Raw genomic sequence first — 53449 nt, 5'->3', positions numbered from 1 at the left:
TTAAAAACCATCTAAACGCTACATCCGTTTCGACACGTTTAATGGTTTCTCGCATGGATTTAATGCCATAAATATCTTTTAAAAAGACCAATTTAAATAAAACAACAGGGTCTAAACTATTGCGACCGTTGGTATGACTATAATAGGGAGAAGTAATATCATAAATAAAGTTGAAATCAATTGATTTATCAATTTTACGTAGTAAATGGTCTTTTGGTACTAATTCGGACAACGTGTTTAATATGATTTCATCATTTGGGTGAGTTTCTTTATAAAACATAGATTTTTCCCTCCTTTTTCTTATCTCTATTATACCACTTTTAAGTATCATTATCGTATCAGACGTTGTGGTACGAATGGCTTCGTTCTCGCACGTAGTAGAGAACGAGAGATGTATCGTGTACATCGTGGTAAGCCGTACAACTTAACGTCTGATACGAAAAAAGACTGTTGACGCTCTTAATTTGTCAACAGTCTGAATCGGGTTTATCCCCGATTTTTTGTTATAATCAATACGGTAAGGAGGTATACGGCAAGTGGACGTGAAAAAGATTAGTGACATCGGTTATTCCGGTAGAAAACTTATCATTGAAGGGATATTAGAAATCCTCGTAGGGATACTACTAACTGTTTTTCAAGAAGTAGTTGCTGTTTATGCGGTCGAATTGATATTGTTTTTACTATTATTGGTTACGAGTTTTGACTTGATTATGTGGCCGTTTCGTGCAAAAGATAAAAGACAGTTCTTTTGGATAACACTCATAAAGCCATTATGTATTTTTGTTTTTGGTGATTTAGCAATTATTGTACGTATGCCTTTATATTTATTGACGATTTTTGTTGGTATCTACCAATTATTACAAGCGTTTATCAATGTTGTGACGTATTACATCTATCGTCAAAACGATATTAAACCAAGATTTAAGTTTTTATTTGATGCATGTTGGTTATTTATTTTGGGTGTATCGGCTTTAACGCCGAAAGACAGTGTTGGTGTTCAATTGTTTATTCTGGGTATTTATTTAATTGTACTTGGTTTAACCAATTTAAGAGATGGTGTGACATTCGATAAAGAAATGCATAAAGGTGAATTAACAAGACGTGTCAGAGTATCGCTACCTATTGTTTTTGCAGCACTTATTCCAAGACGAACGCTTCAAAAATTAAATGACTATATGGCATCAGATGAATATATTTCTCTTGAGTTAGCTTATGATGTGAAAAAAGAAGAGGCTACTGTTGATTTGGAATTATTCGTACACGTAACCGAATCAGGATTTGGTGCGATTGGGCATGTAGATATTTCTTATCAAAATCAAGTGATTTCGTATGGAAATTATGATACAAATTCAGAACGCTTATTTGGTATGATTGGAGACGGTGTTTTATTTAAAACAGACCGTGAAAAATATATTGCATTTTGTAAAAAAGAAAGTCATAAAACATTATTAGTCTATGGTTTGTCATTAGATGATAAACAAAGACAAGCAGTAGAAGAGCAGCTACATACGATTGATGCTTTAGTCACACCTTGGGAACCAAATCAGTATGTGACAAAACAAGGTGAACAACAAGATGTGATGTATGCGTACAAATTAAAACAAGAAACTGGAGCAAATCTCTTTAAATTTACATCGTCTAAATTTAAAACATATTTTGTTTTAAGCACGAATTGTGTGCTATTGGCAGATAGTATCGTTGGTCGAGCTGGTACAGATATATTAAATGTAAAAGGCTTTATTTCTCCGGGGACGTACCAAACGTACTTAGATAGAGAGTTTGAGAAAAAACATAGTATTGTCGTAGAAAAATCAGTTTATTAACAAGTAAAAAGAAGTGTGTATATTGACCTAAATCGGAATAAATATACACATTTTTTTCGTAAATCGCATTTTTCTTATAAAAAAAGACGTTTACAAAACGTAATAATAACTATATAATAATTTTGTAAATAGGAGGGACTACGAAATGAAAAAAACATTATTAACAGGTGTAGCTTTATGTGTTTTAGCCGGATGTGTTAATCCAACACAAACGCAGACTGCACCAAAAACAGAACAAAAACAGGCAAGTCAAAAAATAACAATCGGATATAATCAGTTACCGGCTAATATAGACCCTGCTGCAGATTATAATGGCTGGTTTACAGTTCGTTATGGTTCAGGGGAAACATTATTTAAATTAAATGATAAATTAGAACCAGAACCATGGTTGGCAAAAAGTATCGAACAAACAAGTCAATTAGAATGGACAGTGACATTAAAAGATAATGTGACATTCCAAAATGGCGAAAAAATGACAGCCGAAAAAGTAAAAGCATCTTTGGAACGTTTACTAGAGAAAAATGAACGTGCTAAAGGCGATTTAACGATTGAAAATATTACAGCCAAAGATAATCAAGTTGTGATTAAAACAACACAAGAAGTGCCGATTATGGCAAATTTATTATCAGAACCATATGCATGTATTGTTGATACAACAGGAAAATTGGACACGGATAAAGCGCTTGTGGGAACGGGGCCTTATATTGTGACAAGTTATATTGCTGAAAGTGGTGTTGAATTAAAAGCGTATGACCAATACTGGAATGGCAAACCAAAAACAAATCAAATTTCTATTAAATACTTTACAGATGCCAATGCATTATCATTAGCATTACAATCAAAAGAAATTGATGCGGCTTTTGGTATTGCTTATGCAAATTTAGGTTCTTATCGTTCAAATGCTGATTATACGATTTCAGAAGTTGGGGGCACTCGTTTTGTAAACTTCATGTATAATTTTGATAAACCATTGATTGCAGATGCAAAATTTAGACAAGCATTAGATACATTAGTTGATAAAGAAACATATACAAAATCTTTATTTGCAGGGTCAGCAGAAGTCGCGAAAAGTGCCTTTACAGAAAATTTAGGATTTGCCATTCATACAAGTGTACATGAATATAATGTTGAAAAAGCAAAAGCATTATTAGATGAAGCGGGTTATAAAGATACGAATAATGATGGTATTCGTGAAAAAGATGGAAAAAATATCAATTTAGAACTATTATCTTATAATCGTTTAGCAGAAATTCCATTGGCAATGCAAGCATTCCAACAACAATTAAAAGAAGTAGGCATTGACTCAACGATTAAAACAGTTGAAAAAATTGGACCTGCTTTAAAAGAAAATACGTATGATGTATCACCATATACAATGGTGGGTGCACCAATAGGAGATGCGTATTCTTATTTCTTAGGGTCTGTTGCTTCTGACGGTGTTGTGAATGTGGGACATTATAAAAATGAACAAGTCGATGCAAAAATCAAAGAATTGGCAACAACTGTTGGTTTAGAAAAACGTAATGCGTTGAGCCAAGAAATTGAAGCATTGATTGATAAAGATTATGCATTTACGTACATCGGGCATTTCAAAGTTGCTTTTGTGATGGGCAAAGATGTAAAAGGTCTTGTATCTCATCCGACAGACTACTACCATGTCACAAATGAATTAGTAAAGGAATAAACTATGTTAAAGGTAGAACAGCTAAGTGTTCAATCCCCTACAAAAACTATTTTGACAAACATGTCTCTTTCTCTGAATGAGAAAGAGGCTGTTTCTATAGTTGGCGAAAGCGGGAGTGGCAAATCGACATTATTAAAAAGTTTACTAGGATTTCCTTTTGGAGAACTTGAAAAAACATCTGGACAAATTATATTTGACGGTATTCAGATTGAACCACAAAAAAGGCGCCAACATCTACATTTTTTAGGAACAGATGTGACGTGGATTAGCCAGCATGCTAGTGTGAGTTTTAATAATAGACGTAAAATAAAGGCACACTATAATGATCTAGTGAAAAGTTATGGTCGAAAATCAAGTAAACTTAGAAGTTTAGAAGAATGTTTGAGATTGGTTGAGTTTAAAAATCCAAAAGATATTATTGATAAATATCCATTTGAATTAAGTGGAGGTATGATGCAACGCGTGAGTATTGCACTAGCACTGGTTGCCAATCCAAAATTACTAATTGCCGATGAACCCATGAGTGCACTAGATGTGGTGAGCAAGCGTGAATTAACAGAATTATTAAAACGTCTACGAAAAACGGAGCATGTGGCGTTACTGTTTTCAACACATGACATCAGTTTGGCGTATGAATTATCTGACAGAATTTATATTATGAAAAAAGGCGAATTTGTTGAGGAGGGACTCACAAAAAATGTTTTAAAAAGTCCTCAACATCCATATACGCAAAAATTATTACAAGCTGTACCAAAATTAAAGCGAGGAGAGACAGAATGAGTGCTTTATTAAAATGTCAGGAGTTAACTCATCAGTACACAAAAAATGTCGGTGTCTTTGATATTTCTTTCGATTTAGAGAAAAAAAGTGTACTAGGTCTAGTTGGTGAAAGTGGAAGTGGAAAAAGTACAATAGCACATATTTTATGTCGTTTTTCACCTGTACAAAAAGGACAAATATTACTTGACGGAAAAGATATTAGTCAGTATTCCTTGAAAGATTACTACAAACGCGTGCAATATATTCCACAACATCCACAATGGTTTTTTCATCCAAAACGAACAGTGTATAAAAGTTTTGAGGAAGTCTTGATAAACTATGAATTAGCCACAAAATCTGAATGTGAAGCTTTGATTATAGAAAGTTTACAATCTGTGGGATTAAATGAGCATCATGCGCATCAGTTACCACTTCAACTAAGTGGAGGCGAATGCCAACGGGCAGGTATTGCTAGAGCATTGCTTGTTAAACCTGACCTTTTAGTATGTGATGAAATTACAAGTGCATTGGATGTAACGATTCAAGCAGATATTATGACACTTTTAAAAAAAATTAAGCAAGAAAGAGAAACAACTTTTTTGTTTATATCACACGATTTGGCATTAGTCAGCGACTTTTGCGATACATCCATTGTCTTAAAAAATGGTTGCATTATGGAGCAAGGACAAATGAAAGATATTGTGACATCGCCAAAATCTGACTATACAAAATTATTGTTAAATCAGTATCAATCGTTTGAATATAATCAATAGGAGAAAGAAGATGACAATTTTAAAAGAAATCATTAAGACATTAGAGCCGGGTTCTATTTATCAATCCGATTTATATGTTCGAGAGGATGTATCTATTCCTTTTACGATTTTAAAAGGAAAGACGGAAGATAAAGTTATTGGTGTTACAGGAGCAGTGCATGGTAGCGAATATGTTGGGTTAAAAGTGATGATAGATCTTATTGAAGAGATTGATGTAACGACTTTAAATGGGACATTGTGCTTCTTTCATGTTGTGAATATGCCAGGATTTTTAGAAATAGATCCATGTTTTGTTCCTGAAGATACAATTAACTTAAATCGTATTTTTCAAGATAAGGAACATAAAGAAACACTAAGTTACCAAATCAAGCAAGTTGTACAAGATGAAGTTTTTTCCGTGTGTCAATTCATTATTGACTTGCATGGAGGGAATCTAACAGAAAGCTTATTGCCACATTGTTATTACTCTGTGCTAGCAAGTGAAGAAGTGATGACAATTTCTAAAAAAATGGCATTAGCTAGCGGGATTCCGGTTGTATATGCTTCTCATGCAACAGGAGGGTTGTATCAATCGGCGTCTATTGATTATGGTATTCCGAGTGTGATTTTAGAACAAGGTGAAAATGGAAAATGTACATGTGAAGATGTTCGATTATTAAAAGAAGCTGTTTGCAATACAATGATGTATCTTTTAGACGGTATTGAAAAAGAGCATACAGCAACTGTATTTGATAAAACGTACGTCTTATCTAGTGAATATCAAGGATGTTGGTTTTCTTATGTTGAAGTGGGGACGTATGTAGAAGAGGGGCAACTTTTAGGAGAAATTCGTTCTGTTCATGGAGCTTTACTTCAATCTGTGATCGCCACTCAAAAAGGATTACTCCTGTATAAAAAAGCAGTTGTAGCAGTCGAAAAAGATGAATCACTTGTCACGATTGTCTACTGATGAAAGGACGTTATTATGTTAAAAATGATACGAAAATCAGTCATTCATTTTGTCGTGATTTTACTTTGTGTAACTTTTTTATCTTTTTTGTTTATTTATTTAGCACCCGGTGATCCAGCAGAAAGTATTTTATCGGCACAAGGTATTCCGTATACACAAGAACTCCTAGCGTTGAAACGACACGAGTTTGGATTTGATAAATCATTTATTGAACAGTATGGAATATGGTTATTCAAAATTTTACAAGGCGATTTTGGGGTGACCTATAATTCAGGAGCATCTGTTTGGGAGCAGTTGATTTTTTATTTCCCGAATACAGTTTATTTAGCACTATATATATTATTGGCAACACTCACAATTTCCATTCCGTTTGCATTGATTAGTGCCTATTATGAACATTCTAAAATGGATAGAGCTATTTTAATGATAACAGGTTTTATCAATGCTATTCCAGGTTTTGTTATTGGTATTTTGCTTATGATTATTTTTTCTGTTCAATTAAAATTATTGCCTATTCAATCTACGGCGAACGAATTGGGGCTTATTCTTCCTGTTTTAACCGTAAGTATTACCATGTCGACACGCTATATTCCACAAATGCGTACGCATTTGATTGATGAATTACATTCTCCAAGCGTAGAGGGTGCAAGAGGAAGAGGCATTCCCGAATGGCGTATTTTGCTGTTTGATGTATTAGGAAATACATTACCATTCCTTTTAACATTAGTAAGTTTGTCTTTAGGTTCTTTATTAGGTGGTGTCGCCATTATTGAAAATCTCTTTTCATGGCCAGGCATCGGGAAACTATTGATTACAGTTGCAGGGAACCGTGACTATCCACTTATTCAAGGTATCGTCTTATTTATTACAGCAGGTGTTTTAGTTGTTAATTTAGTGTTTCAGATTGTCATTGCTTGGTTAAATCCACGAACAAGAAAAGAAGCGTTAAAAGACATGCGCGTGAAAGAGGTGGTGTAGGTAATGAAAAGAAAAATGAATCATCAATTAAAGATATACGGAGCTATCATTCTCTTATTTATCGGTATTTTATGTATCGCTGCATTTGTATTTGGTGAAAGTGTGACGAAAGTGAATTTGGCACAAGCTTTTCATGCACCGAATAGCAAGGAGTGGTTTGGTACCGATGCATTAGGTAGATCTGTCTTTGAGCGGACACTAAGTGGGGGGATTCAAACCGTTATACCGTCCTTATTCATTTTATTTATTGTTGTGACGGTAGGTTCTTTTATTGGTATTAGTAGTGGGTTAATAGGTGGTAAATTTGATAGAACTATTTTTTTGATTATTACAGCCTTTCAAGCCTTTCCAGCTATTATTTTTGTCATTATGCTTGTGGGTATTTTAGGTGTTGGATTACAGCAAACGGTTATTGCGATTTGTATGACAAACTGGGCAAAATATGCTTATTTAACAAGGATATTAACTTTACAATTAAAAGAAGAACCATATATTCAAAGTGCAACAATGTTTGGGAATGAATACTTACAAACTATTCGTAATTATTATTTACCAAGTTTATTTCCGCAAATTTTAACGACAGCTATTTTTGATGTGAGTAATACGATTATGGAAATTGCAGGATTAAGTTTTATTGGATTAGGTGCACAAGTTCCTAGTCCAGAATGGGGGGCGATGATAAATGACGGAAGAGCGTATATTCAAGAAGCACCGTGGATTGTTGTTTTCCCATGTTTGATGATTATTTTAACCGTGTTATTATTCACACGTTTTGGAGAGTTATTAAAACAAAAATTAAACTAATAAAAAGGCTCTTTTCCAACATAAGTTGATGAAGAGCTTTTTTGTTTGTCTACGGTTTAAATAGAACTGACATTTTCTGTAAAAAAGAATGAAAAAACAAAAATATCGTGATATAATCGTTTTAACACGAATGATTTTTTATGAATAAATAATAATGTTAGAGGTTTTAAAATGGATAAATGCTTAGTTATTGGGTCAACAGTGTGTGATATTGTTGTAAATATCGATACATTACCACGTAGACAAGAATCGGGGAATGTGTTACATCAACGAATGGGGTTAGGTGGATGTGCGTATAATGTTGTACATGTTCTGCACCATTTAGATATTCCCTATACATTTATTTCTCCAATAGGAACAGGTATTTTTGGTGAGTTTGTCGAAAAACATATACAGCAAGTAGGTATTCAATCCTTTGTGAAAAGCACACAAGAAAATGGGTGTTGTTATTGCTTTGTTGAAAAAAATGGAGAACGTACATTTTTATCACATCACGGAGCAGAATATACATTTGAACCGACATGGTTGGGAAATTTAAATATGAATGCGTATCGTTATGTGTATGTTTGTGGCTTAGAGGTAGAGGATATTGACGGAGAGCGTTTGGTCGATACATTGGCCACTTTACCTTGTCAAATTATTTTTGCCCCAAGTCCTAGAGGAAAATTTATTCCAAAAGAACGTTTGGAAAAATTATTTGCTTGTCGTCCTATTTTGCATATGAACGATGTCGAAGCAAAAGAATTAGCGTCTTGTGATGATGTAGAAAGTGCCGCAAAAAAATTATTTTCTAAAACGAATCAGCTTGTGATTGTGACATGTGGAGAAAAAGGGGCTCTGTATTATGACGGGAAAATCTGTCATCTTGTTCCAACAGAAAAAGCGACGGTCGTGAATACTATAGGAGCGGGAGATAGCCATGTTGGAGGATTTTTATCGGCAATGTGCCAGGGGTATACAGTAGAAGAAGCTTTATATTTCGCCAATCATCTTGCGACTAAAGTAGTTAGTGTTGCGTCGAGTAATTTACCAAAAAACATGTATAAAGATAGCAAAGCACAATTAGAAAAGAAGCCTATTTAAACAATAGTCAAAAAAGTTCTATAAGGTATCAATCCATTTGATGAAGAATAAAAATAACCCCAACAAGTCATCTTGCTGGGGTTATTTATTAGTGTGTGTCACCGTTAAAAATAGAGTTTTTTACAATCATGTAATCAACGTGACGAATAGCGTCTAAATCTTTTCCACCTGCATAAGAGATAGAAGATTGTAAATCTTGTTGCATTTCAATTAATGTGTCGTGAATGCTTCCTTTATAATCAACAAGCATTTTTTTGCCTTCGACATTTTTTCTTTCACCTTTTTGGAATTCAGAAGCACTGCCGAAATATTCTTTCATTTTCTTACCGTCAATTTCTACTGTTTTTCCAGGAGATTCTTCATGTCCTGCAAAAAGAGAGCCAATCATGACCATTGTTGCTCCAAAACGAATAGATTTTGCAATATCGCCATGTGTACGAATACCACCGTCAGCAATAATTGGTTTTCTAGCAGCTTTTGCACACCAGCGTACAGCGGCTAATTGCCAGCCACCTGTACCAAAACCTGTTTTTATTTTTGTGATACATACTTTACCTGGTCCGATACCCACTTTTGTTGCATCAGCACCAGCATTTTCTAATTCACGCACAGCTTCTGGAGTACCCACATTTCCTGCAATAATAAATGTTTCAGGTAAATGTTCTTTAATATGTTTAATCATGTTAATGACTGCATTAGAATGTCCATGTGCAATATCAATTGTAATATAATCTGGGATTAGTGTTTCTTGTGCTAGTGTTGTAATAAAATCATATTCATGTGGTTTAACACCTACACTAATAGATGCAATTAAACCTTTATCGTGCATATTTTTAATAAAAGTTGAACGTGTGCTTTCATCAAAACGATGCATAATATAAAAGTAGCCGTTTTTTGCTAGTTCTTCTGCTAGTTTTTCATCTATAATTGTTTGCATATTTGCTGGGACAACAGGGATTTTAAATGTATGTTTTCCTAATGTCACCGTTGTATCGCATTCTGAACGACTATTCACGATACATTTATTTGGAATAAGTTGTATATCTTCGTAATCAAAAACAGAGAATTGTTCCATGATAACACTCCTTTATAATTGATTTTATGCATAAAAAAAGACACATTTTATCGCACAAAATCTGTGTAGGGGAAAATGTATCCTCAGTTATCATATCGTATTCATGTCTTGAAGTCAAATAATAAACATATCGGAATAGCGATAATATGTGTTTATCATCAATTATATTTAGTAAAGTTGGGCATAGAAAAAAGAAGAGTATTTTTTACAAGTAGTTTTAATAAGTTTTTTTATTTTTATAGAAGAAGCTTTTTGTGAAATCTTTTTATTAGAAAATTTTTTATGACAGAGAAAACAACTCTTTTCAGACAAATTAATGACTAGTCAAAATTTGGCTATAGATTGTTTTAAAAGGTATAGTATTACTCAAAAAGGCTTAAAATCAATTTGTTCAAAATATTGATTTTAAGCCTTTTTACTATTTAAAAATTTTAGTATTGCTTTATGATAAACAATCAAGTACACTTTGCGCCATTTCTTCAACGGATACTACTTTATGATGGCGAATAGTTGCTTGTTTCACATCTAAAACAGCTTGTGGTTGAGGGATGTTTGATAAGGTTTCTAATGCATCCACTAATGCCATATCATCGTCTAAATTATCGTGTCTAAATGCACTCATGACACTTTTAGGGAATTTATATGGGCTTGCTGTTGAGGCAATAACGACATGTTTGTTATCTCCTGTTTTTTCAGCATACATATCATATACAAAATCAGACACGGCTGTATGTGGGTCAATCAGATATTTATAGTTATCAAATGTACGCTTAATTTGTGCGGTAATATTGTCTTCTGTTGCAAAATCACCATAAAAGGCCGATAAAATATCATTTAAATCAACATGGTACTCACCTTGTTGGCTTAAAGCATGCATTAAATCACGTGTTTTTTGTGTATCTTGTTCTACAGCATGATAAATCAATCGCTCTAAATTACTTGAAATCAAAATATCCATAGACGGAGAATTTGTCACATAGAACGGACGGTTTTTGTTGTATGTGCCTGTTGCAAAAAAGTCGGATAATACATTGTTTTTGTTAGAGGCACAAATAAATGTATCAATCGGTAGACCTATTTGTTTTGCATAGTAGGCAGCTAAAATATTACCAAAATTACCTGTTGGGACAGATACATTGATTGATTCGCCACAACGAATAACTTTGTTTTTCACTAATTGGGCATAAGCATACACATAATAAGCAACTTGAGGCATTAAACGACCAATATTGATTGAATTGGCAGATGAAAATTGATAACCAGCTTGATTTACTTTTTCAATCATATCTGTATCAGTAAACATTGCTTTAACAGCACTTTGTGCATCATCAAAATTACCTGTAATACCAATAACATGAGTGTTATCGCCTTTTTGAGTTAACATTTGTAATTCTTGGATATGGCTCACACCGCCTTTTGGATAGAACACGATAATTTTTGTGTGAGGTACATCGGCAAAACCTGCCATTGCTGCTTTACCCGTATCTCCAGATGTTGCCGTTAAGATAAGAATATCTTTATGGCTGTCATTTTTTTTAGCAGCTGTGGACATTAAATATGGCAAAATGGATAATGCCATATCTTTAAAGGCGATAGTTTCGCCATGAAATAGTTCTAAATAATGTTTGTTGCCAAATGATTGAATAGACACGATGTCGTCAATATCAAATTTTGTTGTTGAGTAAGCACTGTTGACACACGCTCTTAATTCATCATCTGAAAAATCAGATAAAAAAGCACGTAAGACTAAAAATGCAATTTCTTGATAAGACATATCGGCTAGTGCTTCTAAAGAAACAGGTAGTGTTGGAAATGTTTGAGGAACATATAAACCACCGTCTTCAGCAATTCCTTTTAAGATAGCTTGGCTTGCAGATACTTGATTTTTTGCATCTCGTGTACTCTGATAGATGATACTCATAATAAACTCCTTTATATACATTGTCTTTTGCATTATATCAAGTTTTTAATATATTGGCTATCATATATTTTTAATAAACTTTGTGATACAATGTATATATCGTTTACAAGTGGTTTTAAAGAAATTTAAAGGAATTTAAAGAAAGGAGAATAGGACATGGATTTACCAATGATTACACTATTAAAATATGAATACGAAGTATCTCCAGGTGCATTTTTTAATGTTTACACACCATGGATTACAGATCCGACACAAATGAAAACCATCATTATTGATCAAGATCATTATTTCACAAAAATGGTCACCATTTATCCGAGTGAAACACATGATTTCTTTATGTATTTAGAACAAGAACCAACCAGAAGTGTGTATCGTACAAACTATCCATTAAAACGTATGGAAAATAGTGATTCGTATGAAATTATTTTTGAAGGATAATAAAACGGAGGCAATCGGCACTAGAGTTCGATTGTCTCCGTTTTGATTAAATAGGCAAGTCTTCTAAAGTTAGTGCGACAGTTTCCCATTCGTTTAAATAGGTGTCGTATTTCTGACGTTCTTCTTCAAGCTGCGTGTTTAAACGATAAGATTCTTCGTGATTCGTAAACACATCAGGCGAAGCCAATGATTCTTCAATGTTCCCTATGCGTTCTTGGCAGTCATGCATCTGCTGTTCTAAAGTTTCTAGCTGTCTTTCCAGCTGACGCTTTTGCTTTTGTTTTTCTTTGCTAAGGGTGTAATCGGATTGTTGAATAGAAACGTTTTTTTCTTGTTCTATGAGAATCTCTTGTTTTTCTTGAGATTTTTTTTCTATGTAATAATCGTAATCACCTATATATAATGTACTGCCGTTTTTAGACAGTTCTAAAACAGATGTAGCGACACGGTTGATAAAATATCTATCGTGAGAGATAAATAATAACGTTCCGTCAAAATCAATCAATGCATTTTCTAGCACTTCTTTACTATCCAAATCAAGATGATTTGTTGGTTCGTCTAAAATTAAGAAATTATCTTTTTGTAATGCTAATTTTGCTAATAACAAACGTGCCTTTTCGCCACCGCTTAGTGAAGCTACTAGTTTTTTTACATCATCTCCACTAAATAAAAAACTCCCTAAAACACTTCTGACATCTTTTTCATTCATTAAGGGATAGTCGTCCCATAATTCAGATAAAACATCTTTTGTCGGCGTTAGGTGCCGTTGTTCTTGGTCATAGTAGCCGATGCTTACATTTGCACCCACTTTATAATGACCTTTTATTGTTGGTAAAGTACCTAGTAATGTTTTTAATAGCGTTGTTTTTCCAATACCATTTGGCCCCACAACAGCAATGGCTTGTTGTTTGCGAATGTCTAAGTCAATAGGGTATGCCAGCAAGGTATCTTCATATCCAATACCTAATTGTTCTGCTTGTAAGACAGCATTACCACTTTCTTTTTCTGTTACAAATGTCAATCGTGCTGATTTTTCATCTCCCTTTGGTTTTTCCAAACGGACCATTTTTTCCAGTTGTTTTCGTCTACTCTGTGCACGTTTCGTTGTTGAGGCACGTACAATATTCTTCGCAATAAAATCTTCTAATTTTTCGATTTCTTCTTGTTGTTTTTCGTATTGTTTCCATTCTTGTGCTAAACGCTTATCACGTTCCTCTAAATAGTACGAATAATTTCCTTTATAGTGATGTATTTGTTTTTGACTTATTTCATAAATTTCTTTGACGACTTTGTCTAAAAAGTATCTGTCGTGAGATACAATCAATAAGGCACCTTGATAGTTTATAAGATATGTTTCAAGCCACGACAATGTATCAATATCCAAATGGTTCGTAGGTTCATCAAGAATAAGTAAATCGGGTTTTTCCAAAAGTAATTTAGCCAGAGCTAAACGTGTTTTTTGTCCACCTGATAAATTTCCGATAGATTGATGATAGTCTTTTTCATAAAATTTAAATCCATTTAATACAGATTTTATTGTGGCTTCATATTGGTATCCTCCACGATTGTCTAATTCGTGTTGGAGTGTATCGTATTGAGAAAGTGTTTCTTGATACGCTTTTTCATCGTTTAAAATTGCCTCATCACTCAAAGAGAGTGCTATACGATTTAGTCGGTCTTGTAAAGCAATCACATCATCAAAAACGTGTAACATTTCTTCCCAAATCGTGTTCTCTGTATTTACAGCACTATGTTGATCTAAGTAGCCGATTTTTAACTGTTTGACCATGCTAATTTGACCACTATCACTTTGTTCAATGCTTGCCAATATTTTTAAAAGTGTCGATTTCCCTGTTCCATTTCGCCCAACTAATCCAATTCGACTTTGATCTTGAATCGCAATATGAATGTTTTCAAATAAGACATCAGAACCAAAATGGCGGGAGAGTTGCTGCCCTTGTAATATAATCATAATCGTTTCCTTTTCTAAACTAAATGCGTTATTATGATACCATATTTTTCTAAAAAAGTGATATACTGTTATCAGATGTGAAAGGAGATTAGTATGTTAGAAATTATTAAAGTCATTATTTATGGTATTGTTGAAGGTATTACTGAGTGGTTACCGATTAGTAGTACAGGGCATTTGATTTTATTACAACAATTTTTACCATTAGATGTACGACCAGACTTTTTTGAGTTATTTAAAGTTGTTATACAATTAGGCGCTATCTTAGCAGTTATGGTTATTTATTTCCATAAATTAAATCCTATATCCCCCTCAAAAACACAAGAGGAGAAAAAACAGTCTATTGATTTGTGGATAAAAGTTGCTATTGCGACATTACCGGCTGTGTTGGTATTTCCACTTGATAATCTTGTTGAAGCTCATTTTATGAATCATGTGACCGTTGCACTCATGCTTATTTTATATGGTATTTTATTTATATGGATAGAAAAAAATGCGTCACGCAAAGTGAGCATATCTCAATTAGAAACATTAACGTATAAAACAGCTTTATTTATTGGTATTTCTCAAATTTTAGCCTTGATACCAGGGACTTCTCGCTCAGGTGTGACCATTCTAGCAGCTGTTTTATTAGGTACATCACGTTATGTTGCGACAGAATTTTCATTTTTCTTAGGTATTCCTGCCATGTTTGGTTTAAGTGGATTAAAATTGATAAAATTTTTATTAAAGCATAGTATGTCCCTTGAAGAATTTATGATGCTTTTAGTCGCAATGTTAGTAGCGTTTGTCGTATCAATGATTGTTATTCAACGTTTAGTAAAATATGTGAAAAAACACAATTTCACAGCATTTGGTAAATATCGTATTGTTCTTGGTTTTGTTGTGTTATTAGCTAGTTTTTTTGTGAAATAGCAGTTTTATACAAAAAGAGAGGTTGCAATCGCAACCTCTCTTTTTGTATTTAATAGCCGTCTTCAGTTTCACCAAAGTATTTATTGTAACGTTCTTTATATTTTTTAAAGAAAAATCCAAAAATAATACGGATAATCGCATAAAGCGGAATGCCAATAATCATACCTACGATACCCATTAAACTACCTGTCCCAATTAAGACAATGATAATCGTTAGTGGGTGCATTTTAAGTGACTTACCAATGATATGTGGCCCTAAAATATTACCGTCTAAAATTTGAGCAAATCCCCATACAATCAATACTTCAATAAACATTAACCATGAATGGATACAAGCGATAATTATAGCGGGCACTAATGCGATAATAGCACCAAGATAAGGAATTAAACTCATGATACCAGATAGTAATGCTAATACGAAAGCGTAATTTAAACCAATGACAGAATAGCCGATGAAATAGTAAATACCCACTAAAAAGCTCACGAGTAGACGTCCTTTAATATAAGCACCCACTTGTACATTGATGTCATGTGTTAACTGATTGATTTCTTCTCTTTTTTTCTTTGGAAAAATACTTAAAAAATGATTTTTAAAGGTTCTACCATCAATCAATAAGAAAAATAGAAAAATCGGGAAAGTCATGAGTGTGAACATGACACTAGATATTGTTGACAAAATAGATGTAATACCTTGAATGGTTGTGCCTAATGTGCTTACTAACTGTTGTACTAATTCTGTTAAACTATCGTTAAACCAAATCAATGCTTGATTGTAATAAGATTGAAATTCTTTTGATGTACTAAATTGTTGAAGTGTTGCAACAAAGTTTTCAATCAATCCGGGTAACGCTTGGGTAAAAGATACGATTTGCGAAATAATAATTGGGATAGCAAATGCGCAACCAATCACGATGAACGCAAGCATTAAAATAAGAGATATACATGCCCCAATAGCACGAGGTACTTTTATTGTTTCTAACCAATCTACTAATGGAATAAACATATAATAAAAAATAACAGCTAGTAGAAAAGGTGTAATGATAGATGTCATTAAAATATTGATTGGACCAAAAATGAATGAAATTTTAGTTGTAAGATAAATACATAAACATAATAATAAGAGGGATACAAGTGTAAATATTAAGTTTTTCCCCCCTAAAAATCGTATCAAGGGTGTTTCATCTGAACGTTTCATATAAAGCCTCTTTTCTACCTTATTTGACAAGCATTATATCATAATTTCATAAAAAATAATATGGTTATATTTACTCAGATAAATGAATGTTCTGATAATCTTTAGAAACTTTCATCAATGTGCTATACACTTCTTTTAATAAAGGTTTTAATGTATCATTTTCAAGATAAGAGATTACTTTTTCAAAAACCATTTGTTCTCTTTTGGCATCAAATACGGGTAGTTGATGCTCCTTTTTTATTGTTGCTACTTCTAAGGCGACTGCCATTCGTTTTTCAAATAATGCGACTAGCTCTTTATCAATCGCATCAATCTCTTTCCTTTGTTTTTCTAACATATTTAATCTCCTTATGATAATATCCATGCTCCTAGTGGGTAGCCTATTAACACAGCAAGTACAATGCTCCAAAATAATAACCACGTACCAAATAAAAAAGTATCTTTACTTGTTGTCCATCCAGATCCAATGGAAATTGCAACATAGGGCATTGCAGGAGCTGTTGCGAATGCTAGAGAGGACATGAATCCGATGAAACAGGCTAAAACGCCCATATTGATAGGTAATTGTGCAGATTGCCAAATGGTTATAGCTAAAGTGGTGACTACTGATACGGTCACTAAATTAGACGTGAAATTTGTCTGAATACCTGCCCATGCGATAAAGAATAAAATCATGAACATAGGTGATAAACTTAATACAAATGGTGTCATATAGGTGTTCAGTAAGTCAATAACACCAACTTTAGCATCAGATAATACCGAACCCAATACTAATGTGGCACCAACTAAAAACAAACTTTGCCAGTGTACACCTTTAGTTAAAGCATCCGATAAATTTAATAAAGGTTTTCCTTCGATATGTATCATACACATCGCAATCGTTGCAAGCATTGGTGGCAGTACGATACTGATATATTTCGATACCCCAAAAAATTCCGGTAAAATCCATAGGCTAATCATCATGAAGAATAATATGACAATCCATGTTTCACGCTTTGTCTGATTTGGTAAATGCTTTAAAGTATCTAATGTATGAATGGTTTTTGTTGAAAAGGATTGTTTACATAAATGATGTACACTTAATAATAAGATGCCATATAGTAAAAGTCCTGTTGGGATAGCCATGCTCATATATTGACTGTTTGTAATAGAAATATGAGTAGCACTTGTGAATAAACCCATTGCCGTAATGGCAAAAACGTGATTGATAGGTGTCATTGCACATCCAATAGCAATGGTTGAAAATACAGCAATCAATAAATAAGATGCTGCTTTATCTTGTTTTTCTAATCCGAATTGTAAACAAATTTCTTCATAAATCGGAAAGACAAACATGAACATAACCGTTGGTGAAATAATACTACTCAATACTAAAACACTTGTTAAAAAGGCAAATATAAAACGTGTAGGATGACTTCTTGCGAAGCGGCTCATCAATATTTTGGCAATCACGCGTTTTAAAAATACCGTTTGATTGATTGCGTAAGTAGATATAAATGTAAATAGTAAAAAGATAAAGGTACTATTTCCGAATGATTTTTCCAAAATCTGATTTAAGCTAATGGTAGGGACCAAACTTAACGACACAATACAAAGTAAACTAGACCAGTCGATACTGACAAATAACCACAAACATAAACTTGCCACAAAAACAGACAGTGCCATAAAACTCGCAGGTTGAATGCCAAATAATTGCCAGTGATAGTGTGTGTTTATATAACCTAATAAAATAAGGCATAAACTAAAAAAAGTAATGCTTTTTTTTGTGCGTGTCATACGTACCTCCTATTTTTGCTTACGAATCATATCCATAGGTTTGACAGGACGGTTTGTTTTGATTTTGCAAATCATCATAGCGTTTGGTGCAACAGTAATGTCTTCGTCGTATTCATTCCATAATTGTGTTAATTCTTGTTCAAAGTGACGCATGCCTGGGCCGTAGAACTCGATTTTATCGCCTACTTTAAAGTTATTACGTTGTTGAATCGTTGCGATTTGTGTATCCTCGTCATACGCTAATACTTGCCCGATAAAACTATATGCAGGAATTTGACGACGTTCCCCGAATAACTGTTCATTTTCAGTCGGTACATGATAATAAAAGCCTGTTGCCAATTCACGTTGGGCTGTTTTCCATAGTTCATCTACCCATTCTTGTTTCACTTCGTAATGATCAGGGTCTTCACAATAACTATCTACAGCAGCTCTGTAAACATTACATACAGTAGATACATAATGAATAGATTTCATACGTCCTTCAATTTTCAAACTGTCTACGCCTGCATTTACTAAGTCTGGAATATGATAAATCATAGACATATCCACAGCACTCATTGAAAAAGGTTCGTCAACACCGTCATGCCCATTTCCAATATGATGTGTCTGTCCTGTTGTGTCAATGTCGTATAAACCGTATTTCCAACGACATGATTGACAACAACCACCACGGTTAGCGTCACGTTGTGCCATGTGATTAGATAGTACGCAACGACCTGAATAGGAAATACACATTGCGCCGTGGATAAAGGCTTCAATTTCTACATCTACTTTTTCTTGCATTTCAAAAATTTCTTCCATAGACACTTCACGTGCTAAAACGACACGCTCTAAACCTTCGTCTTTCCAAAAATTTAAATTTTCATAATTCGCAGCAGAGGCTTGAGTAGATAAGTGAATAGGTAAACCAGGAGCATTCATCACACAAATATCCATCAATGCTACGTCGGATACAATTACAGCATCAACACCAATATCTCGAATCGTTTTGAAAAATTCTCCTGCACCTTCTTCGTCGCCTTCATGAGTAACCATATTGGCAGCGACATATACTTTTGCACCATGTTCATGTGCAAAAGCAACACCTTCTGCGATTTCATCATAACCAAAGTTTCCTGCACGACTACGTAAACCGTAAGCTTCTCCACCAATGAAGCAAGCATCTGCTCCGTATAAAACAGCTGTTTTTAGTTTTTCCAGTGTACCGGCAGGTGCTAGTACTTCTGGTTTTTTTAATATTTTTGTCATCTATGTCACCTCGTTATTTCACAATGTTTGGATCAAATAAATAAAATCCAGTATCTAAACCACGTGTTTTAGGATGTAATGCTCTTACACTTTCTTCTAAGTGTAATGCTTTTTCATGTGACCAATTTTTAGCCACGATGTCATTTCTGGCTTGAACAAATAGTTTCGCAATGTCTACAAAATTGTCCCCAGGTGAGAAAATCCCCTCTAATTTCCACTGTGTAACGTTCATATCAGCTAGTTCTTGTAAATATTGTGCCAGCAAAATATCGTTATTGGCAAAAATATGTGTACCATTATCATCTTCATAAACAGAGTAGTGTGTATCTGGTTTATCTGGCTCAGATAAAAAGAAACCCCGATTTCGACCGACAGATTCTGTTCGTTTAATAAAATTAAAATAATTTTGTAGAAGTGGACGTTTTGATTGATGAATACAAGTGGCACCATATACCAAATATTCGATGGGAACAATGACGTCACGTGCTAAAATTTCAAGAGATTCTTTAGGTACTTCACGGGCAACGACTGCACCAACAGCTCGTCGGTTTGCCCAAAAGTTAATTTGTTTGCTACTTGTTACAACGACTTGAGCATCATAACGATATGGAATAAATAACTCATCTTGTTTCATAATTTGTACGACACCGGGATCTCCTGATGTGATAGTATCCACACCAATACGTTTTAAAAACGTAAGATATTCAGGTACTTTTGCAATGCCACTATTATGGAAAATAGCGTTTAAGGCAATAGATACTTTTTTACCATATTGGTGTGCTAATTCAGTTAATGTTTTTTGCTCCTCTCTTGAAAAAGAGTGAGGCAAACGTAATCCAAATGTATCCTCACCAAAATATAGGCAGTCTACTCCGACTTCTAATAATTGGCGAGCCTGTTCGATAGATTCAACAGTTGCGATAATTTCAATCATATAGTAACCCTTTCTGTATATAATAAAAAAACTTAAACAGACAAAGTCGTTTAAGCGTGAAATAGCAAAGTAACGATGTCTGTTTGACACGACAACTTACCTTGCACCTAAGTTGTTTATTAAGCAATATTATAAGTAAATTGATGTAAAAAGTCCAGTATAAATGCGACTTTAACCTAAAAACTAAAATGAAAATAACACTTACAAAAAGATTGTTTCAATAGTATAATAGGCTTATAAATGTGTAAGGAGGAAAACTTATGAAAAAATATTTATTTATGGGTGTATACCTTCTGCTAGCTGGGTGTTCTTTAAATGTACAAGTAAAACGAGAAATGGTCGTGACAACGGACTCAAAAATAGTGACTACACAACAGACAACATCTCAGCCGAGTTCACAACAAATGACAACACAACCAAAAAGTCAACAACAAGAAACTAAAAAAGAAACCACACAACAAAGTCTAGGAAATCAAAAAGTAGTGTTAAGTGTTAAACCACAAATTCAACAAGTATGGAATTATTGTGCACCAACAACCGTGAGCATGATGCTGTCTTCTCGAAATGTTGACGTTGACCAATATACGCTCGCAAAAGAAATGGGAACATACGAACCATTCGGCACGCATAACCGTGATGCTATTCGTATTTTAAACAAACATCTTTTTGGATACGAAGTACCTACGGGGAATCAGGCGGGGTATCGTTTAGAAACAGTGACAAATCCTTCCCCGCAATCAGAACAAATGCGACTATTTAAAGAACGAGTGAAGAAAAATATTCAAGACGGTTATCCGATGTACTATACAATGGATGTATCTAAAGTGTATACAGGCTCTAAAGGTGAACACAATGTCATTGGTATCGGGTATAAAACAACACCCGACGGGAAAGACATTGATGTCTTGTATTATTTAGACCCATCTCCAAACCAACAAGACAAAGTTTATGGCGGATTAAAAACGATTACACCAGCCGAATTATTTGAATCTATGATGACATGTGAAGAACCAAATTATGCTTGGTAATAGAGGGGGAATATAAATGAGAAGAAGTAGACATCGCAAAAAAAGTCATGCCGGTATCATGATTGGCTTGTTGAGTATCCTTGTATGCTGTCTTTTAGGATTTGCTTTTTTGTTTAAAGATATTTGGTTAAAAGCACCTGCAACACAAACACAAGAGCAGCCACATATAGAGAGCACAACAATACAAAAAACATCATCCGTGCAAACAGCGCGAATTATGGCAAATGGCGATATTTTGTATCATGATTTATTGTATATGAGTGCTTTGCAAGAGAATGGAACATATGATTTTAAACAAAATTTCAAATATGTCAAAGAATGGCTAGCTAAAGCCGATTTAGCTATTGGAGATTTTGAGGGAACCATTGCTCCGGATAAAGAGTTGGCAGGCTACCCAACATTTAATGCACCTATCGAAACAGCGGATGCGATAAAATGGGCGGGGTATCATGTGATGGACTTAGCGCATAATCATATTTTAGATACGGGTATTGAAGGGATTAAATCAACGGTTAAAGCTTTTGATGAAAGAGGAATAGATACATTTGGTGTTTTTGCCAAGAGAAGTCGAAATGAGATTTTAGTCAAAGAAGTGAACGGTATTAAAATAGCGATACTAGGTTATGCGTATGGATTTAATGGCATTGAACAGACGATTTCTCAAAAAGATTATGACGATTATTTAGCTGATTTAAACGAAGAAAAAATAAAACGTGATCTTGAAAAAGCAGAAAAAATAGCAGATATAACGATTGTGATGCCTCAAATGGGTATCGAGTATGCTCTAGAGCCAACACCAGAACAAGTTGCTTTATACCACAAAATGATTGATTGGGGAGCCGACATTATCTTTGGTGGGCATCCTCATGTGATTGAACCGAGTGAAACGGTTGTGAAAAATGGGGATAAAAAATTTATTATTTATTCAATGGGTAATTTTATTTCCAATCAGCGTATCGAAACACTGGACAATGAATGGACAGAACGAGGATTGTTAATGGATGTGACAATCAAAAAGGAAAATGACAAAACAATTATCGATACCGTACAGGCACATCCAACGTGGGTAAGTCGCACACCAAATGGTAGAAAATCTCCGAATGGATATGATTTGTACGACTACACGACCTATATTTTACAAGATTTTATCCAAGGTGGAAAATATAGAGATATGCTCGATGAAGCAACACAAAAAAGAATTGATAAAGCATACAAAGAAGTCAATGAACATGTCAATTTAAAATGGAGTGAGTAAATTTTCAGATTTACTCACTTTTTCTATGGTTTTTCATGAAAAGTTTTTTACAAATAGAGTGTATAGTGTTAGAATGTATCAGTTGATAATTTGAATTGGAGGAAAATATGACATTAAGAAACGATATTAGAAACGTTGCGATTATCGCACACGTTGACCACGGAAAAACGACACTTGTAAATGAATTATTGAAACAATCTCATACATTAGACGCACGCTTAAACTTAGAAGATCGCGCAATGGACTCAAATGATATTGAAAGAGAACGTGGAATTACGATTTTAGCTAAAAATACAGCTGTACAATATCATGACACACGTATTAACATTATGGATACACCTGGACACGCCGACTTTGGTGGAGAAGTAGAACGTATTATGAAAATGGTTGACGGTGTATTATTAGTAGTGGATGCATACGAAGGAACAATGCCTCAAACACGTTTCGTATTAAAAAAAGCATTAGAACAAAAATTAACACCAATCGTTGTTGTGAACAAAATTGATAGAGATGCTGCCAGACCCGAAGAAGTCGTTGATGAAGTATTAGAATTATTTATCGAATTAGGTGCTGACGATGACCAATTAGAATTTCCAGTCGTGTATGCTTCAGCAATTAACGGGACCTCTAGTTTATCAGATAATCCAGCTGAGCAAGAACAAACAATGGACTATATTTTTGATACGATTATCAATCATATTCCTGCTCCAGTGGATAATAGCGATGAGCCACTACAATTCCAAGTGTCATTATTAGATTACAATGACTATGTTGGACGTATTGGAATTGGACGTGTGTTTAGAGGAACGATTAAAGTGGGAGATGCTGTATCTGTTTTGAAATTAGATGGGTCAGCTAAACAATTTCGTGTCACAAAATTATTTGGTTTCTTTGGACTAAGTCGTGTCGAAATTCAAGAAGCAAAAGCAGGAGATTTAATCGCCGTAAGTGGTATGGAAGATATTTTCGTTGGAGAAACAGTGACGCCGATTGATGCACAAGAAGCATTACCAATTTTACGAATTGACGAACCAACGCTACAAATGACTTTCTTAACGAATAATTCTCCATTTGCAGGACGTGAAGGAAAATTTGTCACTTCTCGTAAAATCGAAGAACGCTTAATGTCAGAATTACATACAGATGTTTCTTTACGTGTCGATCAAACAGATTCCCCAGATGCGTGGGTTGTATCCGGACGTGGAGAACTACATTTATCTATTTTAATTGAAAACATGCGTCGTGAAGGATATGAATTACAAGTATCTCGTCCAGAAGTGATTATTCGTGAAATTGACGGTGTGCGTTGTGAACCGTATGAACGCGTACAAATTGATACGCCCGAAGAATACATGGGTTCTATCATTGAATCATTAAGCTCTCGAAAAGGCGAAATGCAAGAAATGGTACACACAGGAAATGGACAAATTCGCTTAATATTCTTAGTACCTGCTCGTGGGTTGATTGGGTACTCAACAGAATTTTTATCTATGACAAGAGGATATGGTATTATTAACCACACATTTGATCAATACTTACCAGAAATTAAAGCAAAAATCGGTGGACGTCATAATGGAGCGTTAGTATCTACAGAAACGGGTAAAGCAACGACTTATGGTATTATGGGTGTTGAAGATAGAGGAACAATCTTTATTGAACCAGGAACAGAAGTTTATGAAGGTATGATTGTTGGAGAGAATTCTCGTGAAAATGACTTAGCAGTTAATATTACACGTGCAAAACAAATGACGAATATTCGTTCAGCAACGAAAGACCAAACGGCTGTTATTAAACGTCCACGTGTGTTATCTCTGGAAGAATCTATCGAATTTATGAGTGATGATGAATATTGTGAAATTACACCAGAAAATATTCGCTTACGTAAACAAATTTTAGATAAAGGCGAACGTGACCGTGTTGCGAAACGCAAGAAAAAAGCTGAAGAAATGAATTAGTATATGAAGAAAACGGAGAAAATCGACATGCCTGTTCGATTTTCTCCGTTTTGACTTTATAGGTATTGATGTACAATAGGCATGATGAAAGGTTTCTGTTATAATACAGTTATAAAGAGATGTGGACTCATGAAAAAATACTTATCTACAATAACCATTTTAGTTTGTACCTTTTTATTGATGTTATATTGTACACCGGAGTATTACCATGGTTTTCAGAAGGTATCTCTCAGAGAATTTAGCTTAGTTCTATTCTTTTTATACGTTGTGATTGTGATAAAATACATGTATAAAGAAGGAAAAAATGAAAAACAAAATGTTAAAAAAAGAAGAAAAAGAAATATCAGATAAAAATCTTGAAAAAATTTTATTTTATGATACTATAATGTATGTGTTAGCACTCTTGTTCAAAGAGTGCCAAAAAAATCAAGGAGGTTTATCATGTTAAAACCATTATCAAATAGAGTTGTTTTACAATTTGAAAAAGAAGAAGAAAAAAAAGTCGGTAGTTTCTTATTACCAAACAGTGCAAAACCTGCGGAAAATATGGCAAAAGTTGTTGCTGTGGCAAAAGATGTAGAGGATGTTAAAGTCGGTGACATGGTCGTGTTTGAAGCATTCGCAAGTGAAAAAGTAGCACATAATGGAGAGGAATACATTGTTGTTAAGGTAGAAAACTTAGTAGCAATCGTAGACTAATAGGAGGTAGTAACACATGGCAAAAGATATTAAATTTTCAGAAGATGCACGCGCAAGTATGATGCGTGGTGTTGATATTTTAGCGAACACTGTAAAAGTAACCTTAGGACCAAAAGGTAGAAATGTTGTTTTAGAAAAACAATTTGGTTCTCCGCTTATTACAAATGATGGTGTAACCATTGCAAAAGATATTGAATTATCAGACCACTTTGAAAACATGGGTGCAAAATTAGTAGCCGAAGTTGCTTCAAAAACAAATGATATTGCCGGAGATGGTACAACAACAGCAACTGTTTTAACACAAGCGATTGTACGTGAAGGGTTAAAAAATGTGACTGCTGGTGCAAATCCAGTCGGTATTCGTCGTGGTATCGAATTGGCAACGAAAAAAGCCGTGGAAGCATTACATGCTATTTCTGTACCGGTTGAATCTAAAGAGTCTATTGCACAAGTTGCAGCGATTTCTTCAGGTGATTATGAAATTGGTGCTTTATTGGCAGAAGCAATGGAACGTGTTGGAAAAGACGGCGTTATTACAATCGAAGAATCAAAAGGCTTGGATACAGAGTTAGACGTTGTAGAGGGTATGCAATTTGATCGTGGATACTTGTCACAATATATGGTAACAGATACAGATAAAATGGAATCTGTTTTAGAAAATCCTTATGTATTAATCACAGATAAAAAAATCTCAAATATTCAAGAAGTATTACCGGTTTTAGAACAAATCGTGCAACAAGGACGTCCATTATTGATTATTGCTGATGATGTAGACGGTGAAGCATTACCGACATTAGTTTTAAATAAAATTCGTGGGACATTCAATGTTGTTGCTGTAAAGGCACCAGCCTTTGGTGACCGCCGTAAAGCGATGTTAGAAGACATTGCCATTTTAACGGGTGGGACAGTGATTACACAAGAATTAGGTTTAGAATTAAAAGACATGACAATGGCTGAATTGGGATCAGCAGGTAAAATCGTTGTCACAAAAGATTACACAACAATTGTTGAAGGGTCTGGTTCAAAAGAAGCGATTGAACAACGTATTCGTTTAATCCGTGCTCATATTGAAGAATCTACATCAGAGTTTGACCGTGAAAAAATGCAAGAACGTTTAGCAAAATTATCTGGTGGTGTTGCGGTTGTTCGTGTCGGTGCTGCTACAGAAACAGAATTAAAAGAACGTAAATTACGTATCGAAGATGCCTTAAACGCAACACGTGCTGCTGTTGAAGAAGGTATCGTTCCTGGTGGGGGTGCAGCACTTGTGACAGTTCAAAAACAAGTGGCTTCTATTGAAGAAACAGGTGACGTTGCAACAGGTGTGCGTATTGTTGTTCGTGCATTAGAAGAACCATTACGTCAAATCGCTGAAAATGCAGGATTAGAGGGCTCTGTTATTGTTTCTCAATTAAAAGAAAAAGAAGTAGGTATTGGATACAATGCTGCAACAGACGAATGGGTAAACATGATTGAAGAAGGTATCGTTGACCCAACGAAAGTAACTCGTTCAGCATTACAAAATGCCGCAAGTGTTGCTGCATTATTATTGACGACAGAAGCTGTTATCGCTGATAAAGAGGGTGAAGGCGGTATGCCAGCACATCCAATGGGTGGCGCTCCAGGCATGGGTATGATGTAATTTTAGAAAAAATGATAAAACCGGAGTGGCTCGAAGTAGCCACTCCGGTTTTTGATGTTAATGCTCATTTATCGCTCACTTTTTGAGCGATAAATGAGCGATAACACTATTTTTCTATTGATTAGAAAACAAGTTTAGCGTATAGTGATAAAGTCATCATGTGATAAGCATTTTTAATGGACGAGTGTTTTATCCGTCCTTATAATAGAAAGTGACGGATAAAAAAGGAGAGAATGTATTTTGGCAAAAAAATCAGTATATGAATGGGTTCAAAAAGAGCAACCAGAAGAACAAGATATTAAAGCCTTTCAAGAAGAAACAGGCTGTGATAGAAGTTTTGCCATACTATGTTTGCAACGAGGTGTTCACTCAAAAATACAATTAGAACAATTCCAAAATCCTACATTAGACCAGCTACATGATCCATATTTAATGCACGATATGGAAAAAGCGGTTAATCGTATTAAAGAAGCCATTGAAAAAAATGAAAAAATATTGATTTATGGTGATTATGATGCGGATGGGATAACGAGTACGACGATTTTATCTGAAGCGATTGATATGCTAGGTGGTAATGTTCATTTTTACTTGCCAAATCGAGCAACTGACGGATATGGACCAAATGTAGATGTGTATAAATATATGATTGATGTTGACCATGTAGAGCTGATTGTTACATGTGACAATGGTGTTGCTGGGCATGAAGCGATTGATTTAGCGATGAAAAAAGGTGTTGATGTCATTGTGACAGATCATCACGAACTACCCGAAGCGTTACCCAATGCATACGCTATTGTACATCCAAGGCACCCTAAAGGGAGTTATCCATTTGGTGATTTATCCGGAGCAGGCGTTGCCTTCAAAGTGGCATGTGCTCTTTTGGAAGAACTTCCAATGGAATTATTGGACATTGCATCTATTGGTACAGTGGCTGATGTTGTGAGTTTGGTGGACGAGAATCGGGTTATTGTATCGCACGGGTTACGAATGCTTAAACAAACACAGCGTGTCGGTTTATTGAAACTGCTCTCAAAAGCAGGCGTTGATACTGAAAAGGCAACGACTGATACAATAGGCTTTACGATAGGGCCACGCTTAAATGCAATTGGTAGGTTAGATGATGCAACACCGGGTGTTGATTTGCTTATGACTTTTGATGAAGATGAAGCAGATGCGTTGGTTGACTTGATTGAACAAAAAAACAATGAGCGAAAAGCCGTTGTTGATGCCATTTCTAATGAAGTGATGGCGTCTTTACCGAATCCGTTGCCAAACCTTATTTTATTAGCTAATGAACATTGGCAAGCAGGTGTTTTAGGCATTGTTGCCAGTCAAGTTGTTGAAAAAACAGGAAAACCAACCATTTTATTACAAAAAAATATAGAAACGGGATTGGCTAAAGGTTCTGGAAGAAGTGTTTCTTCTGTGAATTTGTACGATGTATTATCGAGTGTGAAAGAAGAATTTGTTGCATTTGGTGGGCATGAAATGGCAGCGGGGATGACTGTTGCTATTGATAAAATTGACATCTTACAACAACGTTTACAAGAATTTGTCCCGAGCGAAACAAAGCGATTTTTAACATACGATACCGTTTTAGATGCAAAAACATGTACTATTGAATTGCTTCATGCGATTGATACACTAGCACCTTTTGGTACTGGAAATGAACGACCAATTATTTGTGTGAAACACACGATGCTCTCTCAAATGAAAGCAATCGGTACAAAAAAACAGCATTTAAAAGGACAAGCAGATCAAATGGATATTGTTCAATTCAATGCGATTCAAGATATTCCTTATTTAAAAGATAATGTCGTAGCCAGTCTTGTTGGACAGTTAAATTTAAATGAATGGAATGGACTCGAGCGAGTGCAATTTCGTGTCATGGATAGTTGTATTAACGGTACACAATTTTTTGACTACCGTGGAACAAAAATGACAGAAAAAGATATGATGATAGACAATGCTGTCTATTTATTCTTTGACAAAAAATATTATGATTACTTTAAAGAAAAACTGATAGATACTAGTACAGCCGTTTATTATGAAGAAGATGTACCCAATACCGTTGAAAACTTAGTTTTATTTGATTGTCCGCCCAATGAAGACATATTCAAAAATGTTTTGCAAAATATAGCAGCGGATAATGTATATGTTATGGCACACACGCGAAAAAGTGCCTATTTAATAGGATTACCAACACGTGAACAATTTGGCGTGCTTTATAAATACATTCATAAAAAACAAGAATTTGTGATTAGAGATATGTTAGATACGCTTGTAAAACAATTAAATATTAAAAAAGATGTATTGATTTTCATGATACAGGTGTTTTCTGAGGTAAAATTTGTTACAATAAAAGACGGTGTTTTAATATTCAATCCACAACATGAGAAATGTGTATTAGAAGAAACCGAAGTATTTAAAGCATATAAAGAAAAAATGTGGATTGAGCAAGCTCTAATTTACACACAATTTTCTCAAGTGATAGATGGTATCAAAGGGTATCTAGGAAAAGGAGAGGCAAGATGAAGTTAGAAAATTATATTGCAACAGTACCAAACTTTCCAAAAGAGGGGATTATTTTCCGTGATATTTCTCCACTAATGGAAAATGGAGAGGCATATCGCTATGTTACAAAAGAAATTGCGGCGTATGCCAAAGAAAAAGAAGTTGATATTATTGTTGGGCCAGAAGCAAGAGGGTTTATTATTGGTTGTCCTGTTGCCAATGAATTAGGCGTTGGTTTTGCACCGGTCCGTAAAAAAGGAAAACTACCTCGTGAAACAGCAGAAGTGACGTACGGTTTAGAATATGGACAAGATACATTACAAATTCACAAAGATGCCATTAAACCGGGGCAACGTGTACTTATCTGTGATGATTTATTAGCTACGGGTGGTACAATCGCAGCTACGATTAAATTAGTTGAATCATTAGGTGGTATAGTTGTCGGTACAGCGTTTATTATCGAGTTATTAGATTTAAATGGACGTGAAAAAATTAAAAACTACGACATTAAAGTGTTTTTAAAATATTAACAAATAGTTGTACACTCACGTTAATCCCGTTAGCGTGAGTGTATTTCATAAAATTATTGACAAATACTCTATTTTCCTATAGAATAGACAAGACGATAAAGCAGAGGCTCCCGCTTCTCGCCTAAGTAGACCAAAGGTCCTTGGGCAAATAGAGATTCGATTTATGAATGTCAGTGGGTGCACACGTGCACCCACTGTTTTTCTGCTAAGTCAAAAAATCTTGGAGGTGATTGAAATAGCAAAGGATATGATGGTAAATGACGGCATTCGTGCTAAAGAATTACGTGTGATTGATGGACAAGGTGAACAACTAGGCGTTATGACACGTACACAAGCGTTGAAGCTGGCAGAGGATGCAAACTTAGATTTAGTGCTAGTTTCTCCAAATGCGGTGCCACCAGTAGCTCGTGTAATGGACTACGGGAAATACCGTTTTGAACAGCAAAAACGTGAGCGTGAAGCACGTAAAAACCAGAAAGTTGTCACAATTAAAGAAGTGCGTTTAAGTCCAACAATTGATGAGAACGACTTCCAAACAAAACTGCGTAGTGGACGTAAGTTCTTAGAAAAAGGAGATAAAGTAAAAGTATCTATCCGATTCAAAGGACGTGCGATTACACACAAAGAAATAGGACAACGTGTATTGGAAAAATATGCTGAAGAAACAGCCGATATTGCAGCGATTGAATCACGTCCGAAAATGGATGGACGCAGCATGTTTTTAATGCTAGCGCCAAAATAAATAGTAGGTTTATAACCTTGACAAGTAGAAATATTGTAGGAGGAAAGCAAAATGCCAAAACAAAAAACACACCGCGGATCAGCAAAACGTTTTAAAAGAACTGGTAACGGAGGTTTGAAACGTTCTCATTCAGAAAGAAGCCACCGCTTCCACGGTAAATCTAAAAAACAAAGACGTCAACACCGCAAAGCAACAATGGTAAGCAACAGCGATATGAGACGTATCAGAAAACAATTAGCACAACTTCGCTAATTGGTATTGCGTAACGATTATTATTGAAAATAAGAGATATAAAACGCAGGAAGTCAAATATGCGTTTATCATAAGGAGGAATTGACTATGCCACGTGTAAAAGGTGGAACAGTGACGCGCAGACGTCGTAAAAGAATTTTAAAATTAGCAAAAGGTTACTATGGAGCAAAACACTTGTTATTCAAAACAGCTAAAGAACAAGTGATGAAATCTTATTCTTATGCTTATAGAGATCGTCGTCAGAAAAAACGTGATTTCCGTAAATTATGGATTACACGTATCAATGCAGCTGCTCGTTTAAATGGATTAAGTTATAGCGTATTTATGAACGGCTTAAAAGTTGCAGGTATCGAAGTGAACCGCAAAATGTTAGCTGACTTAGCTGTAAATGACCCAGCAGGATTTACGGCTTTAGCAGAAGAAGCAAAAAAAGCATTAAATAAATAAGGAAAAAGGCACTTTTGAGTGCCTTTTTTGTGTATTCTGTGTATAATAGAAGTATCAACGTTTGTAAAAAGGAGGGAAAAAGTAATGAATATCGTTATTGTAAACTCAGCAACAGAAGGGGCAAAAAAAGCGTTTACTTTATTTGAGCAATCTTTTCAAGAAAAGGCAATTGTTTTTGGGCTTGCGACAGGGTCAACACCAATCGAATTATATCAGTTATTAAGAGAAAGTGATTTAGATTTTTCTGATAAAATTTCGATTAACCTAGATGAATATATCGGTTTATCCGCAAAAGATGAGCATAGTTATCATTATTTTATGAGAGAGCAATTATTCAATGATAAGCCTTTTAAAGAAAACCATATTCCAAATGGACTAGAACACTGCGAAGAAATTGAAATTTCAAGATACGAAAATATTTTGAAACAATATCCAATCGACTTGCAATTACTTGGTTTAGGTACGAATGCACATATTGGGTTTAATGAACCTGGTACATCATTTGATACTCGCACACATAAAGTAGCATTAACGGAGTCAACGATTCAAGCGAATAAACGTTTTTTTGAAAAAGAAGAGGATGTCCCAACATACGCTTATTCAATGGGGTTACAGTCTATCATGGATGCTAAAAAAATTGTATTGCTTGCCTTTGGTGAAAATAAGGCTCAAGCTGTCAAAGATATGATTGAAGGTCCTGTGACGATAGATGTTCCAGCAAGTATTTTACAAAAGCATGATGATGTCACGATTATTATTGACGAATGTGCAGCAAGTTTATTAAAAAGGTCATAATTGCATGACCTTTTTTTCTGTTCATTTGATGCCAAATAGCTTATAATAAAAGGGATAGTGAAAGGAGGTACTTTATGTATCAAGCTTTGTATCGAGTATGGCGACCACAAACATTTGATGATGTTGTTGGGCAGCAAGCTGTTGTCAAAACATTGAAAAATGCGATTGCAACGAATAAGGTAAGCCATGCTTATTTATTTACAGGCTCAAGAGGGACAGGAAAGACGAGTGCGGCAAAAATTTTTGCAAAAGCTATAAACTGTCCACACCAAGAAAATGGCGAACCGTGCAATAAATGTGCGATTTGTCAATCAATTACGGAAGGCTCTTTGAGTGATGTTATTGAGATTGATGCTGCTAGTAATAATGGTGTTGAGGAAATCCGAGATATTCGAGATAAATCTAGATATGCACCAACAGAAGCTGCTTACAAAGTATATATTATTGACGAAGTGCACATGCTCTCTACAGGGGCGTTCAATGCTCTTTTGAAAACATTAGAAGAACCAACACAAAATGTTATTTTTATTTTAGCAACAACAGAGCCACATAAAATACCTGCTACAATTATATCAAGAGCACAACGTTTTGATTTCAAGCGTATTTCTCAAGAGGATATTGCTAAACGGTTAATGTACATATTAGAGCAAGAGCATATTGACTATGAAGAAGCAGCCATTCAAATTATTGCCAAAACAGCACAAGGTGGTATGAGAGATGCGCTAAGTTTACTTGATCAGGCGATTTCTTATGGAGATAGTGTAACTTATGAAAATGCCTTAGATGTTTCTGGGAGTATTTCTCAAGAGGAAATGGGAGCTTATTTAGTGGCGTTATCTCAACAAGACACAGGTACAGCGCTATCTATTTTACATACAATTCTTTCTCATGGTAAAGAATCAACACGTTTGTTGGAGGAATTGCTATCTTTTTCAAGAGATATTTTAGTGATGCATGCAGTGGGAAAACAGACAACTCTTGTATCTAGTGTTCATTTAGATACATTAACGCAAATTTCGTCTAGTTTTATCTATCGCTTTATTCATGAATTGACATTGACACAACAAGCGATGAGAGTGTCCACACAACGAGATTTATATTTAGAAGTTTTGACGGTTAAAATGGCAACAGAGGAAGAAATACCAGTCTTAGAAACCGCACCGCTTGAGTTAGAAACATTGAAACAAGAAGTATCAAATTTGAAGAATCAGTTAGAAAAGCTAATGGACAGTGGTATAACCTTTGAAAAAACAGTTGAAAAAGTGGTGCCAAAACCAAGTAAACCACAAGAAGTGTTTAAGCCTAATTTAGCACGTATTTTTAATATTTTAGCACGTGCTACAGCGCAAGATAAACAAAAAATTCAAGATGAGTGGCAAGATATTTTGTCGTGTTTAGCAGTTAGTCAACGAGCAAAATTGAACGCTTCTACCGTATTAGCTGCCAGTCCAGAAGGTGTAGTTATTGGTTTTGAATATGATTTATTATGTGGATTAACTGCAGAAGATGCTGAGTTGAGAAACGATATTAGCAAGCATGCCATGCGTTTAATTCAACATCCATGTGTGGTTGAATGCGTGCCACATAATCAATGGAAAGATGTTCGAGATAAATTTATTCAAGCTAAAAAAATGGGGACATTAGAACAATATTTAACACCTGATGTATCAGAAAAAGTATCTATAATGCAAGCAGTTGATTCAAAACAGTTTATCGAAGAAACAATAGAAACAACTTTAGAAGAAATACCAGAAATAATTAGTAAAGCAACAGCGTTATTTGGAGATGCTGTGTATATACAGGAGTGATGAAACAATGATGAAAAATATGGGAAACATGCAAGGTATGATGAAACAAGTACAAAAATTGCAAAAGGAAATGGAACAAGCACAAGAATACTTGAACACACAAGAATTTGTCGGAAGTTCTGTGAATGATTTTGTGAAAGTATCTTTAAATGGCAAACGTGATGTGTTAGATGTGACAATCGCACGAGAAGTTGTAGATCCAGATGATATTGAAATGTTACAAGATTTAATGGTTGCTGCTATAGCAGATGCTTTGAAAAAAGTAGAAGATCGTACGAATGAAGTTATGGGTCGTTATACAAAAGGATTACCTTTCTAAGAGTGTATATCAAAATGAAAAAGAAAACATATAGCTATATCATCTTATCTTTTATTTTTATGTGTGGCATGTTCTTTCTTATTCAATATATGACAGAAAAGCCGCCAGTCAAAACAATTATTCCTCAAGAAAATCAAGAAAATGTAACTGAAATTGAGCCGAAAGCCTTTCAGATTACAACAACTTATCGTATTGATGAAGAGAAAAAAGTACCGGAGAATACATTGTGTCATAGCGTTAGTGAATGCTCGTTGTACGGAGATAGTCAACTTGAAAAAACACATTGGAATGTTCCTATTCCACGTGTTGAGTATGCATTAGACGGTGGTGGAAATGAAGATTTAGAAAATGGAAAATCTGTTGCACGTTATGATGTCGTGAACGATACGCTGTTACCAGTAGTTAAAACAGATTTAACGGCAGAGGAACAAAAACAATCGGAAGAGGTATTTGATATATTTAAATCAATGATTCCAAAAGAATGGCGAAAATATTTAGCATTCTTTTATGTGTATAAAGGGAGCGGTTTTTCAGCAGCTGTCTATAACGATCAAGAGCATCCGCTTGAACAAGAGCTATTTTTTGATATAGATAATTACAATGATTTAAAACAATATGGTGCTTACTATCCTAAAATATCTATTATTGAAACAATGGTTCATGAGTTTGGGCACATGTTTTCTTTGTCGCCTGATCAACGTCATTTGGATTTCCAAGGACATAAACGCACTGATTTTTATTTGAATGGTATTAAAAGTGATGGTTATTTAAGAGCATTTTATCAAGCATTTTGGAAAGATATTGATCCGAACTGGATTGATTTTGCCTCTGTGCGAACCAAAGATGATGAAAGATTCTTTTATGAGAAAAACAAAGATAATTTTGTTGGTACATATGCTACAACAGATCCAGATGAAGACTTTGCAGAAAGTTTTAAATATTTTATTTTTACACAAAGAAATGATTTTAAAGGTCTTCCTTACGAACAAAAAATATTATTTTTCTATCAATACCCTGAGCTAGTATTACTAAGAGCTCAAATGATAAAAGAAATTGTTGCTAGACAACAATAACTATGTATAAAACAGAAAAAGAGGAAAAGTAAGATGCAATATCCAGCACCTATTGAAAAACTTATCGATAGTTATCGAAAATTACCGGGAATTGGTGCAAAAACAGCAGCAAGACTAGCTTTCTTCAGTATGGATTTACCGGAAGAAGAAATTATACAATTTGCGAATGCTTTAATTAGCGTGAAACGCGATTTAACACATTGTCATATTTGTGGCAATATCACGCAGGCTGATCCGTGTTTACTATGTACTGATGAATCACGTGATAAAACGACTTTATTAGTCGTGGAAGATTCTAAAGACGTGATTTCAATGGAACGGATGGGTGAATATCGAGGATTGTACCATGTTTTAGGTGGTGTTTTATCACCTATGGACGGTATTGGTCCTGAAGACTTAACCATTCCTGCACTCATTCAACGTTTACAAGATAATGACATGATAAAAGAAGTAATTGTTGCGACAAACCCAACAGCAGAAGGAGAAGCAACAGCTAAATATATTGCTCGTTTACTAAAACCGGCAGGCATTACCGTCACACGTCTTGCGCATGGTTTAGCCGTGGGTAGTGATATTGAATATGCTGACGAAATGACACTCTTACGTGCCATTGAAGGTAGACGAGTATTGACTTGAAATAGCGTGAAGCTATTTTGAAAGGCTATATAAAAAAGAAGTTAACCAAAAAATGAGAACAGATACTTAAAGTTATATCAGCACAGATAAAGGTACTTAGCGTACTTATCAAATAGTAAAAGGATTGAAAACAACATTTCAACACGTTGCTTTCAATCCTTTTCGACTCTATACCCAATAGTGTTGGTGACTAAATATTTATAGAACATAAAAATATAACAGAACGAGAATAACTTGTTATAGAGTCAAACTTATTAAATAGTAGTTTGAAAAGAAGATTTTAAGGAATTACTTTTAAATTTTTGCAAGAGTCATTAAATCTGTTTTTTGAAACAAATATCGGTTTTTTTTAGATATATTCTTTTCTATTGGAAAAACAATATTGAACAGAACTATCCCACACCAAAATGGTGTGGGGAACTCGGATTTTCTGTTCTTAGAGTCAGCTTTTTTATAAGATAGTTTGTTTGCAATATTTTTAAGAAAATGAGCTATTTTTTAGAATAAATGAGAGTGTATGCTTTATATAACCAGTATGGTATCAAGATAGCTAAACAAACGCCAGTACCTGCCCAAGATCTTGTTAGATAACCTAGTATACCCAATGTTGCAAAGCAGCATAGAAATAATAGTGCTTTTTTCATGATATTTACTCCTAAAAATTGATATGTCCATTGTTTGGATAAGCGTCTTGACTATCCCACCATTGGGCAATGGCATGTCCTGGAGATGCAAGATTTAAAGCAAATTCAATTACACCGGATGAAATAAATTTATTTCCTAGAACTCTGGCAATGGCTTGTTTTAATATGTTTTTTGCTTCATGTTTTCCTAGATGCGCTAAAGCCGAAACAGATCCACCAGTTAATACACCAATAGCTACATCAATTGCAGCTCCAACTGCATCTACTGTAAGTCCTTGTTCGTCCCATATTCCTAAGAAAAATGGTCTACTACCATGACTTATTTTTTCATAGACAGGTCTAAAATCTCCTTTTAATTGACGTCTTAATGTTTCTCTTAAATAATAATCAGAAAGTGTAGGATATTTATTTTTTAATTCTTGGATAAGATTTTCTTGTTGTTCAAGAGTTAATTTTTTAGGGACAAATTTGTTTTCAGTAAGTTCTTCCCCATAAACGATTGTTGTTTCTAAAGAAGGTATTATAGTACCACTGAAACTGAGACTTAATAAACCACATATTAATAATTTTTTACTTGCTTTTTTCATAAATATCTTCTCCTTTGTCTTTGTTTTCTCTTTTTTGATTCGCTATGACTAATTTTTTTTCAGAATTCCTCCAATCCACCAAATAATTTCTAATATATCTATATTCAAAATATTACCTCCTTTACAGTTATATTTTATATTTATATCAAAAAACATAACAGGACGAGAATGTCCGGTTATGTTTTATTATTTTTTTGTTGTTTTTAAATGTTTTTATAGAATTTTTGCATGATTCAGAATAAATATTCAAAAATGGAGATAGATTAAAAGTTGGTTAGTTATTTAAAATTACATGAGTTTTAAATCTTTTTTCATTTCAAGTAAAATTTTTTCTTCAAGAGGTGTATCATTGAGATATTGAGCACCTTTTATGGCAGACGTATAGAAATTTTTTGCAAGTTTAAAATCTTTCTTGTAAATAAAATATTTTGCTTCTAACATATTAATAATTGGCTTTTTCTCTATATCATGTGTATAAGTAAGTATTTCTTTAAGCTTATTCAGACATAGATAAAAGTCTGAAAAGTCATCATACTGCATAATAATACCAAGCAATGCAAAGAAACATTTTTGTATAATGTAATATTCAGAATGATAATAGCACTCATGATTTAAAAGATTCTGTTTAAACTTATTAATATAATATTTATAGATATGAAAATCATTTACTTCAGCTAAGATACTTAAAAAGAAAATATCAATAATCAATAAATCATTGAATGAATATGTTCTTTTTCTTTTGACATGGTCAAAATGTTCTTCTAAAATAGCTTTACCCACCGAAAAATCTTTTGTTGTCACAATTTGCATTTCTTTTTGAAGTATATCAATTGATAATTGTTCTTCTGTGGTTAAGCTATCAAAAAAATGAGTATAGATTTGTTTAAATAAATATTCTTTTTCTTGTGTTTTTTCTTTGTGTTGTAAAGTATGTAGTTGTATAATTCTTTTTTTCAAATCGTAGTATTCTTCTGGAAGAATAGTTGTATGCTCATCAATGAGTATACTTAGAGAGATATTTAATTTTTCTGCAATATAAGAAAGAGTTAATAAAGAGGGTAAAGATTTACCAGTTTCAATACGCGTTAATTGACGTACACTTAAGTTTTTTTCACAATCACACATTTCTTCTCGTGTTAAATTTTTCTGAATACGTAATTTTTTGATTTTTTGCCCTATTTTCTTTATTTTTAACATGATTGCCTCCACTTCAAATTATTTTTAGTAATATCTTTATTATTCACACTCAGCATATATTTTTCGATAGGTCTTTTTTTAAAAAAGAATAAACCCCGTAATAAACGATTGCATAAATCAGATTATTCACTAACCCAATATGAAGTGGTTTAAACACAATAAAATAGATAATACTAAATGAGCCAATACTTATATTTACGAATATTTGTTTTGTTGTTTTACCAAAAATAAAAAATAAACTATGCCCAATAGTTACTAAAATAAGTGAAAAAACAGCAGGTAAATTATCGTACGTCACTAAACAAGTATTGCCAATGAATAGCAAACACAAGATTATAAAAAATAGCTTTTTTGTCATATTTTACCACCCCTCTTTGAAAATATAATATTTTTGCCACTATTATAATACTTAGTATTAGGTTTGTATACTTTTGTGATAATGTGGTATTGGTAAATAAAATCACGTTGATGGCTATTGTGCATCAACGTGATAAATGGTTTGATTATACTTGAACAGGTGTGAACCAATCCACAACACGACCTACGATATTTAAGTACGCATCGTCAGAGTGTCGAGGAATGATAATATTGTCATATTTTTCGTTTAAGGATACTAAAACAAGAGTATCTTTTTCAAAATACACTTTTTTAACGTATGATTTACCGTCATAATCAATGGCATAAATTTCCCCGTTGATAAAATCACTATTTTTCTTAATAAGAACGACATCATGATTATGCAATAAAGGTTCCATACTATCACCAGAAACAGCACTCGCCACATCGTATGGTTTTAAATCATCTCTATCTGTATAAAGAGTGATTGTATCGTTGTTTCCATAGTTGTATCCAACACCTGCGGCAAGAGCTTCAACAACGTTTATTGGATGAAGCGTAATTGTTATTGTTCTTTGTGCGATAAGATTATCAATAAAATCAAGTGTTTTCTTTTGTTCTTTATCAGACAGTTGTTTCACAACTTTAATAAGTTCAGCCGTTGTTTTTGACACGGTAACTGTTTTTTTTCCATATAGTAGAGTATGTATATCTGTCTGGAAAATATCAGCTAGTCGTTCTAAATCTTCTATCATCGGGCTTCTATCACCTTTAATCCATCTTGAAATGGCTGATTTTGATTTATTGATTTTTTTGCCAATATCTTCTAAAGTCATATCTTGTTCTTTTCGAAATGTATCAATCATAATAGGCAGTTTATTTTTTTCAACCATATAGCCCTCTCCTTTTATCATGTATCCACAGTATACATTTTTTTTGACGATTTGTAAACAAGTTGTTGACAATTTGTAAAAATGAGCTATAATACATTTTATAAGTTTTACTTTTTGGCAACAGGAGGAATGTTTATGTTTAATATTTTTGAAATGATGATGATTTTGTTTTTAGTAGCTGGCACAGGTGTTTTTTTCTTGTTAATGAGTACACAGCAAAAAATGTTAGAGGAACAAAGACAAAGAGTGCATAATCGACGTATCAGCATGATGACACGATAGGCTTAGATATAAATACTCGAATGAGTTGTTTCAATTTGGTATAATTGGCATAAGTCATAGTGGTAAGGAGAGTATTTATGTCAAGAATAGAAAAAGTACAACAAAAATTAGTAGAAAGAGGACTAGATGCCTTATTGGTAACAAACCTTTATAATCTACGCTATGTAGCAGGATTTACTGGGACAACAGGATTGGCTGTTATTACAAAAGATAATGCTTTTTTTGTAACAGATGCTCGTTATACAGAGCAAGCAGCGAAACAATGTAAAGGATATACTATTGTACAAAATTTAGGACCTATTTTCTTAGAAGTGAAAAAAATCGTGACAAATGAACATATTAAAACATTGGGCTTTGAAGACGGCAGTATGTCGGTTAAAGAATATGACGGATTGAAAGAGTTATTATCGGCTCAATTAGTATCTGCATCAGGATTAGTAGAAGGTTTAAGAATTTTAAAAGATGCCGAAGAATTTGATATTATTAGACAAGCGTGTCATATTGCAGACCAAGCATTTGATTATATTTTAGGTGAAATTAAACCAGGTGTAACAGAAATTGAAATTGCCAATAAAATGGATTTTTATATGCGTAGTTTAGGTGCATCGGGTGTATCTTTTGAAACGATTATTGCCAGTGGTGAACGTTCTGCAATGCCTCATGGTGTTGCAAGTACTAAAGTGATTGAAAAAGGTGACTTTATCACAATGGATTATGGTTGCTATTACAATGGGTACGTGTCTGATATGACAAGAACAATCTCTTTAGGAGAACCAAGACATGCACAATTAAAAGAAATTCATCAAGTGGTGTTGGGAGCACAAACATTAGTGAATGAATCTGTTAAAGCAGGATTGTCATGTGCTGATATGGATAAAATCGCTAGAGATTATATCACGCAAAATGGATATGGAGAGTATTTTGTACATTCAACTGGGCATGGTATTGGATTGGAAATTCATGAAGCACCGGCTGTATCAAGAATATCTGAATCTGTTTTAGAAGTAGGACATGCAGTCACAAATGAACCGGGTATTTATATCCCAGGCATTGGTGGTGTCCGTATCGAAGATGATATTTTCATCACAGAAAATGGTGCAGAAATTGTGACAAAAGCAAATAGAGAATTGATTATTTTATAAAATAAAGGAATTTTTTGTCAAAAGGTGTCGATTAGTAAAATAATCGACACCTTTTAATGAAACGTTAAATGAAAGCTGATAAATATGGTATATCTACATATTTTATTTAGCTAGTAGAATGATATAGCAATTTATTCTATTGTCAAAAGAGTATACAAAAAAATTATTAACAAACAAGAGTTTTTCATCAGAAGATTATCAATAGAATTCAAAAACTAGAAAAATGATAGAAATCAAGAGGTAAGAGAATATAAGATAATATTTTATATATTGCTAATATTTAAATTTCATGAGATAGATTTCTAAGAACGACAACGCTATTCTTAAAATATTGCATAAAAGTATATCTTATTTCTAAAAAAAATGATATAGTAGAAGTGATGTATCGTTATGATAAATAGAAAGCAAAGGAGAGCGTAAAGTGAACAAGTATGAACATAATGTTTTAGGAAATATTGAGATTGCTCCTGAAGCCATTGAGTTAATTATTGGTATTGCTGTTTCAAAAATGAAAAGAGTACATAGCATACAAGGAAAATTAGTATCAAATATGGTATCCGTTTTTTCAAAACCTCTTGTGAGTAAAGGTGTGTATTTAACAACTAATTCAGAGGGAGAATTTGTTGTTGATATTTATGTAAATACATTCTACGGTGTGTCCATTCCTAAGCTGGCTAGACATATTCAAGAGCGTGTGAAAGAACAAGTTTTATTTATGTGTGATATTGATATTCAAGAAGTGAATGTACATATTGTAAATTTAGTTTTAGAAGACGCAGGTGAGAGCGTTGAGTAAAAAAATGTTGAACAGACGCCAAGTGCGTGAAAAAGCTATTCAAACTCTTTTTCAATTAACGTTGAATAAAGAATTATCTCCAGAAGAAGCTATGGAAAATGCGTTGATGATTGATGCCATTGAAGACATTGCAACAAGCGTTGAAGATGTACCGTATTTATCAGAATTAGTTTTGGGGATTTTGGGAAAAGAAGAGATGATTGATAATCTCATTCAAGAACATTTAAAAAATTGGCAAGTATCAAGACTAACAAAAATAGATTTGGCAATTTTAAGACTTGCTGTTTATGAAATGTTTGATGTCATGGATGAAAATGTGCCAAAAAAAGTGGCAATTAACGAAGCCATTGAATTGGCAAAACTTTATAGTGATGATAAAGCACCTAAATTTATCAATGGTGTCTTATCAAGTATGATTGAAGAATAGAAAGTGCGTATACTATGTGACGCACTTTTTTTGTAAATGAAAATTTAATAAAAAAACAAAAATATCATTGACAATCTACCGCTAAAAATGATATTTTGTTAAGCAAAATATTTCAGATTTTGGAGGGATTGTTTATGTCATTATGGGAATCAAAATTCGTAAAAGAAGGGTATACATTTGATGATGTGTTATTGGTGCCGGCGGAAAGTCATGTGTTACCAAATGATACAGATTTAAGCGTTGAGCTAGCTACAAATTTAAAATTAAATATTCCGTTAATAAGTGCCAGTATGGATACCGTAACTGATTCTAGTATGGCAATTGCAATGGCTCGTCAAGGGGGATTGGGTGTCATTCATAAAAATATGTCCATTGAAGAACAAGCTGAAGAAGTAAGAAAAGTAAAACGTTCAGAAAGTGGCGTGATTTTAGATCCGTTTTTCTTAACGCCTAATCATTTAGTACGTGATGCAGAAAAACTAATGGCAAAATATCGCATTAGTGGTGTGCCTATTGTGGATACACTTGAAAACAGAAAGTTAGTAGGAATTTTAACAAATCGAGATTTACGTTTTGTGTCTGATTATACGGTGAAAATTGATGAAGTCATGACACGCGACAATCTTGTAACAGCACCTATTGGCACATCATTAAAAGATGCAGAAAAAATCTTACAACGTTACAAAATCGAAAAATTACCAATCGTGGATAAAGACGGTAAATTATCTGGTTTAATTACGATTAAAGATATTGAAAAAGTAATCGAGTTTCCAAATGCAGCGAAAGATAAGCATGGACGTTTATTAGTGGCTGCCGCTGTGGGTGTAACAAGTGATACTTTTGAAAGAGCAAAAGCACTATTAGATGCTGAAGCAGATGCAATCATTATTGATACTGCTCATGGGCATAGTGCAGGTGTTATTCGTAAAATTAAAGAAATTAGAGAAACATTCCCAGAAGCGACATTGATTGCAGGAAATGTTGCGACGGCTGAGGGAACACGTGCGTTATTTGACGTCGGTGTTGATGTTGTGAAAGTGGGAATTGGTCCGGGTTCTATTTGTACAACACGTGTTGTTGCCGGTGTGGGTGTTCCACAATTAACAGCAATTTATGACTCAGCAAGTGTGGCACGTGAGTACAATAAAGCTATTATTGCAGATGGCGGTATTAAATATTCAGGAGATATTGTAAAAGCATTGGCAGCTGGTGGACATGCTGTTATGCTAGGAAGTATGCTAGCTGGAACAGATGAAGCACCGGGTGAGTTTGAAATTTATCAAGGACGTCGCTTTAAAACATATCGTGGTATGGGTTCTCTTGCGGCTATGGAAAAAGGATCAAGTGACAGATATTTCCAAGGTTCAGTGAATGAAGCAAATAAACTTGTACCAGAAGGTATTGAGGGACGTGTCGCTTATAAAGGGAGTGCCGCAGATATTATTTTCCAAATGTTAGGTGGCTTACGTTCAGGTATGGGTTATGTTGGAGCACCAAATCTTAAAGCACTACGTGAAAATGCACAATTTATTAGAATGAGTGGAGCAGGATTACGTGAATCTCACCCACATGATGTGCAAATTACAAAAGAAGCACCAAACTATTCTGTTCAGTAGATTGTATGATACTCAAATAGGCTCGAAATCAACATGTTGATTTCGAGCCTATTTTAATTAGTCCTCATCTTTGACATCAATATCTTCTGGGAGGGGTGTGTTTAAATAGTCTTGTAATTCTTTTATATATTTATCACGTTCTTTTAGAAACAGGGTAAATTGATTGGCATTGATGAATATATCGTCATCAACCACAAGATAGCGAATTTGTTTTTCACGAATAAGTCGGGTGATGTCTTGTAGGGAAAGGTCTAAATAATCGGCTGTTTCTTGAGGGGATAAATACATTTTGGCACTCTCCTAACGACTTTTTTCTAGGCTTATGTTATCATAACAGTAATGATAATACAAAGAAAGAGAGTTTTATGAAAAAAGAAAAAGTCTTAGTGATTGTTGGTCCAACGGCAGTGGGGAAAACCGCATTGAGTATTGACATCGCCAAAAGGTATGGTGGGGAGGTCATTAGTGGAGATTCAATGCAAATTTATCGACATTTAAATATTGGCACCGCTAAGGTAACACTAGAAGAAATGGATGGTGTACCACATCATTTGATTGATATTTTAGAACCTGACGAAAGTTATAGCGCAAGTGAATTTCAGGCAATGGCAAAAGAAAAAATCCGTAGTATTTCCCAAAATAATGCATTACCCATTGTCGTTGGGGGGACGGGGTTATATATTGAGGGATTACTATATAATATGCAATTTGGTGGTAATAAAAGCATTGATACGAGTATTGCAGAAAAACTAGAAAAAGAATTGAAGCAAAAAGGTGCTAATGTTTTATATGAGAGATTAGTACGTGTAGACGCTAAGGCGGCCGAAAAAATCCCCATTCAAAATGAAAGACGTTTGTTGAGAGCATTGACAGTCATTGAAAGTACGGGAATGTTATTTTCGCAACAAGAAGATAAGACATTGGTCTATGATAGTTTGGTCATTGGATTGACGACAGAGCGAGATAGACTGTATGAACGTATTGATTTACGTGTGGATAATATGATAAACCAAGGATTACTTGAGGAAGCAAAATGGCTATATGAGCATTACGAGGGAGATTTTCAAAGTAAGAAAGCGATAGGGTATAAAGAATTATTTCCTTATTTATCTGGGGAAGATACTTTGGAGCATGCGGTTGATGTGCTGAAACAGCAATCCAGACGCTATGCAAAACGCCAGTTGACATGGTTTAGAAATAGAATGGACGTTTTATGGTTTGATTTGTGGCAAGTCGATAAAGAAGATATTTATAAGGAGATTGATGAATGGCTGAAAAGGTAATATTAGTGGCGATACAACGTCAAGAAAAAGACGAAGCGTTTATGTATAGTCTACAAGAATTAGAGCGTTTGACAGAAACAGCAGGTGGAGAAGTCGTTGCCACATTGATACAAAAAAGAGAAACTTTTGATAGTAAAACGGCGATTGGAAAAGGAAAAATGGAAGAATTGGTGGCGTTAGTAGAAGAACTAGAACCAGAAACCATTATTTTCCAAAACGAGCTTTCTCCTAGTCATGTAAGAAATATTCAAGCACAAGTGTCGTGTAAAGTGATTGATCGTGTACAACTGATTTTAGATATTTTTGCCATGCGTGCCAAAAGTAAAGAAGGAAAGCTACAAGTTGAGCTAGCACAGTTAAACTACTTATTGCCTAGATTGATTGGACAAGGGACGAATATGTCGCGTCTAGGTGCCGGTATTGGAACAAGAGGGCCTGGGGAAACAAAACTTGAATCAGATCGTCGCCATATTCGAGAGAAAATTCAAGAGTGTAAACGTCAATTAAAAGAAGTGGCAAATCATCGCCAAAGAGCAAGAGAACAACGGAAAAATAGTCATACGTTTCAAATGGGCTTGATTGGGTATACGAATGCGGGAAAATCAACTCTATTAAATCGTTTAACCGATGCGGGAACGTATGAAAAAGACCAACTTTTTGCGACCTTAGACCCCCTTACAAGACAAGTGAAATTATGTGATACATTTAAAATGACATTGACGGATACAGTAGGGTTTATCCAAGATATTCCAACCCAGTTAATTCATGCTTTTGAATCTACCTTAGAAGAAAGTCGAGATGTTGATTTACTCATTCATGTGGTAGATGCTTCTGCTGAAAATTATCAAGGGCATCAAGAAACAGTGTTACAATTATTGAAAGATTTAGACATGGAGCATATCCCATTGGTAACGGTATATAACAAAAAAGATATGGCAACGGATATGTTTACGCCGACATTATTGCCGAGCATTGTTATATCTGCTTTAGATGATTGTGATATTAAGCAATTACACCAGTTTTTATGGGAGCATGTGTCTAAAGAGCTGGTTTTCTATCGCAAACAATTTCAGTTGGGGCAAGAAGCAATCGTTACGAAAATAACGGCTGAAACCTTTGTGACAAAGTCTGAATTTAATGAGGACACATTGCTTTATCAAGTAGAGGGATATGCTAAACCAACGTCGCCATTCGTTGCCCAAAAACAAGATGAGGAGTTTGATTTTTGATGATATATTTTGATAATAGTGCGACAACGCCAATGTTTAAAGAAGTTATTGATACCATGGCAACCGTTCAAGAAAATTTTATTGGCAATCCGTCTAGCTTGCATCATTTAGGTGTGAAATCAGATAGCTTGATTGATAAGGCAAGACAACAAATTGCTGATTTATTATATTGTGATAAGGAGGAAATCTTTTTTACAAGTGGTGGAACGGAAAGCAATAATACGGCGATTATCGGTACAGCATTTGAAAAACAGTCGTTTGGAAAACATATTATTACGACTCAAATTGAACATCCGTCCGTTTTAAAAACGATGCACTTTTTAGAAAAACAAGGGTTTGATGTCACTTATTTAGACGTTGATACAAATGGAAAAATTGATGTAGAAATGTTGGGGAAGGCCATTCGTCATGATACGATTTTAGTGTCTATGATGTGGGTGAATAATGAAGTTGGTATTTTAGAACCTATTCAAGACGTTGCGGTCTTATTGGAAAAGTATCCAACCATTCATTTCCATGTCGATGCTGTCCAAGCGTTACACTATGTTTTAACACAGCGTATACCATCTCGTGTTGATTTATTAAGTTTATCAGCACATAAATTCCACGGGCCTCGTGGTATCGGGATTTTGTATAAACGTGAAGGGAAACGTATTGAATCTTTATTGCATGGTGGTGGGCAAGAAAAAGGTGTGCGTAGTGGGACAGAGAATACCGCAAGTATCGCTGGTATGGCAAAGGCGCTACGATTATACAGTCAAAAACAAATACCAATTCAATCTTATCAGTCTGCCTTGCGAGCGTTTTTATCGTCTTATCATGGTGTTGAAATATTGTCCCCGCTAGAACAAGCACCGCATATTTTAACATTTGCGATAAAAGGTATCCGAGGAGAAGTACTGTTACATGCTCTGGAAGAACAAGGGATTTATCTATCTACGACAAGTGCGTGTTCTTCTAAAACGGCTAAAGAGCATCATACATTGGGAGCGATGAATGTTTCTGGTGATATATCTCGTTGTGCCGTTCGATTAAGTTTATCGGTAGAGAATACGCAAGAAGAAATAGCACAATTTCAACATGTATTTGACAATGTGTATCAAAAATTTAGTAAAATATTGAAATCTTAAAAGGAAGAATAAAAAATGAACGTTAGAATTATGGTTCGTTATGGCGAATTATCAACGAAAGGGAAAAATAAAAAAAGTTTTACACAACGATTGGCACAAAATGTGAGGCATATCTTACAAGACTTTGAGCAAATAAAAGTAAATCCCGACTATGATTTTATGTATATCACATTAAATGGAGCACCAGAAGAGGTCGTATTAGAGCGTTTGAAACATGTTTTTGGGATACAGAGTTATTCGCCAATTTATACGGTTGAAAAATCTCTTGAAGCCATGTTCCAACAAATCTATGCTTTATTATCCAATATGGATTTATCTGATAAAACATTTAAAATTTCCACGAAACGTGCTGACCATGAGTTTGATATGGACACGAATACGTTGAATCGTGAATTAGGGGCAATGGTTTTAGATGCTTTTCCTCAATTAACAGTAAAAGTCAAACAACCCGACATCAATATAAAAGTTGAAGTGAGAAAACATGCTGTTTATATTAGTACCCAAACGTATATAGGTGCAGGGGGATTGCCTGTTGGCACAGGTGGAAGAGGTATGATGATGCTTTCTGGTGGTATTGATTCTCCAGTTGCCAGTTATTTAGCGTTAAAGCGTGGTTTAGAATTGGAAATGGTTCATTTTTACAGTCCGCCTTATACAAGTCCGCAGTCTTTAAGAAAAACACAAGAGTTAACAAAAAAATTAGCATTGTACGGTGGGGCTATTCAATTTATTGAAGTGCCGTTCACAGAAATTCAAGAAACTATTAAAGAAAAATGCCCCGAAGCATATTTGATGACCATCACAAGACGATTTATGTTGCGTGTTGCTGATGCTATTCGTCAAAAACGTGATGGATTAGTCATTTTAAATGGGGAATCTATGGGGCAAGTTGCCTCTCAAACATTGCATAGCATGGTGGTAATTAACGAAGTTACAAATACCCCTATTTTAAGACCTGTTGTGGCAATGGATAAATTGGATATTATTGCACTTGCAGAGAAAATCGACACATTTGAATTATCTATCCAACCTTTTGAAGATTGTTGTACAGTATTTGCACCACCCTCTCCAAAAACAAAACCAAATCTAGAAAAAGTCCGTGTGTATGAAGAAAGATTAGACGTGGATGCCTTAGTAAAACGTGCAGTAGACGGTATTAAAGTCTATCCGATTGATGTACAAACACGCTTTGATGAAGATGTAGAAGATTTATTATAGAACTCGAGGTGTTTATATGCAACTAGCCACATTATGTTATATTGATAATGGTACATCTTATTTGTTATTACACCGACATAAAAAGAAACACGATGTTCATCAAGGAAAGTGGATTGGTGTTGGTGGAAAGGTGGAACGTGGAGAAACACCGGAAGAATGTATTAAACGTGAAGTGTTAGAAGAAACGGGTTTAGTGCTCAATAACCCTAAACTAAATGGAGTAATTACTTTTCCTAATTTTGATGGTGTTAAAGATTGGTATGTTTTTGTCTTTACAGCAACGACTTTTTCAGGAAATCTCATTGAAAGTGATGAAGGAAGTTTAGAGTGGGTGCCTTATGAAAAAGTAAGAGAAAAACCAACATGGGAAGGTGATTTACTTTTTTTAGACTGGTTATTAAACAAGAAACCATTTTTCTCTGCGAAAATGGAGTATAATAATGGACGATTAGCACATCATCATGTGCTGTTTTATGAGTAAATATCAAATATGTCAAGCAATAGCCGTACCGACTATTACTTGGCATATTTTTTATCTATTTATTTCCCAAATACTGCTTATAGATTGCTATAATTTGTTGGATTTATGACGTTTTTATAGGGTAAAGTACCAAAATTCGCCTTAAATCTTTATTTTGTATAAAAATACATTTAATTTTGGGTGTTTTTATTTATAAATTAAGGGGTATACAAATCTTTCTTTTTATAAATATTGATTTTTGTTAAGTTTAATTGACAAAAACACTTTTTATTATTATGATAAAAGTGTAGCTGGTACTCATTTCTGAAAAATATGGAAAAATCAGGTTGGGAGATGAGTTTTATGAAAAGAACAAATAAAAAAACTTTAGGTATTCTAACAGGAGTGGCTTGTTCGTTTGTTTTTGGAACCGCTGTCTATGCGGGTGCTGCAGTGGGTAGTCCTAATGAGTATTGTATCAATCAAATGAAGCGAAATGGTGCAGAATCATTAACAGAATATGATTTTGGCACTCCACTACCGCATGATGATGCATATATGAAAGGATATGCGAGTGGTTCGGGTTCTAATGATGTATATGTCGTTATATATACACCAGATGGAACTAAAAGCGAAAGAAGAGCTTCTGAAGTAAGTAAAGATGTCTATGAAGTAGCCGAAGTGGGAGGACAAGATAAAGCTACTTATGCATATGGTGTAGCAACATCTAAAATTGGTACATCATCAATAACAATTCGCTAGTAATAAAAGAAATGAGTATCAGTATTTTGTAATTTGTAAGGGGTGACATCATGAAATTACTCATATTATATAATCAACTATTAAGTAGATTTATCAAAAATCATAAATTATTAACCTTTATTTATGTGCTTGTCATGTCTATGGGAATAGGTGCATTTTTATTTTTATACCACACACAAATGGAATTTATTGAGAAAGCTAAGGAAGAACCATATAATCACGAACTGACTTTAAACCCAATGGAGATGTCAGATAATCTGTGGGAATTTTTAGAAAAAGATACACGGTTTGAAAAAATTGAGTTCAATACAAAAGTAAAAAGTGAATATGCTCCTGAACAATTTATTTATTCTGTTATCGCTGTACTTCATGTACAAGATGAGGCTTTAAAACAAGAAAATGATATTTTTGTGTCATCTAGGATTTATGATGAGTTAAAACAGACACAAAAATTAACTTTAGATAATCAAGAGTATCATATAATAGGAGAAATAGATGATCCTATTGCAACGGTACAAATGTCTTATCAGCATTATAAAAAACGATACAAACCGAGCAGTATTCACGTTCATGTAAAATCAGAGTTTGTTTTTTCGATAAAAAGTATTCAAGAATATATTGAAAATCATTTTAATGTTTCAGTGAAAAATAAAATGGATCAAGCAGAAAAATCAGAGCTAGAAGTTTTTAAATATTTATTAATGCTGGCTAGTATTATCATTTTATTAAATATTCTTTCACTCTATGTGTTTATGCTTCGCTCTCGAGCAAAAGAGTTTTTAATCTATGACCTTTTAGGAATGAAAAAATTATCTATCTTATTTTATTTACTAATAGAAACAATTATTTTTTATGTTATCAGTTTTCTAATTGCTTTTATTGGGTTTGTGACACTAAATACAATATTAGGAAATACTCTATTACTGAAATATCTATGGATATTATGCATGACTCCGCTTGTTATCAATTTAGTATTGGTTTGTCTTGTTTTTATAGTCTTGTTACGTAAAGGAGGAATAAAATGAAAAAAATCTATTTAGCATTAACTATTTTTAAACAACAAAAATGGTTGAATCTATTGATTTGTCTTGAATTAGCCTTTATGTTTTCTTTATTCAATATTGTTTTAAATCGTACGGATAATATGTTTCAAAATGAAGCAGTATTAACGCAAAGTGGTTTACAAAAAAGTATAAATTTTGCTCCAATATCAAGACATATAGACGATATAGGTTTAAGACAAAGACTAGTACCTCAAGTAGAAAGAATACTTGAAAAATATGATTTTGTAGAGGGGGTTTCTACATTTGAAGAAGTTAGTGTACAGACGTCTAAAGATACACACGGCATGCTTTTATATGATGCTTTAACGGTAGAAAAAGTATATCCTATTTTAAATACGGAACGTGATAAATTACCAGTAATTGCCATTTCAAATGGGAATAAAGTGTATCAAGTAGGGGATACGATTAAAGCAATGATAGACGGTAAAGAGAAAATTCTTACAGTCGTACAATCAGACGATATTGCTAAATTACCTTTATTTTGGTCACAAGGAGGACGAAATTATTTAGGAGATACGACTATGATTTTTCAAAATATTATACAAGGGCGAACGATTCTATTGGGACGAATATCCGATGAATTAAGAGGAAAAGTGAATCCTTATGAAGAAAATATCATGGTTTACATTAAACCAGATACAGAGATGACAAAGGTAAGAGCGTTACAATCAGAGCTATCTCAACTTGGTCAAGCAGATATTGTGTCTGATATGATACAAAAAACGCAAGAGCTTAATGCGGATAAAGTTAAAAAAGATTTAATCAATATGGTCGTTGTCGTATTTGCTTCTGTCATTGGAATGTTTAGTGTATCTGTGTTAAATGTGTATCAACAATTACGTCGTTTTTCTATTTGGCACATGTGTGGGGCAACATTAAAAGAAATTGGCATCATCTATACATTGTATATGTGTTTGATTGGGGTATTGAGTATTTTATGCTTTGCTGGATTGATGATATTAGGATACGTATCAGATGGACGAGGACATTATTACTTCTATTATATAAATCCGTCCCATTTAGTCACAATGATAGGTATTGTTAGTATCATGGTTTTTGTGACTTTAGGATGTTCGTTACTTGCCTTGAAAAAACAAGGTGTTTTCCAATATTATTATGAGTGAGGGGGATAACGATGACAATTCAATTAAATCATATCCATAAAATTTTTCAAGAAAACAAAAAGAATGAATGTGTGGCTTTAGAGGATGTCACATTATCTATCAATAAAGGTGAGCTTGTGGCAATTGTTGGTAAATCTGGCTCTGGAAAATCAACATTATTGCACATTATTGGAGGGTTGGCAGAACAATCATCGGGAACGTATGTGCTGCATAATGAAGTGGTTACGAAAAAGGCACAACAAAATATACGATTGAATACCGTTGGTTTTGTGATGCAAGATTTTGCACTCATCGAGCAGGAAACGGTAAAAAGTAATGTGGCATTACCTCTTTTGTTGGATAAAACAACATCTATTTCAGATATTAAAAAACGTGTTGATGAAACATTGCATTTAGTTGGTATTGCTGATTTAAAACAGAAAAAAGTTAATCAATTATCGGGAGGGCAAAAGCAACGTGTTGCTATTGCGCGTGCCATTGTCAAACAAGCTGAAATCATTTTGGCAGATGAACCTACTGGTTCATTGGATACCAAAACAGGTCAAGAAATTCTTGATATTTTAAAATCGTTACATGAAGAAGGGCGTACTGTCATTATTGTGACGCATGATGAGCATATTGCACAACAGTGTGAACGTATTGTAACCTTGAATGACGGAGAAGTTGTTTCTGATGTTATTCAATCGTTGTCATATTTTGAACAATCAAAATGAGGCTAAACATAAAACCGGCAAAAATGATGTTTTATTGTAAGAGATTAATTTAAAAGTAAAAATAGGGAAGCCTGTCGTTTATATCAACGGATAGTGGTTGATGAAATACTTTCTGAAATAGTAAAAAGGTTTGACATCATTTCATTGAACATATTGATTTCAAGCCTTTTTGAGTAGCGTTACATCTTTGATTTAATAGAGTAATAGGCGTTATCTTTTATGAGTTAATCAGTAACATTAAAAAGGTAGTGTCCTAATAGTTCAAACGGTTAGTCTTGAGTTATGTGGATGTCATTTAATATGTTTAATCAAAGATGTATACGATATTACTATAAACATTATGTAAAGAAGAAAAACAAAACACATCTCTTATGATGAAGGAGATGTGTTTTGTTTTTCTTTTCAGACTGTTGACAAATTAAAATGTCGACAGTCTTTTTTCGTATCAGACGTTAAGTTGTCCGGCTTACCACGATGTACACGATACATCGCTCGCTCTCTACTACGTGCGAGAACGAAGCCATTCG

The 53449-nt window shown here is 34.2% G+C and carries 54 protein-coding genes and 1 other annotated feature; of the genes, 40 read left to right on the top strand and 14 right to left on the bottom strand.

Annotation, left to right across the window (positions count from 1 at the left end):
• A partial coding sequence (locus GMA06_RS04460; protein WP_163561818.1) for a transposase occupies nt 1-280 on the bottom strand: 280 nt, incomplete at its 3' end.
• A gap of 256 nt (nt 281-536) precedes the next feature.
• Here GMA06_RS04460 and GMA06_RS04455 point away from each other — a divergent pair.
• The 8 genes from GMA06_RS04455 (at nt 537) to GMA06_RS04420 (ending at nt 8853) form a co-directional block, all read left to right on the top strand.
• Nucleotides 537-1823, top strand: a complete 1287-nt coding sequence (locus GMA06_RS04455; protein WP_205426221.1) for a hypothetical protein — start codon at nt 537-539, stop codon at nt 1821-1823.
• Nucleotides 1824-1968: 145 nt separating this feature from the next.
• Nucleotides 1969-3507 carry an ABC transporter substrate-binding protein gene (locus GMA06_RS04450; protein ID WP_163561817.1) on the top strand — a complete coding sequence of 513 codons (1539 nt, stop codon included), beginning with the start codon at nt 1969-1971 and terminating at the stop codon, nt 3505-3507.
• A 3-nt stretch (nt 3508-3510) separates the two neighbouring features.
• Nucleotides 3511-4287: an ABC transporter ATP-binding protein gene (locus GMA06_RS04445; RefSeq protein ID WP_163545304.1), complete on the top strand. Its 777-nt coding sequence runs from the start codon at nt 3511-3513 to the stop codon at nt 4285-4287.
• The gene (locus GMA06_RS04440) at nt 4284-5039 is read left to right on the top strand and encodes a dipeptide/oligopeptide/nickel ABC transporter ATP-binding protein (protein ID WP_163561816.1); all 756 of its coding nucleotides are present in this window, start codon (nt 4284-4286) and stop codon (nt 5037-5039) included. Before GMA06_RS04445 ends, GMA06_RS04440 begins: the two co-directional genes overlap by 4 nt.
• 10 nt (nt 5040-5049) lie before the next feature.
• Entirely contained in the window at nt 5050-5988 is a 939-nt protein-coding gene (locus tag GMA06_RS04435) for a succinylglutamate desuccinylase/aspartoacylase family protein (RefSeq protein WP_163561815.1), read from the top strand.
• Nucleotides 5989-6003: 15 nt separating this feature from the next.
• Complete coding sequence (locus GMA06_RS04430; protein WP_163545301.1) at nt 6004-6966, top strand: ABC transporter permease; 963 nt, start codon at nt 6004-6006, stop codon at nt 6964-6966.
• 3 nt (nt 6967-6969) lie between these two features.
• Nucleotides 6970-7770 carry an ABC transporter permease gene (locus GMA06_RS04425; protein ID WP_163545300.1) on the top strand — a complete coding sequence of 267 codons (801 nt, stop codon included), beginning with the start codon at nt 6970-6972 and terminating at the stop codon, nt 7768-7770.
• A gap of 171 nt (nt 7771-7941) precedes the next feature.
• On the top strand, nt 7942-8853 hold the full coding sequence (locus GMA06_RS04420) for a PfkB family carbohydrate kinase (RefSeq protein ID WP_163561814.1): 912 nt from the start codon (nt 7942-7944) through the stop codon (nt 8851-8853).
• A gap of 88 nt (nt 8854-8941) precedes the next feature.
• Here the strand turns inward: GMA06_RS04420 and guaC are convergent, their stop codons facing one another.
• A complete protein-coding gene (gene guaC, locus GMA06_RS04415) occupies nt 8942-9928 on the bottom strand; it encodes a GMP reductase (protein WP_163545298.1) in 987 nt (328 codons plus the stop codon).
• Between the two features lie 442 nt (nt 9929-10370).
• Nucleotides 10371-11849 (bottom strand): threonine synthase, encoded by a 1479-nt coding sequence (gene thrC, locus GMA06_RS04410; RefSeq protein ID WP_163561813.1) that lies wholly within the window; start codon nt 11847-11849, stop codon nt 10371-10373.
• A 156-nt stretch (nt 11850-12005) separates the two neighbouring features.
• Between thrC and GMA06_RS04405 the strand changes: the two genes are divergently transcribed.
• Nucleotides 12006-12287: a hypothetical protein gene (locus tag GMA06_RS04405; RefSeq protein ID WP_163545296.1), complete on the top strand. Its 282-nt coding sequence runs from the start codon at nt 12006-12008 to the stop codon at nt 12285-12287.
• 46 nt (nt 12288-12333) lie between these two features.
• On the opposite strand, the gene GMA06_RS04400 is transcribed toward GMA06_RS04405, so the two are convergent.
• Nucleotides 12334-14259, bottom strand: coding sequence for an ABC-F family ATP-binding cassette domain-containing protein (locus tag GMA06_RS04400; protein WP_163561812.1), 1926 nt, complete (start codon nt 14257-14259; stop codon nt 12334-12336).
• 87 nt (nt 14260-14346) lie between these two features.
• Between GMA06_RS04400 and GMA06_RS04395 the strand changes: the two genes are divergently transcribed.
• Nucleotides 14347-15171 (top strand): undecaprenyl-diphosphate phosphatase, encoded by an 825-nt coding sequence (locus GMA06_RS04395; RefSeq protein ID WP_163545406.1) that lies wholly within the window; start codon nt 14347-14349, stop codon nt 15169-15171.
• A 49-nt stretch (nt 15172-15220) separates the two neighbouring features.
• Here the strand turns inward: GMA06_RS04395 and GMA06_RS04390 are convergent, their stop codons facing one another.
• The 5 genes from GMA06_RS04390 to GMA06_RS04370 all read right to left on the bottom strand — a co-directional run bounded on the left by GMA06_RS04390 (nt 15221) and on the right by GMA06_RS04370 (nt 20324).
• On the bottom strand, nt 15221-16366 hold the full coding sequence (locus GMA06_RS04390) for an AI-2E family transporter (RefSeq protein WP_163545294.1): 1146 nt from the start codon (nt 16364-16366) through the stop codon (nt 15221-15223).
• A gap of 70 nt (nt 16367-16436) precedes the next feature.
• A complete protein-coding gene (locus tag GMA06_RS04385) occupies nt 16437-16703 on the bottom strand; it encodes a chorismate mutase (RefSeq protein WP_163561811.1) in 267 nt (88 codons plus the stop codon).
• 11 nt (nt 16704-16714) lie between these two features.
• Entirely contained in the window at nt 16715-18142 is a 1428-nt protein-coding gene (locus tag GMA06_RS04380) for an SLC13 family permease (RefSeq protein WP_163561810.1), read from the bottom strand.
• A 9-nt stretch (nt 18143-18151) separates the two neighbouring features.
• Nucleotides 18152-19390: a U32 family peptidase gene (locus GMA06_RS04375; protein WP_163545291.1), complete on the bottom strand. Its 1239-nt coding sequence runs from the start codon at nt 19388-19390 to the stop codon at nt 18152-18154.
• A 13-nt stretch (nt 19391-19403) separates the two neighbouring features.
• On the bottom strand, nt 19404-20324 hold the full coding sequence (locus tag GMA06_RS04370; protein WP_163561809.1) for a peptidase U32 family protein: 921 nt from the start codon (nt 20322-20324) through the stop codon (nt 19404-19406).
• Nucleotides 20325-20584: 260 nt separating this feature from the next.
• Between GMA06_RS04370 and GMA06_RS04365 the strand changes: the two genes are divergently transcribed.
• The 16 genes from GMA06_RS04365 to recR all read left to right on the top strand — a co-directional run bounded on the left by GMA06_RS04365 (nt 20585) and on the right by recR (nt 36019).
• Complete coding sequence (locus GMA06_RS04365; RefSeq protein WP_163545289.1) at nt 20585-21352, top strand: C39 family peptidase; 768 nt, start codon at nt 20585-20587, stop codon at nt 21350-21352.
• A 16-nt stretch (nt 21353-21368) separates the two neighbouring features.
• Nucleotides 21369-22607: a CapA family protein gene (locus tag GMA06_RS04360; protein WP_163561808.1), complete on the top strand. Its 1239-nt coding sequence runs from the start codon at nt 21369-21371 to the stop codon at nt 22605-22607.
• 107 nt (nt 22608-22714) lie between these two features.
• Nucleotides 22715-24562: a translational GTPase TypA gene (gene typA / locus GMA06_RS04355; protein ID WP_163546352.1), complete on the top strand. Its 1848-nt coding sequence runs from the start codon at nt 22715-22717 to the stop codon at nt 24560-24562.
• Nucleotides 24563-24866: 304 nt separating this feature from the next.
• Nucleotides 24867-25010 (top strand): hypothetical protein, encoded by a 144-nt coding sequence (locus GMA06_RS08410; protein WP_163546353.1) that lies wholly within the window; start codon nt 24867-24869, stop codon nt 25008-25010.
• Nucleotides 25004-25261, top strand: coding sequence for a co-chaperone GroES (locus GMA06_RS04350; RefSeq protein WP_163546354.1), 258 nt, complete (start codon nt 25004-25006; stop codon nt 25259-25261). The genes GMA06_RS08410 and GMA06_RS04350 overlap by 7 nt, the downstream gene beginning before the upstream one ends.
• Before the next feature lie 16 nt (nt 25262-25277).
• Nucleotides 25278-26903 (top strand): chaperonin GroEL, encoded by a 1626-nt coding sequence (groL, locus tag GMA06_RS04345; protein ID WP_163546355.1) that lies wholly within the window; start codon nt 25278-25280, stop codon nt 26901-26903.
• 240 nt (nt 26904-27143) lie between these two features.
• Complete coding sequence (gene recJ, locus GMA06_RS04340) at nt 27144-29438, top strand: single-stranded-DNA-specific exonuclease RecJ (protein ID WP_163561807.1); 2295 nt, start codon at nt 27144-27146, stop codon at nt 29436-29438.
• Complete coding sequence (locus GMA06_RS04335) at nt 29435-29947, top strand: adenine phosphoribosyltransferase (RefSeq protein WP_163546358.1); 513 nt, start codon at nt 29435-29437, stop codon at nt 29945-29947. The genes recJ and GMA06_RS04335 overlap by 4 nt, the downstream gene beginning before the upstream one ends.
• Before the next feature lie 92 nt (nt 29948-30039).
• Nucleotides 30040-30156: a sequence feature (ribosomal protein L20 leader region), on the top strand.
• A gap of 20 nt (nt 30157-30176) precedes the next feature.
• Nucleotides 30177-30689 (top strand): translation initiation factor IF-3, encoded by a 513-nt coding sequence (gene infC, locus GMA06_RS04330; protein WP_163546392.1) that lies wholly within the window; start codon nt 30177-30179, stop codon nt 30687-30689.
• Nucleotides 30690-30740: 51 nt separating this feature from the next.
• On the top strand, nt 30741-30941 hold the full coding sequence (gene rpmI, locus GMA06_RS04325) for a 50S ribosomal protein L35 (RefSeq protein WP_163546359.1): 201 nt from the start codon (nt 30741-30743) through the stop codon (nt 30939-30941).
• A gap of 87 nt (nt 30942-31028) precedes the next feature.
• Nucleotides 31029-31388 (top strand): 50S ribosomal protein L20, encoded by a 360-nt coding sequence (gene rplT, locus GMA06_RS04320; RefSeq protein WP_163546360.1) that lies wholly within the window; start codon nt 31029-31031, stop codon nt 31386-31388.
• An 84-nt stretch (nt 31389-31472) separates the two neighbouring features.
• Nucleotides 31473-32183, top strand: coding sequence for a glucosamine-6-phosphate deaminase (locus GMA06_RS04315; RefSeq protein ID WP_163561806.1), 711 nt, complete (start codon nt 31473-31475; stop codon nt 32181-32183).
• Nucleotides 32184-32257: 74 nt separating this feature from the next.
• Nucleotides 32258-33991 (top strand): DNA polymerase III subunit gamma/tau, encoded by a 1734-nt coding sequence (gene dnaX / locus GMA06_RS04310; RefSeq protein WP_163561805.1) that lies wholly within the window; start codon nt 32258-32260, stop codon nt 33989-33991.
• Nucleotides 33992-33998: 7 nt separating this feature from the next.
• Nucleotides 33999-34310: a YbaB/EbfC family nucleoid-associated protein gene (locus tag GMA06_RS04305; RefSeq protein WP_163561804.1), complete on the top strand. Its 312-nt coding sequence runs from the start codon at nt 33999-34001 to the stop codon at nt 34308-34310.
• A 14-nt stretch (nt 34311-34324) separates the two neighbouring features.
• Entirely contained in the window at nt 34325-35383 is a 1059-nt protein-coding gene (locus GMA06_RS04300) for a hypothetical protein (protein WP_205426218.1), read from the top strand.
• A gap of 33 nt (nt 35384-35416) precedes the next feature.
• Nucleotides 35417-36019, top strand: a complete 603-nt coding sequence (gene recR, locus GMA06_RS04295) for a recombination mediator RecR (RefSeq protein WP_163546365.1) — start codon at nt 35417-35419, stop codon at nt 36017-36019.
• Between the two features lie 655 nt (nt 36020-36674).
• Here the strand turns inward: recR and GMA06_RS04290 are convergent.
• From GMA06_RS04290 to GMA06_RS04275, 4 genes are all read right to left on the bottom strand, one after another.
• The gene (locus tag GMA06_RS04290) at nt 36675-37250 is read right to left on the bottom strand and encodes a hypothetical protein (protein WP_163546367.1); all 576 of its coding nucleotides are present in this window, start codon (nt 37248-37250) and stop codon (nt 36675-36677) included.
• Between the two features lie 288 nt (nt 37251-37538).
• Complete coding sequence (locus GMA06_RS04285; protein WP_163561803.1) at nt 37539-38447, bottom strand: XRE family transcriptional regulator; 909 nt, start codon at nt 38445-38447, stop codon at nt 37539-37541.
• 49 nt (nt 38448-38496) lie between these two features.
• The gene (locus GMA06_RS04280) at nt 38497-38805 is read right to left on the bottom strand and encodes a hypothetical protein (protein WP_163546369.1); all 309 of its coding nucleotides are present in this window, start codon (nt 38803-38805) and stop codon (nt 38497-38499) included.
• Between the two features lie 145 nt (nt 38806-38950).
• A complete protein-coding gene (locus tag GMA06_RS04275) occupies nt 38951-39676 on the bottom strand; it encodes a LexA family transcriptional regulator (protein WP_163561802.1) in 726 nt (241 codons plus the stop codon).
• Between the two features lie 135 nt (nt 39677-39811).
• On the opposite strand from GMA06_RS04275, the gene GMA06_RS04270 reads away from it, so the two are divergent.
• The 5 genes from GMA06_RS04270 (at nt 39812) to guaB (ending at nt 43939) form a co-directional block, all read left to right on the top strand.
• On the top strand, nt 39812-39958 hold the full coding sequence (locus tag GMA06_RS04270) for a hypothetical protein (protein WP_163546371.1): 147 nt from the start codon (nt 39812-39814) through the stop codon (nt 39956-39958).
• A 77-nt stretch (nt 39959-40035) separates the two neighbouring features.
• Complete coding sequence (locus GMA06_RS04265; protein WP_163546372.1) at nt 40036-41100, top strand: Xaa-Pro peptidase family protein; 1065 nt, start codon at nt 40036-40038, stop codon at nt 41098-41100.
• A 421-nt stretch (nt 41101-41521) separates the two neighbouring features.
• Nucleotides 41522-41896: an Asp23/Gls24 family envelope stress response protein gene (locus tag GMA06_RS04260; protein ID WP_163546373.1), complete on the top strand. Its 375-nt coding sequence runs from the start codon at nt 41522-41524 to the stop codon at nt 41894-41896.
• Nucleotides 41889-42323 (top strand): transcription antitermination factor NusB, encoded by a 435-nt coding sequence (gene nusB / locus GMA06_RS04255; RefSeq protein WP_240328835.1) that lies wholly within the window; start codon nt 41889-41891, stop codon nt 42321-42323. Before GMA06_RS04260 ends, nusB begins: the two co-directional genes overlap by 8 nt.
• Before the next feature lie 134 nt (nt 42324-42457).
• Entirely contained in the window at nt 42458-43939 is a 1482-nt protein-coding gene (gene guaB / locus GMA06_RS04250) for an IMP dehydrogenase (protein ID WP_163546375.1), read from the top strand.
• 57 nt (nt 43940-43996) lie between these two features.
• Here the strand turns inward: guaB and GMA06_RS04245 are convergent, their stop codons facing one another.
• Nucleotides 43997-44227, bottom strand: coding sequence for a hypothetical protein (locus tag GMA06_RS04245; protein WP_163546376.1), 231 nt, complete (start codon nt 44225-44227; stop codon nt 43997-43999).
• A gap of 77 nt (nt 44228-44304) precedes the next feature.
• Between GMA06_RS04245 and miaA the strand changes: the two genes are divergently transcribed.
• The 9 genes from miaA to GMA06_RS04200 all read left to right on the top strand — a co-directional run bounded on the left by miaA (nt 44305) and on the right by GMA06_RS04200 (nt 52922).
• Nucleotides 44305-45222 carry a tRNA (adenosine(37)-N6)-dimethylallyltransferase MiaA gene (miaA, locus tag GMA06_RS04240; RefSeq protein WP_163561801.1) on the top strand — a complete coding sequence of 306 codons (918 nt, stop codon included), beginning with the start codon at nt 44305-44307 and terminating at the stop codon, nt 45220-45222.
• Complete coding sequence (gene hflX / locus GMA06_RS04235) at nt 45207-46451, top strand: GTPase HflX (protein WP_163561800.1); 1245 nt, start codon at nt 45207-45209, stop codon at nt 46449-46451. Before miaA ends, hflX begins: the two co-directional genes overlap by 16 nt.
• The gene (locus GMA06_RS04230; RefSeq protein ID WP_163561820.1) at nt 46451-47581 is read left to right on the top strand and encodes a cysteine desulfurase family protein; all 1131 of its coding nucleotides are present in this window, start codon (nt 46451-46453) and stop codon (nt 47579-47581) included. Before hflX ends, GMA06_RS04230 begins: the two co-directional genes overlap by 1 nt.
• A 15-nt stretch (nt 47582-47596) precedes the next feature.
• Nucleotides 47597-48799 (top strand): tRNA uracil 4-sulfurtransferase ThiI, encoded by a 1203-nt coding sequence (gene thiI, locus GMA06_RS04225; RefSeq protein WP_345940872.1) that lies wholly within the window; start codon nt 47597-47599, stop codon nt 48797-48799.
• Between the two features lie 16 nt (nt 48800-48815).
• A complete protein-coding gene (locus GMA06_RS04220) occupies nt 48816-49280 on the top strand; it encodes an 8-oxo-dGTP diphosphatase (RefSeq protein WP_163546379.1) in 465 nt (154 codons plus the stop codon).
• Nucleotides 49281-49622: 342 nt separating this feature from the next.
• Nucleotides 49623-50021: a hypothetical protein gene (locus GMA06_RS04215; RefSeq protein ID WP_163561799.1), complete on the top strand. Its 399-nt coding sequence runs from the start codon at nt 49623-49625 to the stop codon at nt 50019-50021.
• Between the two features lie 50 nt (nt 50022-50071).
• A complete protein-coding gene (locus tag GMA06_RS04210) occupies nt 50072-51046 on the top strand; it encodes a hypothetical protein (protein WP_163546381.1) in 975 nt (324 codons plus the stop codon).
• Nucleotides 51043-52209, top strand: a complete 1167-nt coding sequence (locus tag GMA06_RS04205) for a hypothetical protein (RefSeq protein ID WP_163546382.1) — start codon at nt 51043-51045, stop codon at nt 52207-52209. The genes GMA06_RS04210 and GMA06_RS04205 overlap by 4 nt, the downstream gene beginning before the upstream one ends.
• An 11-nt stretch (nt 52210-52220) precedes the next feature.
• Complete coding sequence (locus GMA06_RS04200) at nt 52221-52922, top strand: ABC transporter ATP-binding protein (protein ID WP_163546383.1); 702 nt, start codon at nt 52221-52223, stop codon at nt 52920-52922.
• The last annotated feature ends 527 nt before the right edge of the window (nt 52923-53449 follow it).

The organism is Granulicatella sp. zg-84 (assembly GCF_010892375.1).
Lineage (GTDB): Bacteria > Bacillota > Bacilli > Lactobacillales > Aerococcaceae > WM01.
This window is presented reverse-complemented; position numbering and strand designations above follow the sequence as displayed.

What these genes read in the sequence shown, in the direction of transcription:
- GMA06_RS04450 (WP_163561817.1), top strand. Translation starts at nt 1,969, where the DNA reads ATGAAAAAAACATTATTAACAGGTGTAGCTTTATGTGTTTTAGCCGGA.
- GMA06_RS04445 (WP_163545304.1), top strand. Translation starts at nt 3,511, where the DNA reads ATGTTAAAGGTAGAACAGCTAAGTGTTCAATCCCCTACAAAAACTATT.
- GMA06_RS04440 (WP_163561816.1), top strand. Translation starts at nt 4,284, where the DNA reads ATGAGTGCTTTATTAAAATGTCAGGAGTTAACTCATCAGTACACAAAA.
- GMA06_RS04435 (WP_163561815.1), top strand. Translation starts at nt 5,050, where the DNA reads ATGACAATTTTAAAAGAAATCATTAAGACATTAGAGCCGGGTTCTATT.
- GMA06_RS04430 (WP_163545301.1), top strand. Translation starts at nt 6,004, where the DNA reads ATGTTAAAAATGATACGAAAATCAGTCATTCATTTTGTCGTGATTTTA.
- GMA06_RS04425 (WP_163545300.1), top strand. Translation starts at nt 6,970, where the DNA reads ATGAAAAGAAAAATGAATCATCAATTAAAGATATACGGAGCTATCATT.
- GMA06_RS04420 (WP_163561814.1), top strand. Translation starts at nt 7,942, where the DNA reads ATGGATAAATGCTTAGTTATTGGGTCAACAGTGTGTGATATTGTTGTA.
- guaC (WP_163545298.1), bottom strand. Translation starts at nt 9,928, where the DNA reads ATGGAACAATTCTCTGTTTTTGATTACGAAGATATACAACTTATTCCA.
- thrC (WP_163561813.1), bottom strand. Translation starts at nt 11,849, where the DNA reads ATGAGTATCATCTATCAGAGTACACGAGATGCAAAAAATCAAGTATCT.
- GMA06_RS04405 (WP_163545296.1), top strand. Translation starts at nt 12,006, where the DNA reads ATGGATTTACCAATGATTACACTATTAAAATATGAATACGAAGTATCT.
- GMA06_RS04400 (WP_163561812.1), bottom strand. Translation starts at nt 14,259, where the DNA reads ATGATTATATTACAAGGGCAGCAACTCTCCCGCCATTTTGGTTCTGAT.
- GMA06_RS04390 (WP_163545294.1), bottom strand. Translation starts at nt 16,366, where the DNA reads ATGAAACGTTCAGATGAAACACCCTTGATACGATTTTTAGGGGGGAAA.
- GMA06_RS04385 (WP_163561811.1), bottom strand. Translation starts at nt 16,703, where the DNA reads ATGTTAGAAAAACAAAGGAAAGAGATTGATGCGATTGATAAAGAGCTA.
- GMA06_RS04380 (WP_163561810.1), bottom strand. Translation starts at nt 18,142, where the DNA reads ATGACACGCACAAAAAAAAGCATTACTTTTTTTAGTTTATGCCTTATT.
- GMA06_RS04375 (WP_163545291.1), bottom strand. Translation starts at nt 19,390, where the DNA reads ATGACAAAAATATTAAAAAAACCAGAAGTACTAGCACCTGCCGGTACA.
- GMA06_RS04370 (WP_163561809.1), bottom strand. Translation starts at nt 20,324, where the DNA reads ATGATTGAAATTATCGCAACTGTTGAATCTATCGAACAGGCTCGCCAA.
- GMA06_RS04365 (WP_163545289.1), top strand. Translation starts at nt 20,585, where the DNA reads ATGAAAAAATATTTATTTATGGGTGTATACCTTCTGCTAGCTGGGTGT.
- GMA06_RS04360 (WP_163561808.1), top strand. Translation starts at nt 21,369, where the DNA reads ATGAGAAGAAGTAGACATCGCAAAAAAAGTCATGCCGGTATCATGATT.
- typA (WP_163546352.1), top strand. Translation starts at nt 22,715, where the DNA reads ATGACATTAAGAAACGATATTAGAAACGTTGCGATTATCGCACACGTT.
- GMA06_RS08410 (WP_163546353.1), top strand. Translation starts at nt 24,867, where the DNA reads ATGAAAAACAAAATGTTAAAAAAAGAAGAAAAAGAAATATCAGATAAA.
- GMA06_RS04350 (WP_163546354.1), top strand. Translation starts at nt 25,004, where the DNA reads ATGTTAAAACCATTATCAAATAGAGTTGTTTTACAATTTGAAAAAGAA.
- groL (WP_163546355.1), top strand. Translation starts at nt 25,278, where the DNA reads ATGGCAAAAGATATTAAATTTTCAGAAGATGCACGCGCAAGTATGATG.
- GMA06_RS04335 (WP_163546358.1), top strand. Translation starts at nt 29,435, where the DNA reads ATGAAGTTAGAAAATTATATTGCAACAGTACCAAACTTTCCAAAAGAG.
- rpmI (WP_163546359.1), top strand. Translation starts at nt 30,741, where the DNA reads ATGCCAAAACAAAAAACACACCGCGGATCAGCAAAACGTTTTAAAAGA.
- rplT (WP_163546360.1), top strand. Translation starts at nt 31,029, where the DNA reads ATGCCACGTGTAAAAGGTGGAACAGTGACGCGCAGACGTCGTAAAAGA.
- GMA06_RS04315 (WP_163561806.1), top strand. Translation starts at nt 31,473, where the DNA reads ATGAATATCGTTATTGTAAACTCAGCAACAGAAGGGGCAAAAAAAGCG.
- dnaX (WP_163561805.1), top strand. Translation starts at nt 32,258, where the DNA reads ATGTATCAAGCTTTGTATCGAGTATGGCGACCACAAACATTTGATGAT.
- GMA06_RS04305 (WP_163561804.1), top strand. Translation starts at nt 33,999, where the DNA reads ATGATGAAAAATATGGGAAACATGCAAGGTATGATGAAACAAGTACAA.
- GMA06_RS04300 (WP_205426218.1), top strand. Translation starts at nt 34,325, where the DNA reads ATGAAAAAGAAAACATATAGCTATATCATCTTATCTTTTATTTTTATG.
- recR (WP_163546365.1), top strand. Translation starts at nt 35,417, where the DNA reads ATGCAATATCCAGCACCTATTGAAAAACTTATCGATAGTTATCGAAAA.
- GMA06_RS04290 (WP_163546367.1), bottom strand. Translation starts at nt 37,250, where the DNA reads ATGAAAAAAGCAAGTAAAAAATTATTAATATGTGGTTTATTAAGTCTC.
- GMA06_RS04285 (WP_163561803.1), bottom strand. Translation starts at nt 38,447, where the DNA reads ATGTTAAAAATAAAGAAAATAGGGCAAAAAATCAAAAAATTACGTATT.
- GMA06_RS04280 (WP_163546369.1), bottom strand. Translation starts at nt 38,805, where the DNA reads ATGACAAAAAAGCTATTTTTTATAATCTTGTGTTTGCTATTCATTGGC.
- GMA06_RS04275 (WP_163561802.1), bottom strand. Translation starts at nt 39,676, where the DNA reads ATGGTTGAAAAAAATAAACTGCCTATTATGATTGATACATTTCGAAAA.
- GMA06_RS04270 (WP_163546371.1), top strand. Translation starts at nt 39,812, where the DNA reads ATGTTTAATATTTTTGAAATGATGATGATTTTGTTTTTAGTAGCTGGC.
- GMA06_RS04265 (WP_163546372.1), top strand. Translation starts at nt 40,036, where the DNA reads ATGTCAAGAATAGAAAAAGTACAACAAAAATTAGTAGAAAGAGGACTA.
- guaB (WP_163546375.1), top strand. Translation starts at nt 42,458, where the DNA reads ATGTCATTATGGGAATCAAAATTCGTAAAAGAAGGGTATACATTTGAT.
- GMA06_RS04245 (WP_163546376.1), bottom strand. Translation starts at nt 44,227, where the DNA reads ATGTATTTATCCCCTCAAGAAACAGCCGATTATTTAGACCTTTCCCTA.
- miaA (WP_163561801.1), top strand. Translation starts at nt 44,305, where the DNA reads ATGAAAAAAGAAAAAGTCTTAGTGATTGTTGGTCCAACGGCAGTGGGG.
- hflX (WP_163561800.1), top strand. Translation starts at nt 45,207, where the DNA reads ATGGCTGAAAAGGTAATATTAGTGGCGATACAACGTCAAGAAAAAGAC.
- GMA06_RS04230 (WP_163561820.1), top strand. Translation starts at nt 46,451, where the DNA reads ATGATATATTTTGATAATAGTGCGACAACGCCAATGTTTAAAGAAGTT.
- thiI (WP_345940872.1), top strand. Translation starts at nt 47,597, where the DNA reads ATGAACGTTAGAATTATGGTTCGTTATGGCGAATTATCAACGAAAGGG.
- GMA06_RS04220 (WP_163546379.1), top strand. Translation starts at nt 48,816, where the DNA reads ATGCAACTAGCCACATTATGTTATATTGATAATGGTACATCTTATTTG.
- GMA06_RS04215 (WP_163561799.1), top strand. Translation starts at nt 49,623, where the DNA reads ATGAAAAGAACAAATAAAAAAACTTTAGGTATTCTAACAGGAGTGGCT.
- GMA06_RS04210 (WP_163546381.1), top strand. Translation starts at nt 50,072, where the DNA reads ATGAAATTACTCATATTATATAATCAACTATTAAGTAGATTTATCAAA.
- GMA06_RS04205 (WP_163546382.1), top strand. Translation starts at nt 51,043, where the DNA reads ATGAAAAAAATCTATTTAGCATTAACTATTTTTAAACAACAAAAATGG.
- GMA06_RS04200 (WP_163546383.1), top strand. Translation starts at nt 52,221, where the DNA reads ATGACAATTCAATTAAATCATATCCATAAAATTTTTCAAGAAAACAAA.